This window comes from Paenarthrobacter sp. MSM-2-10-13 (genome assembly GCF_011605365.1).
GTDB lineage: Bacteria > Actinomycetota > Actinomycetes > Actinomycetales > Micrococcaceae > Arthrobacter.
On record NZ_JAAOXO010000017.1, the window covers coordinates 1 to 57671 of the forward strand.

Consider the following 57671-nt stretch of genomic DNA (forward strand, 5'->3'; position numbering starts at 1 on the left):
GAGCGGACGCCTAGAATCCGCAGGACAGCAACCAGAAAACGTCGTAGACAAGACAGGGCCAGGGGGTCCGGAGCTCTGCGACGGCACGCCCTGGACCCAACAGCCGGCCGCGCCAGCGGACGCCCATATGGGGGTGAGCCCTGGCGAACCTCTGGTGTGGCATGCTTGGAGCCGTAAGCAGCAGGATGTTTGCACAGTTGAGGGTCCGCATTCCGATGGAATGCGGGCCCTTGCCTGTTTTGTCGGACCCCTCCCCCAAGATGAAAGCTGGCGGCCAGCACCCTGGGCCGCCGTTCTTTGGCGTGTCTATTCGAATATGTGTTCTAAGGTTGTGGTATGTCCTCCGAAGAGTTCGCGGCCGCGCTGCAGGCGCAGTACGCGCGGCGGGCCGGCCCCATCGGACTGACTGTGGAGGAGCTTGATTTCGAGCATTTCCCGGTCAAGAACGGGTATCCGGGGATCCTGGTGAAGGCGTGGATCCGGTTCCCGAACTGTGCCGAGCTGGTGGACGGCGAAGTGTTCGCCTGGACAGCGAAGGCGGCCGAAGTGACGTGGAAGGACGGGCCGGTCACGTACCGGACCTGGGTGTGGAGTTCCGCGGTTACCCGCCGGAAAGAAATGATGAACAGGAATTTGGGAGAGCGGACCCGTGGCAAGAACAGCAACTGATGAACCACTCGACGTGCCGGTGCAGGTCAGGTTTACCGCCAAGGGCATTCCCTTGGCCGTCCGGTATGACGGGCGGATCTGGGCTGTGGCCGCGGAGCCAGTGCATTGGTTCACCCGTGCGGACTGGTGGAACACGGCCAAACGCGCCCCCGTTGGTTGTGGTGATCTGGTCAGTGTTGAGCATTGGCAATTGCAGGTACGGCTGACATCCACCTCAGCGTTACGAACGCTGGAGCTGCGCCGTGAGCCACTGTCGGAGCAATGGCTGTTGGTGGCCATCATGGACGAAGGAGCTGCCGCCGCCTAAGCCCGCTAGGGCTGGCGGTGGTAGCGTGGCACTGTGACAAGATGCGCCCCCTGCATCCGCCCGTGTCGCTGGCCCTGGCCAAGCCGGGATTTGCATCCCGGCTGAGACCGCACTGTCCGGCGGTACCACTACGAGCGTGGCGCGATACTCAGCTCAGCGGCTCGGTTCAGGTCATGAAGCGGCGACAAATGACTTCGCTACCGATTCCATATCCTCGTGTGGCAGAGCCCGAAGGGTCTGACCACTACCCAGCTCCCAGATCGAGAAGCCATCCTTGCCGTCCGGCGTGCCGTCGGGTTTCCAAGTCCCCTCCGTTACGAACTTGACCTGAACCGTCGTGGGAACGTCTTTGTGCGGCTGAATAGAGAGCAGCTTGCGGCGGCCGTCACCCTCGACGAGATGGTTGCCCTTGGTGTCGACGCAGATCACTGTATCCTCTGACCATACGAGGAAGTCGGGGAAGAACCAGACCGTCTGGCCGAGCGAGACCAGAGGGATTTTGTACCCCGTCTGCGATCGGTTGCGAGCCCACGGGAGTCCCGTCTCATCGATCGCCCGCGCAAAGCGTCGTTCGAGATCGGTAAGGCCGTCGTAGCCTTCGTGAAGGGCGTTCTTGAAGGTCTCCATGCTGCCACGGCGCACGAGTGTGCTGCCGATCGTGTACGGCTTTGGCTTGTGCTGCTTGACGACCGCGTACCTGAGGTACTCGTCCACAGCTTCAGCGGCGTTATCGGTCAGGCTTGCGTAGGCACTGCTGCCGACCCCGACCTTGGCGTCAAACTTTTGCGTGTCGGTGTTCATAACCATGAGTGCAGGCCGGTAGCGGCGGGAGACCTCGCGACGGAAGACCCAGCGGGCATTAACGCGGTTGGACTGCTCAAAGTCGACCCACTCCGAGTCCACCGCTTCCCCAGCTCCGATCGTCTGCTGGACGGTCCGGCGCCGACCCACCCCGCGGGTATTAACCGAATCCTGAGAATAGTCGTGGACTTTGGCTATGACCTTTTCGACCGGTTCAACGGTTGGGGCGTTGTTGATGAACGTTCGGGGCACGGTTAGCTGCTGCTTCACGGGCAAGCTCTCCGGTTCTTCAGTCCCGGGGGGAGACGTCAGAATCCGAACCTCGGGCGCATCGCCTCCAAGCCCCTTCTTGACTTCCTCTACTACCTGCGCAAAGGAGTCGTTTCGGTCCACGCGGACGTAGAAGTGCGCAGTGTTTAGGCGGTCGGCCTCATAGTGAGTCGCGCCTGGCTGGCGCAGTACGCGTCCGACAATCTGGGTTATATCGACAGTGGACTCCATGGTCTTGTCGATGTAGGCGAAATAAACGCTGGGATCGTCCCAGCCCTCCTGGAGGGTCTTGTTGAAGATGATGTGCCGGTAATCCCCAGCCATGAAGTCTTCGTAGTCGCTCTCACCGCCGTTGAACAGTGTGAAGTCGGCAGGTAGAGGGAAATCCTTGTCCGTCTTGAGGTTCGCGTATACGGCAATCTCATCTGCCGGCACACCGCACTGGTCTGTGAGGTAGCGCCAGATCGCGATCGGTGGGGCTTGCCGTTGGTCGAAAGGCTGCTTGGGGTCGTCCGTCTGGCTCGCATCATCGGCAAGGATGTTCGTGTTGCAGACGTAGATCGCCTTTGGCATGAAACCCAGGTTTTCCGCCTTGGCGGCGTCATCTGCTTCGCCCAGGTCGCCGAGCATCTCGGAGATGGTCTCCTCCATCGGGGCATTGAGCCCGTCGAGGGAGATCATGCCTTTGACGAGTCCGGAGGCGACCACTGTGGAAGACTTCACGGGCGTGATCAGATCCGTGTCCTTGTAACCACCCGACGTCCTTAGAGGCTGGATGACCTCAGAGTCGAACTGGGCCGGGAACCTCAGCGTCGCGCTTGCTAGCAGGAAGACAGAGGGCTGCTGCTCGATGAGCAGCGTCGTCTGTTGGTCGCTCAGGTTCTGTGCCTCGTCATAGACGACGACCAGTGGCCTTCGCCGTCCATCGGTCAGTTCGCGGAGCTTAAGCGCCTCCCAGCGTGTGGATTCAATATTGTCGGTATCGAGCGCGAAGATCCTCAGGTTGCTGTTCTCGCGGTCACGCTGGTTAAAGGTGCCGACGGTCGCGAAGTAGAGCAGTGCTTCCTTCGAATTTGCGACGTCCTCGGGGTCGTACTCGCTGAGCAGGCGAACCGTAATGTCAGAGAGGAGGTGACCGTACTTCCCGCCATCTGCCAGATTGGCGTAACTCTGCTGGACCACCACCTTGCCCTTGGACAGCCAGAGAATGACCGGCGGGATCTCCGACATGGCGACGATCTCGCTGACCGCCTGGGCCAGTATCGCGGTCTTGCCGGATCCCGTGATGGACGCCAGCGCTTGATAGAACGGAACGTCACGGCGCTTCGCACCCCGCCCGAAAGATATGGGGTCCGTACTGTACTCGATGTAACGGTCGGCCATCTGAGAGGCCGCGTCCTGCTGGAACTGGAACAGTTCGATCGCCATGCTCAGCCTTCCTCGGTGAACGACTCGGTGCGGACGTCCAGTCCGAAGTCGGACAGGATCCGGTCAGGGATCTGGTACCAGACCACGTCGTCCGTCACGAGCAGGTTGCGCCGGCTGTAAACGTGGTAGACCTCGGCCAGTTCGGCCTTGTCGGCTTCCTCCGTGATCGCTTCGTAAACCTCTTCGGTCAGATCAGTGTTAGACCCTGCACCCGACCAAACCAGGTAGATTCCCTCGTTGCTCGCGTTCTTAGCGACCAGATACTTATATGGCTCATCGTCCTCGCCGTCGGTCAACGGGATGAGCGAGGCCGATCGACGGCTGCCGGTGCTTGAGTGGGACGCGATGACGGTGTCGATCATTTCGTCCCGCTCCATCAGCAGGAGCGTCTTGGCGTCGACCTTCTTCTGAAGCGTCTTAAAGGTGAAGCCGCCACCGAGCGGTGCGTGCTTCTTCTTCGACCATCCACCGTCGATCACTCTTTTGAGTCGGTCGACGGTCAGGGTTTTCGCATACGAGTCACCGTTGTCCGGGCGGCCCTGCTCAATGAGAATGAAGCGCCGGTCGGCACCCTGATCGTGGTTGAGCTTCAGGACCGCGTGTCCCGTGGTGCCGGACCCTGCGAAGGGATCGAGGATCGTCCCTGCCGGGGGGCACCAGATCTGGATGAGCTTGGTCATGAGCTTCATCGGCTTCACGGTTTCGAATCCGTGCCCGGGCCCTACGATCGCCGTCAGCTCGTTGACGCCGGATTGGCTGTGGCCTGACTCTTCATGGTCCCAGGAGACGTCGCCGAGTGCGTCCGGCTCGTCTACATCGTCGTCGGCCCAGTAGGTCATCGGCACGCGGCCCTGCTTTACGTCCTCAAGGTACTTCTTCTGCTGGGGCCGGCCCTTTCCATCGAGCCCGAATATGAGACGTGGCCAGTCGCCAGCCTCACGACGCTTTTCCGCTGTTTCTTGGGTGTCGTCGAGGTCGGATTTCACCATGACCGCGCGAACCATGCGCGTCTCTGCCGGGGAGATCCCGATGATGCCAGCGCGAATCTCCGCGTCGTCTACATCGCGTAGCTCGTAGTCGATGCCCCATTCGGAGAGCCATCGAAGGGCGTCCGTCTGCGGCGCCCGCCAGCACTTGCCGGCAGGTGGGTAGTGGACTTCGCCCGTGAACGGCGACTGGATGCCGTAGACCATTCCCTGGTGGGTAAGTGCCTTAGGGCCCGAGAAGTTCTCGCCCTTCCACACGCGCGCGTCGTTGTCGGGGTTGCGGTAGCGGGCATCCATGCTGGCTGTGCGGGGCTGCAGCCCGGTTTTCGCGATCCGCTCGTCCTTCGCGTACACGAGGACGTACTCTGTAGCCGTAGAAACGTGACGGTTGTCCGAGCGGGGCGAGTAAGACTTCTGCCAATTGATGATCGCCAACCGGTTTTCTTCGCCGAACAATTCGTCGAGCATCTGGCCGAGATGGAACAGCTCACGGCTGTCGATGCAGATGGCGAGCACGCCTGAGGGCTTGAGCATCGCGCGCATCATCTGCAGCCGCGGGTACATGAACTTCATCCACTTTGTGTGTTTCGCGGGATCGTCGCTCCCAACGAACTCGCCCATGTCGGGGTCGTTGGGGTCCTTATCCCACTTGTCGTTGTACCGAAAGTCACCGCCGGTGTTGTACGGCGGGTCGGTGAGGATCATGTCGATTTGCCCGCGTTCACGGTAAAGCGAGGCAAGGGCTTGAAGGTTGTCCCCCTCGATTACCAAGTTCCGAGATTTGCCGTGCTCGTCCCCGGCGCTGAGGGATTTCACAGTGCGCTGGTTGCGCGGACGCACTCGGCGGCCAAGCTGCCGCGCCAGGACCTTGCCTGGAAACGAAAGATTAACGCCAGCGCCGGTCTTCTCGCGGATCATTTCGATCAGCTGCTCGACTGGCAGCGACTCAAGTTCTGCTACATCGTCCACGACGCGCCCCTTTGATGACATACGGAAAGGAAAAAGGGGCGGCACGCCCTCTGTAGCCTGTGGCTGCGGTATTGCGGCTCCTCATAGCCAGTAGACCAATGACCACCGACAGTGAAAGCCTCGCCTACCCTCATAGACTCGCCCATGCTGGAAGACAGGCTTTTCTAAGCTGAAGGAAGGCAAACACGCCTCCAAGTCTAGATGGGGGCTACGGGCTGCTTGACCACTTCTTTCGCCCACTGGTGAACCCCTGCAGAGCTTGTCAGTAACTGCTCTGGGTAGTCCGACTGAAGCCAGACGCAGACTGTGCAGCCGTGGCCATTCTGGTCCTCATTGATATCCAGTCAGTAGCGCGATACGTAGACGGGGTTCGCTGCAGCATCGCTAATCTCGACGGCCAAGTCCGTGCTCAGCCGATGGCCGTCGGCTTTCTTGGTCAGGAATTTCATGGCCGCAGCCTTTCGCTCCGCTTTGGAGTAGACCACTTGCCATGCAGGGAAGTTCCTAAGTTCCTCGGCTATCTCCGCCTTGCGAGCTCGGAAGTCCTGCTCAAACTCGTAAACCTTGGCACTTACTATCCTGTTAGCTTCGGGCATGACGCGATGGGACAAGGTGATGTCGTCGATCTCGTCCATTCCAGCTTCAGCGATGATAGTTGCCATGAGGTGCCGACGCTTGCCCACTTGTTCGCCGCGGTATTTACGGGATTCAGCCAGAACTGTCGCCGCCGTTTGGATGTTGGTGTAATACTCGGTCAGGCGTTCCCGCTGGGCTTCATTGGATTCTTCCTCTGACTCTTCAACCGCGTCGTGCAGCTCGTTGAGGAACGGAACGAGCCAATCAGTACCAGCGTGCCACTCATAAAGCAGCCCTTGGGCGGCCCAGACTACCGTCACACTTTGGTGTTGTCCGTTGTACTGCCGGGCAGCTTCAATCAGTTTCTTGGCCCGAGCGGACAAATTTTCCTGGTCATCGACAAGCTCATCTAGATAGTTCTGCACTTCGAAGGTGGAATCACTAGAGCTGATAAATGCCGCCCCAACCTTGGCTGCCATCCGGATGGCTTCGTCGACGTTGAGGTCGCTGCCATTGAGAGCTATATGGCTTTCACCCTCAATCTTTGCACCAGGCACGAACAAAATGCCGGCCTCGTAGGCGCGGGCCGGAATGCTCTCACCGATTTCTGCCAGCTCGGTGGAGGTGTACGTAAAGGTCATGATTCAGATATTAGGACGTACATCTGAAACACTCAGCCGCTTCACTCTATGGCTGGTCCTCATTCACTCCCGGCGCCTGGCCCTTCCTGAGTGTGTTCCGGTTTTCCCAAACCCAGTCTTTGACCTGGTCTCTGGAGACCAACCACGTCTTCTCGACTTGGTAAGCAGGAATCACTCCGGTTTGCAACCAGCGGTACACCGTGTTTCGAGAGAGCCCGAAGAGTTCTTCGAGGTGCTGAGTCGTCAGACGCTCCGGGTATTTGGCGAAGAGAGCTTCAAGGTACTTGGGGTCCACGCTGAGTCCGTCCCACCGCATGAAACCATCTCAGATCACGTTGGCAATCTGCCGTACTGAGAGTTTCAGGGTTACTAATGCTGTTGTTTGGGGTCATCAATGCCCTTTCGCGTCGGAGGGGACCCGATACAATCTTTGTGGACATCCCCAAGGAATGGGAAATGCCGGTCCGAGCTGACCGGGGTGATTGACCAAGAGTCGCTCGGGGACGCTGCAAGCTCGCCTTCCTTGGTTCAGGTAGTGCGTGGGTGCAGGATGAGGGGCTCCTGCACTGGCCGATGGCTGGATATGGAACAGCCGCCATGGCTTCCCTGGACCCCTCCAGGTCTGAATGAAGGAGATACCGGGGAGATACATGTCTGTTCGAACAAAGATAGACCTGCCATTCTCACTGATTAATCCATGGAGCGTGGTATCCGCTCAGGCAATCTCACCATTCCCCCCTCACGGGTCTGTTGTCCGCGTGTATGCAGCAGCAACCGACGTCATGGGTGTCGAGGTACGGAAGAAAGACCGGATTCAGCTCTGGAGCAGGATTGCGGACGAGCAGGCACTTAGCTTGATTGCTCAAATCCTCACCGACATAGACATAAGCACGACAGCCGACGCTGACACAGAGGTAGATCAACGTTGGATCGCCTCCATAGTGCACCCAGAAATCCGGACCCGCCTTAGCATCGCGTCAACGCTGGGCGACAAAATGTTTGCCCCACAGCTCCTGCTGCTCGCGGCAGGAGAAGCTCTCTCTTATTGCCCGCCAGGTCCGCCGACTGACACCACTGATGGCCTCGACGCCCTGATCTGCTGTCTGCTCGGAATTGGCGACGAAAGCGGCGCCGGAGATCCCGCCGGCGAAACTTGGGGAGGAGTGAATGCAGAACTTGCGGGTGAGATAATCGCAAACCTCCACTTCAACAAGTCCATGTGGGTTGGGCATCAGCTCTCCTGGATTGAACGCACTTGGTTTCAAGACTGGCCGAAACGGACGCCCACCACGGACGCTGTTGGCGGAGAACCGCGTGACCTCTTCAAAGAGGCAACAGGGGTCGAACTAGCCGATTTTGCCGCAGTCGCATTTAACGTCTACGCCCAAGCAGCCCTACACAAATTCGTCCGCTTCCCTAGCAAGTTTTTTGACACGCTCGGGCTGCCGCCAGCTGCAACGGAACACTTTCTCAGCGCCACGTCTCGGACAGTGCCTGAGCTCCGCGCCCAGATCCAGAAGGACATAACAACCTCCGGCGGTTCCCGTTACGCGTTCAACACGTTCCGACGCTTTCCGCTCGTCCAGCTGGCATCTGGGGAGTTCCTGGTACTTAGCCCCAACTTCGTCATCCAGAGGGCCCTCAGCGAGGTCACCTTCTTCGACGTCCGCCACCACCTCAAAGCATTCGACAAAAAACACGGCACCAAGCGGGATGAAGCATTCCATCAATGCACGACCGACATTCTCGAGCATGAAACAGGCGTTACCTTGCGGCGCATATTCTCAAGAGCCAAGGTCCAGGTTCTCGACGAGATCCACCTGCAACGAAGATTTGGCTCTAGGAGACATATGCCCAAGATCTGCGACTACGCAGTGCGGGTAGGAAAAACTTGGCTTCTCTTCGAGGTGACAGACACGCCCATTCCGGTGCCCGTGGTCTTTGCAAAAGCCAACGCTGATGACCTGGACTCCGAGCTAGATCGCGTACTGACGAAGCGGAAGGCCAAACAGCTAGCATCCACCATTAGCTTGCTTCAGCAGGCAGAGCCTGACCGCCAAGGACAATCTCGTCCGGGGCAGCTCACATTCATACCACTCGTCGTAACAGCCCAGACAGGCTTACCTTGGAACCCCACCGTCCATCATCGAGTAATTGAACGTCTCTCATCGATGCCCGAGTTGTCTCAAGAATCCTGCGCGCCTGTCGCCTTAATAACCAGTAAGGACCTCATGATCCTGGAGAACGCTGCCTCACTCGGATATGACGTCGTCGATCTCCTTCGCTCTTGGCGCCAAACCGACCCTGGCAATCCTCTTGATCAGCACCTACATCAGCGGGGAGTACCTCTCAGTTCCCCACGATGGGAAAAAGAACAAGCCGTCAAGACAATCAACAACTTTATGAAGCGGATGCAGGCCAATTCTGACCACTAGTTGAGAAGTTGCCGAACAACCACTCGGGGTTTGTCTTGTCTGCATTCATGCCACAAGCACCGTATCGGCTTCCTGGCACACCCCTTGGTGATCTAGCGTTCCACTTCCTTAGAACTGGGACAGGACAATGCGGGACATTCCCCGGCGGCTCAACCCGCGTAGCTGCACGTAACTTGATCGTCCCGGATGTTATGCCAAAACGTGCGCCATAATGTGCCGTCACGAGAACAACTTTCGGTACCGTGCGGGAATGGATATCGGATACGCGCGGGTCTCAACCGCCAAGCAGGATTTGAGTCGGCAGCTGGACGCCTTGGCGGCCGCCGGCGTCACGACGGTCTTTTCCGATAAGCGGTCGGGGGCCACAAGGGATCGGCCCGGCCTTCACGCTGCGCTGCAGCATGCCAGGGCCGGCGATGTAATCGTTGTGCATACGTTGGACCGCTTGGGGCGAACAGTGCGGGATACGCTCAACCTGATGCATGAGCTCAAAGAGCGTGAAGTGGGGATCCGGACACTAGCCGATCCTCTGCGCATCGATACATCGTCTCCCGACAGTCCCATGGCGCAACTGGCAGTGGTCCTGCTGGCCCTGTTCGCGGAAATGGAGCGAACCTATGCAGCCGAACGCGCGGCGCATGCCCGGGCCGTGGCTACAGCCAACGGCCGGCGCACGGGCAGGCCATCCGTCGTAGATCCTGACAAGCTCGAACATGCCGTGATGCTGCGGGACAAAGGGAAGACCATGCGCGAAATCGTCACCAAGACGGGTCTGTCGCGGACCAGCCTGTACCGGCACCTGCCGCCCCGCTCCCCCACCGCAAACTGAACTCGTCCAGAAACGAAATGGCGCCTTAGCCAGATCGGGCCGCGCTCCGCGCTCCCCCGACTTAACCGAGGGCTGGGTGATTGCTGACAAACGGCTTCACCGTATAGTTCAGCAATCCCCAAATCTTCCTCTGTTGCGGCTGCGTGATGTTGTCTTTGATGTGCTTGTTGAACATGTCTAGAAGAAACAGGTAGTCGTTTTCACCATTGTTGTTGTTGAACCGGTTCGCTGGGAAGGCGCCCGCTTCGTACAGCCACCGCAGAATGTCGCGGGAGAAATCCGCTTCGAGAAAGATCCGCTCTCCCGCGATAATCTTCTTTCTGAGATCGAACAGACCCCTGAACGTGGTGATCTGAAGGTTCAGTTCGCTGCTCTCAAAGTGCTCTACACACGTGCTGCCGATGTATTCCAGCGTCCGTCCATTGTGGCGATTTTGGATGGTGTACATGTATCGGAGATCCTGCTGCCCGCAGACGCATTCGCCTTCCTGGAGGGGATCTTCCTCCACCGCTACTACGCCCCACTCGTGCACCGCACGGAAGAAGTGGTCAGCCTCTGAGTTGTCCTCGATGACCTTCTTCAGCGTTTCAAAACTGTTCGCCACCATGGCGTCCCCCAATCTACGGGCCAAACTTTACAGCGCTCTCTAAGGGACTCTGGTTCTGTGGCTGTGAGCCAGGCACCACATTCCCTAGCAGCAGCTCTATTGTCGGCATTAGACCTAATAGCGACAAAAGACCTTTTGCCTACCTTCGGCCGCGTGCGATTTTTCCAGACGGTACGCGGGGAAACGGGTTGCCTCCGTTGTAAGTCTTCTCGCGTCCCTGCATCCTCACGAGGGCGGCTTCCCGAAGGAAGTCCGAGAAGGAGGCTTCCCGCTCGGCCGCGGTGGTCGGAGTATGAAACCATGCGGCTCGGATGCGTTCTAGTTCATCCTCGTCCGCGTAGAAGGCCCCTTTCGGCTGGGTTTTGCCGGCTTTATTGGCAACCTTCGGCGCAGCAGCCGGCGCGGCTGGATCCTGCGCGCGCGAAGGCGAAGGAGCCTGGTCTGTGATGAGCTGCGGCCCCGGATCCTCTTGATTTTTCATCACAGGCGCCTGGTTGTTTTGGTGCTCGATTGGGTGAGCAGCCCCGAGGGTGCTCTTTCGGCGTTCGGGTCGTTGTGCCATGTCAGCTCTCCAGGGTGCTGTAGTCGTGCTTTGGGAACATCTTTTCCAGGTGTGCACGAAGTTCGATTTCATCCAGATGCGCGAGGTGTCGTGCGTAGATTTCGTAGGCTTGCCGCGCTTTGTCGTCTCCGGGCCACTCGTCGAGGCCGACGCCGGCTTCCATGGCGTCTTGGATGACGCTCCAATACGGCACGTAGGGCGTGAAGACCCGCCACGGTGAGGCTTCGGCGAGGTCAGCTATCCATGCCTTGTGGGTCAGGGTGTTGCGGTTTCCGTTGACTATCACGCCCGCCACTGTCAGCAGGGGGTTGTAGTACCGGGAGACGCTGTCGAAGCTCAGCTGCAGCTGGCTCAACCCATCGAGGGAGAATTTGCCGGGTTGGCAGATCACCAGGGCGCGGTGCGCCGCTGCAAGCGCGTTGATGGTGTGCAGCTCTAGGCTGGGTGCGCAGTCAATGAGGATTATGTCGTAGCGGTCCAGGCTGTCCGCCAGGGCTTCTTTGAGCCGGTACTCGCGGCCGTGCTCGGTGTGTAGCTGCTGGATTGCTTTGGTCGTGTTGGAGTTGCCGGGGAGAACGGCGAGTCCTCCCCAGATGCCGTCGACTTCGACGTCTTGGACCCTCTCCCCCAGCAGCACGTCAGCAAAGGTGAGTTGGTCCGCTTCCACGTTGTCTGCTGCCAGGATGCCGCTGAGGTTTCCCTGCGGGTCGGCGTCTATGGCCAAGACTCGCTTTCCGGACGCAACCAAAGCTCTGGTGAGGCTGTACGTTTCCGTCGTCTTGCCGACGCCGCCCTTTTGGTTGATGAGCGCATAGATGGTCGCTGCCATGGAATCTCCAATCAGTGATGGAACGAATATAGCCAATATCCCTATTAGGACTTATAGCGACACGGTGTCCATAGGAGACAATATCGCCATTGGCCCTAACATCCCGGGACCGCTGTGGAGTCACCGGCTCGACGGGGACCACGATGAGCATCCGCTATATAGTCATTAGGTATAAAAACTATAGTAGCTCCTTTGTCGCTTTTATACCTAATACCCCTAACGGATATAAATCCCCGCCGTGATCCCCGCCGTGATCCCGGGTATGGCGGGTGAAGTCTCCAAGGCCTCGGTCATGACCCGACAATCGGGCGGTTGAAGCTTCGTGGACACGCAGTGAAGCTTATATACCTTTTATACCTAATGGATTTATTACACCCAGGCACGGTCAGGCCACCCGCCACAGCGTCACTTCGTCAGGGGGCAGCCAGTATTCGTCCCGCTCCTGGTCCCAGGCTTCATGTTCGCCAACCTGACTCGTGAGAAAACGATCCAGATACGCGTGCCAGGAGGCCCGCTGCAGCCGATTACGACGTATGTGCGCCTGGTAATCCTCCAAGACGCCCAGTCGCGCGGCCAGATTGGCGAGATCGATGGCAACGGTCTTCCATTGGCCGTTGTCCCGGCGGATCATGCCGAGAGCTTCCATCTCGGTAAGGGCTGCCGTCACGGCGTTGCGGCTAATGCTGGTGGAGCGCACGACGTCAGCGGTGGTGGGGGAGTGGCGGGCTCGTTCGATGGACTCGTATACGAGAGCTGCGACGTCTCCTAGGGCACGGAACACGGGCCGCACAGCGTGGATGCGGCCCTTGCGCCACATCAGTTCCCTGGCCAGTTGTTCATAGTGTTGAGGCAGCTGGATGAGATAGACGTCGGCTGCCTTGTGACGCGCGTCCGCCACTTTGGTGAGAATGCCATCTGAGGCCTGGGCCAGAATCGGCAGCAGCCGCGCAATGGTGACGTGGTGTTTGCCCAGGGCGACCGCGAGAGTGCGGCACCCAACGTCGAGAAGGTCGGTTTCTTTCGCGCGCATGTACCCCAGCAGTCCACGGATCAGCAGGCGGAGGCTGAGGCCTTCCCGGCCTCTAGCTGCCAGCCGGTGATCCAGTACAGCGAACAGGATGTTTTCCAGATCGTTGACCAGTTGGTGGATTGATGCAGAGCTAGCGTTGAGTGCCCCCCCTGTGGGTTTAGTGGGGCTTGTGTTGTTAATAAGGGCATTGTTTTTCCCTGTTTTACGGGGACTGCGTTTTTGGGCTTCGCGGGCATTGGTGAAGGCCTGGGCCTTGGCCCATTCAGTGGGCAGCAGCCGTGCCTGTTTGGCCGGCGTGCCGTACAGGGCAGCTAGGCCCGGGAACTGCCCGGTGAGTTCGTTCTGTACGTCTTCCAGGGCCCACCCACACGCGGAGAAGTGATTGAGTACGCCCATGCGTGCTTCTGAGGGGCTGGCGTACTTGGCTGTGTCGTAGAGACCGGTACGTGCGATTCGCCGCAGCGGAGATTCGCTGTGACCAGCGATGGGCAGCTGCGCAGCAGTAGACCTGGCTGTTGGCGCTGCTTTGGCCTGCCGTTCTTTGAGGACGCGGAGGCGGGCCAGCTCCGGCGCCAACGCAGTTCGAAGGGCTGCTAGTGCGCGCGGGGAGTTGCGGACGCGGAGGGTGGCGTAGGCCTGCGACAGGGGAGTGAGGAGAGTCTGGTGGCCGCCGGCCTTGTGCTTGGAGCCAGGGACACGGATGCACCCGTCGGTGATGTTCTGGTGCGGGCTTGGGTCCAGGCTCGTCGCCAGAAGGCCGAGGGCCTCGATGAGGTCTCGGGCTTTGGCCGCGGTAAGCCGTTCCTGCAGTGGGATGTAGATGTGCCTGCCGCCGCTGGGGGAGAAGTCCTCCACGAAGCTGACGTTTGCTTCCTGGAGAAGCTTTCCAAGCCGTGCCGCGTCTGATTCAACGACGCCCTTCACTGCCTTGGAGGTATCTAGGTCGATGCAGAGCGTGGCTACGGAGCCGTCCACGCCGTGGATCATCACTGCTGCCGGTCGTTCGGGCAGTGATGCCGTGATCGTGGGCGGGGTCGCGGGCCGGGGGTACTGGAACCGTGCGCCGATCCACCGACCCAGACGGTAGGACGGCTGACCGGCAATCAGTGGTGCCAGGACCCAGGCGTCTTGTGGCGTGACTTGACGTACGGCGGCGACACTCTCACGGGCATGCGTTGACGCGGAATTGACTTCCGGTACCATGGGGAACAAGACCTTTCCGTAAGGAGGGTGTGAAAACGGGAGCGTCCTCGAATGAGGAAGCTGCTGAATAGTTCAGATCGCTGTAACTGCCAGGAAACGTGGATCTGAACGGATACTTAGTGAAGGCCCGCCTTGTGCGGGCCTTCAGCTATTTAACTGGCCTTCGCAATAGGCAATGCCTCCTGCAGGCTGTCGCGGTCTGCCCATGCGGGCAGGCCGTCTGCTTCGAGTTCGAGGTGAATCAGGATCTGTTCCAAGCCCTGCGAGTCACTGAGGCCCATCCGCCTTGAGACTTCGCGTACGAGGTCTTTGCAGTGGGGCGGGATCGAGTAGTTGGCCTGCACATTGTTCATGCCAGTGCCGCGTTGGCGGCGAAGAACGGTTCCCATATGGCTCACCCTAGCCTTAGCCCTAGGGCTAAGGTTTCCAGACACGCCCGTGGGCTCGGGGATTCTTTCGGGCCCCGGTGCTTTGCTAAACGTGTGGCTGACGTCTCGGGCAGGGACTCGGCGTCCCGTTGTAACTATTGTGCGCGCGCAGCTTTCTTGACCGCCGTGTGACAGATTGCGTGAGCTCATTGCTCCAATATGTCATAAAAACTGGAAAATTTAGATATGGGACGACCCGCTGTTCGATTATCTGTTCCAGGCGCGCCGTACGATGGCATCAACCGCCTTGGGGCTCGCCTCGCTCTCTCCTGCTCCGCCGGAGAATGCGCTGCGAAACAGGTCCCCCGTAGCCTTTAGTGACCTGAAATAGCGCCCCTGGCCGTCAATACGCCATCGGGAAATTCCAAGGTAGCTGGCAGCTGCGCGCCGGTCCATGCCGGCCAGCAGGCAAACTTTCACAGCCTCATAGATGACGCGATAAGCAGCCTCATGCTCCCGCGGGACTTCCGCCAGGACGCTCTGAACGGCTTTCTGCGCTTTTTCTGGAGTGGTCATTCTGCTGCTGCCTTCCTAATCGAGGGAGAGGGCGGAGCCCAGGTCGGCCTCAACCTTGCGCTTTCTGCGGGCGTAAGCGAAGAGTGCAAGGCCTACGACGACCAGGGCGGTGGATGCGTAGGAAACGAGCATGTAGAGGTAAACCACATCTCCGGCCCCAAACCACTCGATGGGGTAGGCACCCGCGCGCAGCAGCGAGAGTGTGAAGCCCGCGGCAATCATTCCGGACGCCGTGCGGCCTGTGCGCAGTGGGTTGTTTCTGGAATCGAGGTAGGCCGGCCGCACAAGAGGAAAGACGACGTAAGCCACATAGAAGAGCACCAGCCAGATGTTGATGCGGACGCTGGGCTGGGTGGCAAAGTCGAGCATCTGGGGCGATGAATAGGGGGCGTCTGTGGCCAGGACGGTCCAGAGAAGGCCGGCCGACACGAGCCCCAGCACTGCAGCCCCAGGCGCTCCGACGGTCCAGCGCCGTGCAAAGGACGAGCCGTAGGCGAGGCTTAGGTGGCCGCCGAGGAACGCAACAGCTACCAGGGCGCAATACTTCGAGATGAGGTCGGTTGCGTTGTGGATCGGCATCATCGAATCCAGCGGGTAATACACCGGCGGCAGCAGGAGCAGGTAACCGATCGTGAGGAAGATTCCCGACAGGGCAATGCTGCTGGCCTTGCCCCGTAGGGCGTGCTGATAGCCGGTGGCCGGTGTGTTGATGCGCTTGAAAGTCAGGCTTCCCAAGAGGATGAGCATCAGCGTCACAGGGACAACGGACAGTGGATTCACCCGAGCAGCTCCGTCATTTTCTCCGCGTATTCCCGGGCCTCTTTGCGCTGTTTGACCCGTCGCTGCAGCAGGTTGATCCTGCCTGAGATCAGCTCCACTAGGGCATCATCGGAAATCTCAAGTAGCTCATCCTCGCGCGCACGGGGTTGCCAACCACCCTCGGCCGGTAACACGAGGCCGATAACGACCAGACCCGATGCGAAAGAGGTCCCCGCTGCTCTGGAGGCTGCTACTGCCAGCGGCGGTGTCAGCTTGTTTTCGGTCAGCTGAGTAAAGATGTAGGTCAGGGCCATGCCCGTTTCTTCGGCCATGCGGTGCCGCAGTTCGCCAGGGTCGATGGCATCGATCCAGGCCCGGTTGGAGCCTTCGTGCGGAAAGTCTATGAGCGGGATATGTTTCCGAAGATCCCGTGGATAGTGCTTCTTGGAGGTGCGGAACTGCAGCTCCGCCATCAGATCGGCGTGATGGACCTGGCTTAGCACTTCTGCTGGTGTGGGCTCGATCGGCCGGGTGTACATGTCCCTGTATGGGTCAAAGGCAGCCAGCGCTTCCAGCACGTTCATTTCGGACGCCCGCGCCACGGCAACGACTGTCGATTCCGCAACGTTTCCGCGCCGCAACTGGTTGCCCAGAGTGCCGCGATGTAGGCCTGTCAGGGCGCTCAGAGCGGCAGGGGAAGTGCTGATGGACTGGGCGTCCAGCCAGCTCTTGAACTCTGAGGCTGAGACGGGCACAAACACTCCTTGGACGGACCGAACATGACAAGACGGGCGCAACAGATTCTGCTAAGATGCTCCCAATAGTTAAGTTTTCAACCACACTTAACTAATGGTCTTATTTTCCATCCTAGCCTTAGGGCTGAGTTTAGCCGGGATGGGTTTTCCGCTCGGGGGAATAGGCCCCGGATTAGCCCAGGGGAGGGGCGGCATGTCTTTGACAGTCGGTCGAGCTGCTAGCACTGTTGCTGTCGCTACCGCCCTTACATTGGGGTTCGTTGTCGTGGTCCTTGACGATGGCGGCTCTCCGGCCCAGGCGGCTTCTGCTTGTGTCGCTCCTGGGACCGCAGCTGAACCGGCATCCTCAACGATTTCCGGCAGCACAGTGGCCGGGTTCGACGGTGAGCAAATGAAAAACGCGGCCGCCATTATGAAGGCTGCGGCTGATTTGAAGCTGCCGGTGGCTGCCCAGTTGATCGGTGTCCAGGCTGCCATTGGTGAGTCATCGTTACGGGTCATTGATTTCGGGGACGGCGCAGGCCCTGACTCCCGCGGGCTGTTCCAGCAGCGGGCGAACGGTGCGTGGGGTTCCTATGAGGACCGTATGGACCCTCACACCAGCGCGACCAACTTCTTCAAGGCCCTGCAGAAGGTCGAGGGCTGGGAAACCCTCGAACCGACCATCGCTATTCACCGCACGCAGCGGAACGCGGACCCGAACCATTACACCCGCTTCCGGGAGCAGGCCACGCAGATCGTGAAAGCCCTCGGCGGGGAATCCGCAGCGTTGGTGGATCCCTCCGGGGTGTGCCCGGCCGAGGGGAACCAGGTTGTCGGGGACATTGCCGGCAAGTGGGTCAAGCCTCTGCCAGGGGCTGACATGACCAGCGGCTACGGCCCGCGGCCGGCCCCGCCCGGCACTGCCGGGGGAGTGCTGGCGAACTTCCACTACGGCATCGATTTCTCCACCCCGGGACATGCCGGGACGGTCCTGGCGATCACGGATCTGAAGATCGTGAAGATCCGCAACCTCGACGGCCAGTTCGGGACCGGTGTCACCGGGCAAACGCTCGACGGGAAGCTGACCATCGGCATGTACCACATGGAGGCCGGGTCCCTGAAGGTCAAGGAAGGCGACATCGTTGCTGCCGGGACTCCACTTGGGATCGAAGGGGCCACAGGAAACGTCTCAGGCCGGCACACGCACATGGAGTTCTATGCCGGGGCTCTGCCGAACCCGATGATCCCGATCAACGCCACCATCGACCCCACCCCGATCCTTCAAGAGAAAGGCATCCTGTGATGCGTAGAACCGCACTCGCCCCGGCGCTGCTCGCGGCCGCAGCGCTACTGACGGCCTGCGCCGGGACCCCCACCGCAGACAGCACGGCCACCGCGACGGCCGCGCCGACCATCACAGCCGACGCTGACGGGAATTCCACCGGTGACGGTCATGACCACGACGAAGCCACGGAGCACTATGACGGCCCTAACGTCACCTGGGATGCCGGCGCAGAGCAGACAGTCAAGGACACCGCCGGAAAGGCCATGGCCCTGTTCGGCCGTCCCACTGTGGAAGAGAAGACCTGGTTCAGGGATCTCGAACCCATGCTCGCCGCCGAGTACAAGGAGGATGCCCGCTACATCGACCCGGCCCAAGTCCCGTTCTCCACCGTCACCGACGGTCCGGCGATCAGCCGGGAAGCACAGAACCCCATGACCGTGACCGCCACCTTCGACACGGACGCCGGGCCCTGGACGATGATGCTCCACCGCATCGGCCAGGACGATCCCTGGCTTGTGACCTCGATCAGCCCGGTGAGTGCCCCATGAATGCCCCGGCCACCGGCGCGGATGAGTTCGGCACGGCACCGCTGTTCACAGATCCGCTCACCAACCCGGACAGTCCGGGACCGGCACAAGCAATCGCGACGGCTGCCCCGTTGCTGTTCCAGGAACCTGTCCCACAGATTTCCAGAAGTCAGAACCCCGCGAATGAAAGGAAGACCCGATGAGTACCAACTGGTCAGGCGCAGAGCGGAAGTCACGCGCCCCCATCAGCCTGCTCGATCCGGAAACCAGCGCAGAGGACAACACCCCGGAAACGGCAGAGGCCGCCGTCTCCGAGTCAGCACCGGATAAGGCACTTGCAGCAACAGCTGCGCCGGCCCCGCTGGTCAGCGGCCGGCGCAGCGCCTCGGTGCTGCAAAAGGACAACTTGAACGATGAACTGCCCCCGGCCACTGGCTGGCAGGCGTTCCTGCGGGCAGTGACGTTCGGTCTGGTCAAGCCCAAGGTCGGCGCGGCCGAGCTGGCCCGCCGAACGGACCTCTCCGCGATCCAGCGGGTCTATTCCCGGCCCATGCGCATCATGGTCGCCCAGCCTCTGGGCGGGGTCGGTAAGACCATGTGCAGCGTCGGGATCGGCTCCACCTTCGGGATTCACTCGGGCCAGCACGCCATCGTGTGGGACAACAACGAAATGATGGGCACCCTTGGTGTGCGGACCAACGCAAACGGCTCCACCCGTACCGTGTGGGACCTGCTCAACGTCCTGGAAAAGTTCGAAACCATCGAAGCCCGCAAAGGCGACTTCTCCTACTACACCCGCCACCAGGGAAAGAATCAGTTCTCCGTCCTGGCCTCCGACGAGGACCCTGACCGGATGAAGTCCATTGGGGCCGAAGAATTCAACCGGATCCACACAGTGGTTAGCCGGTTTTACGACACCATCGTCCTGGACACCGGCAACAACACCCGCTCCGAGAACTGGTTGGCTTCAATCGAGGTCACAGACCAGCTCGTGATCCCGGTCCGGCTACAGCGCAACGCTGTCGTCTCAGCCCTCCGGATGATCGAACAGCTCGAATCCATGACCGAACGCACCGGGAACCGGCACTACAAAGACCTGGTGAACAACGCCGTGGTCGTCGTGACCCAGGGCGGCGGGGCGAAAGTTTCAGCCGCCGATCGGGCGGACCTCCGTGCCCAGCTCGAAGGTACGGTGCGGGCCATCATCGATATCCCATACGACGCGGCACTCGATAACGGCTCCATCATCGACTGGCAGCTCGTGGGCGATCCTGCCCGCCGCGCTTTCGAACGCGTGACCGCCGAAATCGCTGCTGGCCTGCTCGAGGTAGATAACCGCACTGCCCACGCCCCTAACCACTTCACCAACCGATAGGAAACCCCATCATGTTCATGAGCATCGTCAACGAAGTCATCGTTCCCGCGGCCGCCAACAACCCCCTGGACGGGGTGACACCGAACATCAACGTCTTCGGCGTCAAGTTCCAAGGCGCGATCCAACTCATCCTCGGCGGCATCTGGGCGTTGGTCCTGATCCTGGTTACCGCCGCATTCCTGATGAACTTGGGCAAGTGGGGCGTCGCCCGCCAGCGCGGCCACTCCGACGACATTGCAGACGGCGCAGACGGCGCCAAGCGCAGCGGCATCGCCTTCGCCGCCGTCGCCGGCGCCAGCGTCATCATCGGCGGCATCCTTGCCCTCACAGCAGCAGCGGGAGCCTAGTCCATGCAGAAGCACTGGAAGGCGCTTACGGCGGTAGGAGTTGTGATCGTCGCCGTTGCCGTGGCCGTAATCCTCATCAGCCGTCCGACACCTTCCGCTGAACAAGAACCCAGCTCACTTCAGGCGTCCGGGAAGTTCGGGTTTCCCGTCTCCACGATCAAGATCGGTGAAGGAGGAACAAAAACGGCCGGTGATGGCAAGACCATCACCGGCTATAGCGGCACGTGTGATTCCGCCGCCCAGGCAGCGGCCAACTTTGCTCCGCTGCTATCGGAAGTCAATCTGAAGACCTGGGCGGACCAAAAGAAAACCCTGACTGAGGTTTCCGTTCCGGGCCCCTGGTTCGAAAAGGTGACTTCCGGGGGAGACCTCATGACCACCACCAAGAATCTGCCGTCCGGCGCTTTCGATGGCGGGTGGGTTTCCCGTTCCGACGTGGCTGCCGGCGGCCTGTACCGGGTTGCCAGCTGCGAAGAGAAGAAGCGCGCTGTGGTTCAAGTCTTCATCGGATCTTTGAATGCCCAGGTCAAAACCGTTCCGGCCGGGGGCTTCGGAACGGTTCCGATGGAACTGACCTGGGATGGCGACTGGAAGATCACGGACGCCCGACAGTCTGCCGATGACCCGAATTTCGGCGGCCGCGTCCAAGACAGAGGACCTGCTGGAGCGACGCCTGGAGAACCCACTGGAGATTTTCCGGTGTTGACCCAGGACCTTGTGAACTCGGTGTTCGCGGACGTGCGCAGAGATGGGTGGATTGAGTATGCGAACGCTAAGCGCTAATAAGACGATTCGCCTGGTCGCGGCCCTATTGTCGTTGTTCCTCAGCCTCGGGGTTATCACCGCCGGACCTGCTCAGGCAGCGGACGACATAACGAAGTCCGAGAAGTTGAACGCTGATCAGATGAAACGCCTTGCGGGATTGCCCGATGATCAGAGGAATGCGATCCGGGACAGGCTGAACCTGGAGCTTGGCAAGACAGCTTGTGGTGACATGGCCTTCTACGCGGCCATGGGCGGAAGCAATTGTGAGAATGTCGCGGCAAAGGCCTTTGAGACGTTCCTGACGACGCCGGAGAAGTCTCTGGACTACGGCGGGGACACTGCGTCGTTCTGCGCCGCGCTGCCCTCTGCGGGAGCGCCTCTGACGGGTACAACCTGGTGCACGGGCGGGTCGATTATTCAGAAGTTCGCTCCCGTAGCTGGCGCCGTTCTGCGGACCGCCATCGCGGTCCAGCCTGGTGGGCAGTTCGTGCTGGGTGCGGTGGACACGGTGGCCTTTATCGCCAATGCCAAGGATGGGTTTGAGAAGTTTGCGAACTCGACCAAGGAGGCCGGCGTCTCGGCCACGAACGAGGTCCTGGTGAACCTGTTGAAGGTCTCGAAGTTTGACGTCGATGAGGGTTTCCGGACCACGTGGGCGATCTTTTCCGGGCTTGGGATCATCCTGCTGACCCTCATGTTTTTCAAACTCTTCCGGGACTACTCGGACGAGAAAATCGATCCGGACTCCATGCGTGAGTCCGTGCTCTGGTATGCGCCGTTGGCGATTCTCCTGGCCTTGTTCGGTCCGGTCCTGGGCTACGTGGCAAATAACGCGCTGATCAGTCTCACGGAGTCGATCAGCCCGTGGACGGCAAACCAGATCGGGACCTTCTCCACGACCATTTCCCGGTTCGCCTCGTATGAGTCGAACGGGGTTTTCGGCCCGCTGGCAGCTGTACTGCTGTTCGGCCTGCTGTTTATCGGGGCGTGGGCACTCCTGGGGCTTTTCGCTCTGGCGCCGATCGCCCTGTACCTCCTGGGCGTAGGTATCGCGTTAATGCTCGGATTCATGATTCACCCGGAGCACCGGGCCCGGGTCGGCAAGGTCGGGTCGCTGTGGCTGGGAATCGCTTTGTCCAAGCCGCTGCTGCTGTTGATCATGGGTGCGTTGTTCAGTTTCATTTCCTCCCGCCCCGCGTTCCAAGGCGGGGGAACCAGCGATGCGCTGGTGAACGCTTCATCTGTCTTTATTGCGGCCGCCGCGATGGTGGTCCTGGCGTTCTCGCCGGCATTGCTGTTCAAGTTCGTCCCCATCCTTCCCTCTTCCGCTACCGGGCTGGGTGCCAACCGTCCCTCGATTGCAGGGGCGGCGATGGTCGCCGGAGCCGGAGCCGGAATCGGCGCGATGATCCGTCAACGCCGCACAATGCAAGCCCAGTCCGGCCCGGCTAGCGGCGGCCCAGTCGGCCCGAACGGCGCAGGGCAGCGGCAAGGTAGTCCCGGCCTTCCTGTCGGGCCTGACAACGGTATGACCGGCTCGCCGGCAGGCGCTGGGACTGGCCGTCGCAGTGCTGGCCATGCCGGCCGGGAGGCGTCCGGCGCCCAGGATCCAACGCCAACTCCTGATACCCGCACCATCGCCCAGGCTCAGCGGGACGATCGGGCCGGGACACCGACGGGGAAGGCTGCTGCAGCGGCGCGCAATGGCGCTGCCGCCTTCGGTAAGGGCACGGCAACAGCCACACGGGGATCGGCCAAGATCGCCGCGGGCGGTGCGACAGCGTTCCTCCTGGCAGGACGTGAAGCATCGCGGCAGGCTGCGATGCGCGGCCGTCAGGGCGTGCATTCGATGGCCCCGGATACCGATCACATCAGCGGCCGGTAATGAAGCAGTTTGTAGCGGGCAGTAAGGAAGCGGGGGAGTAGGTCTGATGGGACGCATGGTTGTTGTCGGTGGTGAGGTTTCCCGGCGTGGTTTGTGGGGCGGGAACCGCACCGGTCCTGAATGGATCGGCCTGAGCACCGCCTTGGCATTGGGACTGGTGACGGTCATTTCCCTCAAGGACGTGATCGTGCTGGGCCTGATCCTGGCCGCGGCCATCGTCGGGCTCGGGGTGGTCTTGACCACGCCGAGCAAGATTACCGGGTACCGCTCTCTGGGGGCGTTGATCGTTGAACGGCAGCACCAGCGGTCCCGCCGCAAGAACAAGTCCGCGACGTTTGTCCCGGTGAAGTTCCGGGACCAGACCCGCATGGTGAAAGCCTCTAAGGCTGATCGGGCCCGTGCCGATGAGAAGGGCATGATCGAGGTTCCGGTGAAGCACCGGAACAATGCCCCGCTGATGGTCGGGACGGTCCGCCCGTTCACTGTGCAGACCCCGACGGGGCCGATGACGGTTTTCCGTCACGGCGGGAAGATCAAAACCCCGTACTACACGGTGACCGTGGAAGTGATGGGTTCTTCCTCCGGGATCCGGGAGGAAAACCGGGAAGACTCCGCGTACGTGGCCCGCGGTCAGTTCCTGGCCCGGATGGCCCGCCGGCAATCCCTCATCACCCACGTCCAGACGCTCTCCCGCGCGGTCCCGATGGATTCGACCGACCACCTGCTGTGGATCAAGGACAAGCAGGCTCAGGGCATCAACCGGCTGCTGATCACTTCCTACGGGGACCTGGTCCAAACGTTGCAGTCCCGTTCCGAGCAGCACCGCACCTACGAGACGTTCCGCATTCCCCGCTCCGCTGCGTTGTCGCTGAAGGCCTCCAAGCTCGGCGGCGGTGACACCGGCCTTGGGCTGGCTATCCATCAGGAAATCCGCACCGCCCTGGCGCAGGCGCAGATGATGGGCGGGATCCAGGATTACCGCACCCTGGGACCTGAACAGATGGCAGCCCTCCTGCGGCACCTGCAGGACCCGGATTTCGACATTGACGATGATGAGAACGCGGACCTGGCCGACTGCTGGCAGCACATGGACGGGGATTCCTCGGATTCTTCGGTGGTCATCAACGGCCACTGGCACACCCGCACCGGGTACGTCCCGGCTTCAGCGTTCAGCCCCGAAGCAATCCCCGTCTCCGCCCTGCAATCGTTGGTCTCCGGGATCCAACCGGCCGTGGTCCACACCGTCTCCATGGTCCTGGAACTGGCCGATGCCCGCACCGCCCGGGGGAAAGCCCGCACGGACGCGGCCATGGACCGGGCCAAGGGCAAGGAAGTCGCGAAGTCCGGTGTCGTGACCGACGGATCCGAAGAAGTCCTCATGGGCGCCTCCACCCAGCGGCTCCTGGACCTCAAACCCGGTTCCGGGCACCACGGCGCTTCCTACGCGCTCTACATCTCCTACTCCGTGGAATCAGAGGACGAGCTGCTGGCCACCGCCGATCTGATCGAGGCTGCGGCCGCGGACGCCGGGATCGAATTCATTGACTGGATGGATCACCGCAATGACCTGGCCTTGATCACCACCATGCCGTTCACGAGAGGAATCCGATGAACACCCCCAAACTCATCAAAGGCCTGCGGATGCCTTGGGCCCTGACCACAAAATCCCGCCGCACCAAGCGTTCCCAGACCCGGAAACAGCGCCTAGCCGCAGAGAACAGCGTGGCCGCCGCTACCGGAGATGCCCTGGCAGCCAAGCGCCGTGCAGGAAAAGACAGCCGCGAAGCCACAGCGAGCGTGCAGTGGCATTGCGAGCGGAAGAGCTCGCGGGCCTCCCGGCTGGGGTATTACGATCCGGCCGCCCCTGGTGTGTTGTCCTCGACCCGGCAGATGGAATTTTCGCACATGGCCATTGCCTCGCCCCCGACCTCGCACCGGGGCCTGGCGTTCGGGATCGATGCAGGTTCCGGGTGGATGGTCGTCCATGACCCGTTCACGTCCTACGGCAACGAGCTCGAATCCCCGAACGTCTGCTTCATCGGGGACCTTGGCCAGGGCAAGTCCTCCGGGATCAAGACTTGGGCGGTGCTGCGGCAGCTGCTCTTGGGCCGCCGCGTCGTGGTGATCGACAAGAAGTACCAGCTGGACCAGAACGGCGGGGAATACACCTCCCTCGCCCAGCGCCTGGGCATCACGCCGGTGAAGTTCATGGTCGGCGGTGGAGGGGCCAAGATCAACATCCTGGACCCGCGTATCGCTGCCCGGCTGAACGAGGACAGCCACGACGACACGGCACTGTCCACCCCGGCGGGTCAGTCCATGCTGGTCCGTGCCGTGGTTGAAGAAGCCCTGGGCCGGCCGCTGCTGCCCAAGGAGGGCAAAGCCGTCCGGATAGCCCACAAACAGGCGCTCCGCACGGCGGCCGCGAACAACGAAACCGCCCATATCCGCCACGTCCTCTCAGCGCTCTACGCACCCGACGCGGACGCCGCGGCGGCCTCGAACCTGTCCGTGAAGGAAATCCGGCAGTGGGGCCAGGACCCCGCGTTTGAACTTGAACGCATGATCGAAGATGACCTCGCCGGCCTGATCGACGGCGAAACCAGCACCGAAATTTCCCTGAACGCAGGGCTGACCGTCTTTGACGTGTCCCTGCTCCCGGAGGACGGGCCGGCGCTGGCGATCGTCATGACGATCATCAACACCTGGCTGGCGAACACGCTCTACCGGCAGGAAGAACCTGTCCCCACTGTCCTGGTTATCGAAGAAGCCTGGCACACCGTCCAAGGCTCCGTTGCGAAGGTCACCCGCCGCAACACCAAGCTTTCGCGGGCCCTGTCGCTCTCGTGCATGTTCGCGTTCCACCACATCTCCGACATTCCCGGAGACTCCCCGGCCATCGCCATGCTCAAAGAGTGCGGAACGGTCCTGCTCTACAAGCAGCAAAAATCCGATGACGCCTGGGCGTGCGAGAGGATGTTCAACCTTCCCGCCGGGTCCGCGGCCGATATCGCGTCCCTGACCAAAGGCACCTGCATGATGCGGATCGGCGGGAAGGATCCTTTCATTGCCATCCACGTCCGCAGCGCCCTGGAAATCGAACTCACCGACACCGACAAGGCCATGAAATCCACGGCCACCATCAACCAGCACGAAACCGACACCCAGGAGGAAGCAGCATGAGCGCGACCAAACGTATGTCCACGGATTCAGTGATGAAAATCGGCCTGGCCGTCATCGTGATCGTCCTGGTTGTTCTCGGCTGGGTATCGGCATTCCTGGGAGAGTTGCTGACACCCACAGGGATGCCCTGGACCGACTTCTCCGCGCTGTCGGCAAAGATCAAGGCCGGCGAATTCGCTTGGCCCGGTGCAGCCACGTGGATCCTGATCGTCCTCGCTGTCCTGGCCCTCGTCGGCGCGGGAATGCTCACGGCCCTCTTTGGCGGGAACAAGCACCGCGACGACGGGCTGCCCCGCTACAAGGACCTCGAAAAGCGGATGGGCAAAAAAGCCGCCTTGGCCAAGGCCAAGCAGTCACTGGAACTCCCGGACGACGCCACCGAAGAAGAGATGATTGTCGCTCTGTGCAAGCTCGACGGACAGACGCTCTACGTCCAGCACGAAGACTCCATGTGGGTGTTCGCCCCGCAGCGCTCCGGTAAGACCCTGTTCCTGGCCGTCGGGATCGTCCTGGACGCACCAGGTGCCGTGATCGCCACTTCCACCAAGAATGACCTGCCGATGTTGACCGGTGTTGCCCGGCAGCGCAAGGGCGATGTGTCCGTGTTCGACCTTCAGGACATTTCCGGGTGGCCGAACAAGGTCCGGTGGAACGTCATCACCGGGTGCGAGGATCCCGACGAGGCACTGGCGCGAGCCAAGGCCTGGGCAGGCGCCCAGCCCATGGGCAACGTCAAGAACGGGGACTTCTTCAACTCCAAGGCCTCAGCCGTCCTTGGCCGGTTCCTGCACGCCGCTGCTTTGGGTGGTAAGAACATCGAAGACGTGGTGCGCTGGTCGAACAACTTCGCGGATAAGGAGCCCTTGGAAATTCTGCTTGACCACGGCGCTCCCGCAGCGTTCTCGGACCGCCTGCGGGCCCTCACCACCTCACGGGCCGGCGAAACGGTGGACTCAATCCAGGAAACCCTTGCCGGGCTGCTCGAACCGTTGTCCTCACCGAAGGCCATGCAGATGCTCAGCCCTGCGGAGGGTGAAGGATTCGATATGGAAAGGTTCCTGGAAAAGCCGAACACGGTGTACCTGCTCACGGACGGGGAGCGCTCACCGGTCGCACCGTTGGTGGCGATGTTCGCCGACTTCATGTTCCGCAAAGCCCAGCGCATTTCCCAGTCCATGCCCGGAGGCCGGCTGTGGCCGGTGCTGACGATGGTCCTGGACGAGGCGCCGAACGTCGCCGCCATCCCGGACATGGCCAGTGCGCTGTCGGATTCCGGCGGTCGTGGGATCCGCATCATCGGGTTCAGCCAGTCCTTTGCGCAGAACCGGCAACGCTGGGGCAATGAAGCCGCCACAGCAATCCGTGGAACCTCCTCGATCAGGTTGTTCCTGCCGGGCCTGGAAGAGCTCGACGAGCTGGACAGGATCGCCCGGGCCGCGGGGACTACCCGCAAGGAACGAGTCTCCACCTCCCAGGGCCGCGGTGGATCCTCCCGGACCATCAGTGAGGAAGAGCGGCCTGTGATCCGTGGGAACGAGATCCAGCAGCTTCCAGTGGGGGAGGCCTTCATGCACTACAGCAACGTCGCCCCTGCGGTAGTGAAGCTCATGCCGTGGTGGGAACGTGCTGATGCGGATCAGATCAAGTCAGATAAGGCAGCTGCAGGAGAGATTGTCAGGAAGGTGCAGGTATGACCCAGCACGGCCATGAGCAAGACGATGGAGTGGATGAGGCCGAACTGATCCAGCAGTTTGTCATGTGGGTTGAAATGTTCGTCCACGATGTTGAAGCGGTTCCCGACGAACCCACCGGCCGGCACTGGTGCCCTGAGTGGTGGCAACACCCAGAAGCTGTAGCCCGCTTAAAGTCCCTATTCGAGGCTTACAAGCAGGCTGACGAGGACAACACCATGTCGGCCTGGTGGGTCCAGCACTGGGACCCACAGTCCCGCACGCTGTTCTCCGCCGCCGGCCCCTTCAAAAACTGCCAACGGCAGCACGCATTCCTTGACCGGGCACAGGACTACACGCCGCGGCTGGTTACGGTGCCGCCGCCGGTTGACTGGAGTCCATAGAACTGGAGCCCACTCGCTTGTTGACGGAATCGCTGTTATCGGCGTTTATAAAGATCTGTGGGAGACGCCGCATAGCCAGTAGGCGCTGGCGTTTGACAACGCCAGCGCCTACCAAAGGCTGTTACGTAGAGAAAGTGGCTCTCAGACTGTTAGTTCGTCAGTGCTTGTGTCGGAGTTTTCGGCTTCGGGTGTTGGGTGTCCATTGAGCGTTGTTAGGGCCAGTACTCCAGCGATGACGAGAATAGCGGCGGCGACTAGCAACGCTGTACTGTAACCCGCTGTGAGAGCTGCCCCGAGGCTGACGCCGGCGCGTTCGTGCGGCGCTGAGATGGTGGCCGCGACAGCGGCCAGCACGGCTAGACCGAGAGCGACGCCGATCTGCTGGGCTGAGTTGAGCAGCGCCGAGGCGATCCCTGCCTTGTCCTGGTCGACGTGGTAAACGGCGGCCTGTGTGAGCGCTATGACGCCCAGGCCGAATCCGCCGGCGAGTACGAACATGGCCGGTGCCAGGTGGAGCCAGTAGTTGGCGTCCTCGGCGATGGTGGAAAACCAGAGCGCAGCGACGGCGCTGAGGAGTGCCCCCGTTGCAGCGACGACACGCGGTGCTATCTTCAGCAGAAGCTTCGGGGCACTACCGGCGCCCAGTATGAGTCCGGCAGCGAACGGCAGCCAGGCAGCACCGGTCTGGAGCGGGCTGAATTGCTGGACCTGCTGGAGGTAGAGGGTGATGACATAGAAAGTGCCCATCGGGCCAATGGCGAGCAGGAGCATGGTGGCGTAGGCGCCGGCACGGTTGCGGTCCCTGAAGAGGCTTAGGGGCACCAGTGGGTTTTTGCTGCGCGCTTGAGTGACCGCGGGATGACCCTCGGCTGGGCCATCTACGGCGAGCGAGTTGTCCTAGGCCACCTAGAGCCCGAAGGCGGTTCCATGACCGTGTTCGAACACGAGGTTGGTCTGGGTGCCTGCGACGGCAGGATTCGAGGACAAGTGGTCCAGTACGAATTGACGGATGTGCTCGGTGTTTTTGGCCGTGATGTGGATCAAAAAATCGTCGGCACCGCCGAGCACGAAGAACTGCTTGATTTCGGGAAGGTCCCGTAACTCGTTTCCGAAGGCGTTCATGAGGTGACGGGCACCAGGCCTAAGCCGCACGCTAACCAGGGCTTGGAGAGGCAGGCCCATCGCTTCGGGTGCGACTTCGACGGTGAACCGCTTGATCACCCCGGACTCTTTAAGCGCCTTAAGGCGGGCAAGACAGGTTGAGGGCGCAAGCCCCAGGGCTTCCGACAACGACTGATTGGTTCGCCTTGAATTCTTGGATAACAGACCCAGAAGCCTCTGGTCGACTTCGTCCAGAGTCACCTGCTGCAGTTTCTGCGGGTCGGACACCATGTAATACTCCTCACAGTGCAGGAATTTGCCGGTTACTGGCATTCTGCCGTAGATCCTGTGCTGAGACACGCCTAATCCGCAGTTTCTGTCATTCTTTTTCCCACAAGCATCAATCTCCCCAGAAAGCGTGAGCATGATCATCTCCGTCCCCAAGGAAATCAAGAACAACGAGTTCCGCGTCGCCATCACAGCTGCCGGCGTACATGAATTCAAAGCAAACGGCCACGACGTGCTCGTGGAAACCGGTGCCGGCGTTGGTTCCGGCATTAGCGATCAGGAGTACGCACTCGCCGGAGCTGAGATCGTTGAGACTGCGGAAGAGGTCTGGGCCCGAGCCGACATGGTGATGAAGGTCAAGGAACCCGTGGCGTCCGAATACCGCCATTTCCGCGAGGGATTGCTCCTTTTCACCTACCTTCACCTTGCCGCGGAGCCCGCACTGACTCAGGCGCTTGTCGACTCCGACGTCACGGCCATCGCTTATGAGACGGTGCAGGAAGGCCGGGCGCTGCCGCTGCTCGCACCCATGTCCGAAGTAGCCGGCCGGCTCTCCGTTCAGGTCGGCGCGACCTCCCTCATGGCGCCCGCCGGCGGCAAAGGCGTGCTGCTCGGCGGCGTACCCGGCGTCCGCCCCGCGAAAGTGGTGGTCCTCGGTGCAGGTGTCGCAGGCACCAACGCCGCCGCCATGGCCCTCGGCCTCGGTGCCGACGTCACCATCCTGGACATCAACATCAACCGGCTGCGCGAACTCGACGCCCAGTACCAGGGCCGGCTCAAAACCGTGGCGTCGAACTCGTACGAGATCGAAAAGTCAGTTATCGATGCAGATCTCGTCATCGGCTCCGTCCTGATTCCGGGAGCGAAGGCCCCCAAGCTCGTCACCAACGACCTCGTTGCCCGGATGAAGCCCGGCTCGGTCCTGGTGGACATCGCCGTGGACCAGGGCGGCTGCTTCGAAGACACCCACCCCACCACGCACCAGGAACCCACCTACGAGGTCCACAACACCATCTTCTACTGCGTGGCCAACATGCCCGGAGCTGTCCCGAACACCTCCACCTACGCGCTGACCAACGTCACACTCCGCTACGCGGTTGCTTTGGCCAACTACGGCGTCAAGGGTGCTTTCGACCGGCTCCCCGCTCTGGCGGGCGGTCTGAACGTGGCGGCGGGAAAGGTCACCCACAAGTCTGTCAGCGATGCCCATGGACATGACCTCGCCGACTGGCAGGACCTCGTAACGGTTTAGGACATCGGCTGTGCCTGCCCGAGAGAAGGCAGGCACAGCCCGCTCCATAGGAAGGGGCACGGTATTAAATGGCATTTCACCTGCAACCCAAATGGCAGCCGCTGGTTGGCCAACTGGTCATCGTGAAACTTCTGGATAAGGAGATCCGCCGCGGAGTTGTCGATGCAGTAACCGATGATGATCAAATCCTGTGGCTCGACAGTGACGGCGCCGAGCCCCGCCGTCTCTTTCACCGGGCAGACGGTTTCAAGGTGTGGGTCGACTATAGATGGGAAACCGACAGGTTCAGCCTCTGCCCTGATTTCCAGCATGCTGCTGCACCATGAGGTGCGAACACTCCGCTGCGCCTGGACGCGTACAGGTTCTGGAACAGCTGCATGACGAAAATGAGTTAGCAAGAGCCATTACTCGGCTGCGCTCTGAAACAGTCCAAGAGGAAGCTTCAGGCGTGCTTGTCACCTGGCACGGCCCCTGGTCCTACACCCTTGAGCTCAGCCAGCAGATTCCTCCTGGACTCGTCTACGAGTGCGTCGCCCCTGAACAACTCAACTGCTGAGACTGATTCAGGAACGGTCTGACTGATCGAGCCCATCGCCGCCCCTCCCCCAACGGTGGCGGCGGGGCCCCTCCAGCAGGCTGTCGACCTCAATAACGAGCCGACCGGGGTCCACCGTCCCTAACGGATGGGCACCAGGCACACAGCCGGTGCGAACGCTATGCCCGCAGTACATATCGATCATCTGTGCCGGCGCGACAATGGTCGAATATGAAGAGTCGGTAAGCCACTCCCATTTCTGCTGTGTCGGGAGCGGGAGCACCACCGGCCGTGTGCAACCTGGCAACGAGAAGGAACCCCTGATGTCCGAACCTACTGTGGAAAGAGCAGATCTCGGCATGGCCTGGGCGGTGAAAGAGAGCTTTGTACAGTACGTGCAGTCTATGCGCGATGGACGCATACTCCTGCGCGAGGGTGCTGCCGTGACAAATACCCGGCAGTTCTATTTCCCGTTCAGGAGCCTGGATCATTCTGACGGGGACAACTTTGTGCTCCAGTTCGGTGGAGAGGCCCGCTTCCTCGCCCATCACGGGCTTATGTCGGTCTCGATTTGCAACCCAAAAATAATAGTCGGGCCCGACGGGGCATGCCTGTCCATCGAACAAGGAAACGAGATCGTGCACCTCGCCCATCTCGACTTGCCGGCGGTGTCTGTGGAAGACGGCATCAACATGTGGGCAAATGTCCCAGTAGCTCTGACCAGCGCAGGAGCGGCTGTTTTCGCAGATAGCTATTCAGCCGGAGAAACGCTGGCTCCGCTGACCATGAGGGCACCATCCTTTGTGGAAGTATCCTGACCCCGTTCTGGGGTGAACTGGCGGTACCAGCTGGGACAAGGTCCTGGGCCAGACATGAAGACGCCGTGCTTTGCCCCGCTCCATACTGGTGGATCCGGGCACGAGGTACTGGCAAGGGCCTGTTCCTGCCCGCAGACTCAATGAGTCCACGGGCAGGAATTGCTGCATCGACTAGTGTCTAACATCCACCCGCGGCCGCAGCGCCACCACGCACTGTTGGTTATTGAGTAGCCACCGTTGCCGTGGTTCGGACCAGGTGGGCGAAGCGTCGCGCCATCGCCTCGGTATGCTCCCTCACGATCTGGTCTTGATTCTCGAATGCTTTCATTCCGCGGCCGGCACGCTCCACGGCAACCGTGTCATTCTCATTGACTAGGGACAACCACTGGCGGTAGACCACCGGCGAGATCTCCGGGTGAAACTGAACTCCCCATGACATCTCGCCTACCCGAAAAGCCTGATGCGGATACTGGGCCGTCATCCCGAGCCATACTGCTGACGGCGGGAGTTGGTCGATCATGTCCCCATGCATGGCGCCTCCGAAGAAGGGATTTGGCAATCCGGCCATCAAGGGATCCTCGGCAGCATCGGGCCGTAATGCCACCTCGACGACCCCCGCCTCGAGGCCTTGGTCTCCTCTGGCCACGGTCCCGCCGAACGTCTGTGCCATCAACTGAGCTCCAAGGCAGATCCCTAGTGCCGGTTTCCTCTGGCTGGCGGCGACCGCCATAAGGCGCCGGATGTCGGTAAGCCAGTGATAGTCACGGTCGTCCAATGAGCTCATGTCACCGCCAAGAACCACCAGAGCGTCCTCCTGAATCACGTCCGGGATCACGTCACCACTGAAAGGCTGGATAATTCTGGTGGTTATCCCCTCATCCTGCAGCCAACCACCGAGACGGTCCAGCGGGCAGTGAAAATCTGGCTGTATGACGAGTGCCTGCAGGGTACCGGTACCTCGGGGCAGGTTTGGCTCATTGGTCATTCTCAAAATTCCTTATCGGGCGGTCGGGGTTTCAGCCTGCGAAACCCCGGGTTGTGAGGGACGTTGGCATTCCTGGGCGGTTAACCCGGACACCGAGGCCCCTGGCCTTTAGTCCCGGACCCAGGCGGACAACTTCAACGTAGCGAACAGCACGGCCGGGGTTGCAGTGCCGGTTGCACATTAGGATCCGAATGTGTGTGCCTTAGAGAGCATGGTGCTCCTGGGCTCACCCGAATATTCCTCAGCGGACCCCGGCCGCTGCTGCCGCCATTGAAGAGTCATTGAGGAACAGCACGGTGGCCTTCACGCATCGCCAGTCGCGCAGCAATGCCCGTGGGCAGCCAGTCGCCGGCTTCTTCGAATGAATGACCGATGAGCTGCTCTACGCGCTGGAGCCGTTGCCGGAGTGTGTTGCGGTGGATGTGCAGTTTGGAGACCGTGTCGGCACTGGACCCTTTATTGGACAGGAGCATGGCGACTGTTTCGGCCAGCTGGGTTCCATTTTCCGCGTCGTAGCGCATGAGGGATCTGAGTTCCGCGAGCACGTCCCTGATCTCCGCAGACATCCCCTCCCCAAGAAGGGGCAGCTCCTGCAGGTGTTCTATGTCGCTGAAAGAGGTGACCCGTCTCCCGGATGTCCTGCCGACCAGTTCTGTCCAGGCCAGTGCGGTTTCAGCGTCTGAGAGCGCTGGCTGCAGAGAGGCGACGTCCCGCGCCAGGGGACCTACGCCGGCGAAAGCTGAGACGCCACGGTGTTCGTCGAGGTCAGAAAGAGTCGTCTCCAGCTTCGCCTTGATCTCTTCTCCGGAGCCGGAAGGGGTATCGATAAAGAGCAAACTGAGGGGGCCTTCCGTGAAGACCAGGGATCGGGGGCCGGCCAGCTCCTGAAGGTAGGGGGCGATGCGTCTGGACACCGCGTCAGAGTCGAATTTCAGCCGTTTCACCCGCACCAGGACCGGCAGAGTGCGGCCCTTGGACCATCCTGACTCCTCGAGAATGCGGGCGAATGTGCTCGTGCCGACGCTTCGGAGCAGGCGTGAAGCATGGGATGAGCCGACGGACTCCAGTTCTACTGCTTCAAAGAGGGCGGCCAGCTGAGAGCAAATGGCGCTGAGCCGATCGAGCTCTCTGGTGGAATAACGGCGTGGACGATAGCACGTGACGATGCCCCGGGTGCTCGTCAGGCCAAAGGAGACAGATATCCGCTCGTGTCCGGCGAAGTTGGATTCAATGAATTCGGACGTTGCTGTTCGTGAGTGAGTGGTTCGAACTACGATTCCGCTTCGCTCGCCCTTGTCCATTGCGATGGCGGTGGGCGGCGATGTGGCTGCACCCCGGCCGAAATATTCAATGACGCAGCCGTCGGAGCTCATGTGCTTAAGAATCGCCTGCGTGGCCACTTGGGCGCATTGTAGGACGGAAGTGGCGGAGTTGATCGGGAAATCGACAAGGAAGTGCGCAGCTGCGGATTGGCGCCGCAAGTCATCAACCGTCTCAGCCTGCAGCAGGCCGCTGGCAAGCAGCACTCCCACCTCGTCAGCAATCAGCTTTGACTCCCAGGTGAAGGTTTCCTCCTCATATGACCAGAGGCTGAACACGCCAAGGAGGGTCCCGGTCGGTGCCACGATCGGGACAACCAGCATCGAATTGAAATCTTCTTCCTGCAGTTCACTGATGCTGGCGAACCTCGGGTCCTGCTGAATGTTCTTGTTTAGGACAACCGACTGTCTGGTGAGCCCTGCCCAGCCAGTTACACCTTCGCCGAGGCGAAGGGTGATTCGTCCCACTTGCTGGCTTTGCACTCCAGGGGTGCCTGCGCGCATGACAAGGACTTGTTCCTGTTCATCCCACAGGTAGACGAAAACCCCTGCTGAGTTTGTTGCCCTGGCTACCAAGTCCACTGCTCTTTGGGCAAGCGCGAGTGGATCGGGTCCTTCCATCATGAGCTGCGTGAGCTCGGACAGGGTGTCTGCGCGAAGCTCTGCTATTTGGAGTTTGCGGCGATAACCTGCGGGCAGAACCTCATTCGGTTGCGGGGCCGCAGGCTCAGCAGGGGGTTTCATCGTTTCAGCTTAGAAGGCTCATGCCCAGGGAGGCCCGGCTGAACTGCCTTGGCGCGTTGACGCCGATCCAAGCCACGTCCTCCTCCGCAGATCCAACCCGGTACAGGGCGGCGTTGCGTTCCTCCGCAGCGTATACCTGTACAAGTTCGCCTGCCGTCGGAAGCATTCCGTGCACCTGTACCTTTCGGCCGAACTGCTCCGTCCACCCGTACGGAGCCTGTTCCAGTTCGCTGGAGTCGAAGCCTGCGAAGTATTCTGCCAGGGCTGCGCCATGACGTTGGGCCTGGGTCCAACTCTCGAACCGCCGAAAGGTTCCGTCCTCGGCCCGCCGGGCCGAAACGTCTCCGATAGCGAAGATCCCGTCGGCGATTTCACCACTGGTCAGGAGGGCCTTCCCGTCCGCAGTGCAACGGACTCCGTTGGAAATGTCGAGCTCGCTGTAGGTCAGCCATTCGGTGTGGGGGCGTGCGCCGACAGCGCTGATCACCAGGTCGGCGTGCAGGTCCAGGCCGCTGACCCGGACCTTCCACTGCGCATCCGTTTTCTGAATGGATTCCACAGCAACCCCAAAATGAGTTACGACACCGGCCTGATGCATCCATGCCTTCGCTTCCTCTCCCAGATGTCCTGAAAAGAAGCGCTGCATTGGTTGCGGAGCCAAATCCACTACCGTGACGGCAAGCCCACGCTGGGCGAGTGTAGATGCCAGTTCCGCACCAATGGTTCCCGCGCCGATGATGATTGCACTGGCAGCTCCTGCATCCACGGCGCTGCGCAGGGCAAGGGCGTCCTGCGCGGTTCTGAGGCTGAGAACGCCCGCTGGCTCGTTCGGCAGCCGGATTGAGCCGGCTCCTGTGGAGATGACGACGGCGTCAGCGGCTACTTCTCCGAGCTTGTCCGTCAGGACAGTCCGCTTGTCGGTGAGCAGCCCGATGGCCTTTGCATTGAGGATCGGCGTAGCCTCCGGCCACCACTCGGCCGGTTCGACGGGGCCGGTGCCAAGAAGGAATTGCTTGGACAGCGGGGGCCGGTCGTAGGGCGCGTTCGGGTCTGAATCAACGACTATAAATTCGCCTGCAAAGCCCAGCTCGCGGCTGCGTTCAATCAGCATCGCCGACGCAACCGAAGCACCAATGACCGCAACCCGGTCTGGCAGATGTGTCACGATGCCGAAACCTCTGATGCTTTCTCGCTGGCCTCGTTCGTTTCACGTTCCAGGATTGCCCGTTCGGGGCAGTTCCGGATGGCCTTGCGGACGTTGGGTTCATCGCCGCTGTTTTCGCGGCCAGGAATGACGTGCGCGTAGCCTTCCTCGTCGATCTCAAAGGTTTCGGGTGCCAGAGCCCAGCACCGGGCGTGGCCTTGACAACGCCCTCCGTCGACCCAAAGTTCTCCCATGGTGATCAAGCTCCAATCTTGAGGGTAAGCGGGCCGACGCCGTGCCACGGTTCGTCGTCATTCGCCCGTTCAAAGTGAGGGACAGCCTTCAGGAATTCCTCCATGGCGATAACCATTTCGGCGCGGCCAAGGTTCGAGCCGAGGCACCGGTGGATCCCTCCGCCGAAGGCCAGGTGGCGGTTGTCTTCACGGTCAATCTTGATGTCGTTGGGTTCTTCGTAGACCTCCGGGTCACGGTTGCCCGCGCCGAAGACGAGCACAACGCGTTCGCCAGCCTTGATTTCCTGGCCCCGGACAACTGTGTCCTTCTTCGCGGTGCGGGCCATGGCCTGGACCGGGGAGAGCGTCCGCAGGAATTCTTCGGCTGCGGTGGGGATCAGGTCCGGGTCTTCCCGCAACTGCTGCTGGGCCTGCGGGTTGCCGGCCAGGTACCAGAGGGCGGAACGGATCGCCCAGGCGGTCGTGTCGAGCCCGGCGAGGAAGAGCAGGTAGCAGTACGACAGCAGCTCTTCCCGCGTGAGCTTCCGGCCTTTCACTTCCGCTTTCAGGAGCTGGGTGATCAGGTCATTGCTGGCGTCCGCTTCCGGTCCGGCCTTTTCCCGTTCGTCCAGAAGGCGGTCGAAGTAGTCGTTGAGTTCGCGTCCGGCCGCATATGCGGTTTCCGGATGCGCGGTCCGCTCATAGATGATTTCGTCGATCCACCGGTCGAAGATTGGCCAGTCCTGTTCCGGATATCCGGCCAGGCGGCTGAAGATAATGGTCGGCATCGGGCGGGCAAGCTTTGCCGAGACATCAACGACGTCTCCGGCTGTGAGGACTTCCTGGCACAGCTGCTGAGCGGTCTCCCGCATTCCGGGTGTCAGCTTTGAGATGTTCATGGGGGTGAACATCGGCAGCAGGATTTTGCGGAAGTCAGCGTGGGTCGGCGGATCGATGTCGATCGGAATCAGGGGGACGTCAGTGCCGAACGCCGGGAGGAGCATTGAGGGTCCGACCGCGAACGTGTCGGGGTCCTGCTCGGCGTTGAAGATATCTTCGCTCTTGGTGATGTACCAAAAGCCTCCATACTTGTTACTGTGCCCGACAGGTCCGTTGGCTAGGATGTCCTGGTATTCGTCGAAAATGTTGTCGAGCGACCGTCCGTGGAAGTCAAAGTCTGACTTGTTGTGGCTGAGTCCCCGCTCAGTTTCTGTGCTCATGAGAATTGCTCCTGAAGTGGTTTCTGTGACTGTGCGTACGCTGCGGCCTTCTCCACGAGATCGACGAAGAGGGCCTTCTGGGCTTCGTGGTAGTCGACCATGTGCTCGGGATGCCATTGGACTCCGATGAGGCGGGCATCGTCGGCTTCAATTGCTTCGATAACATCGCCTTCCCGTCCCACGACACGAAGGCCTGTTCCGAGCTTTCCCAAGCCCTGGTGGTGGTAGCTGTTCACGGGAATGGTCAGGTCTTTGGCGATCCGGGCAAGTTCGGAACCGGGCTCCAGTTGTACCTGGTGCCATGGTTCATGAGAGGGATGGTCCTGCCAGTGCCCCCTGTCCGGGCTCACTTCCTGGACGAGGTTTCCGCCTCGAATAACGTTGACTAGCTGCATCCCCCGGCAAGTGGCCAGGATGGGCAGGCCGCGGAGCATGGCCTCGTTGTAAAGCTCGATTTCGAAGTCGTCCCTGATGTCGCACACGTCATAGACCGTGTCGGCCGGGTCCTCCCCATACAGCCGGGGGCTGATGTCACCGCCGCCGGTGAGGATCAGCCCGTCGAATCCTTCAAGCGCCGCATCGGGGATCATTGCCGTGGACGGAAGAATGGCGGGACGGCCGCCTGCGGCAAGCACGCCGTTGGCGTAGGCCATGTTCTGGACCGTTGAAGGCATCGGGCCAAAGGCGGTATCGACGGTCTGCCGGGCCGCGGAAATGGCAATAAGGGGCGCCCGCATGTCAGTAAACCAGCCAACCGCCGTCGACGTGGATGGTGGTACCGGTCACCCAGCTGGCCTCGTCGCTGGCCAGGAACGCGACTGCGTTGGCAACGTCGGAGGGCCGTCCGATTCGTCCGAGCGGCGTGCGGTCGAGCAGGAACTTCACGGCGTCCTGGTTCTCCAGCACGGACTTGGTGAATGGGGTCTCGATGAAGCCGGGGGCGACAGCGTTGACGCGGATTTTGGAAGCTGCGGTTTCGATGGCCAAAGCCTTCGTGAACATAAGAAGTGCACCCTTGGATGCGTTGTAGTGGACCTGGGGGTGTCCGCTGCTGGCGATGACGATGTGGGCCTCGACAGAGGTGATGTTGACGATGGCACTGGTTGAATCGTCGCCCCGGGCGGCAGCGCCCTTCTCCAGCAGCGGCCGTGCGGACTGGCTGACCAGGAACGGTCCGGTGGAGTTCACGGCGAAGACCTGGTCCCATTCCGCTACGCTCACGTCGTCGAAGTTGCTGCCCTTGACGATTCCTGCGTTGTTGACGAGGGTGTCGAGCCGGCCGAATTTTGCGTCGATCTCGGCCATGCCGCTGCGGACCGAGGCTTCGTCGGCGACGTCCATAACAACAGGCACCATTTCCGGGTGCTGGCCGATCAGACGTTCGAGCGCGGCCTCGTCACGGTCCAGGGCTACGACGGTGGCGCCCTCCTTGAGGAGCTTTTCTGCGATGGCAAGGCCGTTTCCGGACGCGGCTCCGGTGACTGCAGCGATCTTTCCGGGGTGAGTGGTCATTGGGTGCTTCTTTCTGAGTATTTAAAAAATGGAAATGGAGCTCTTAGCGCTGCACTCTGCGCTAGATGCGTTCCAGGTAACGTGCGATCTCGAAGTCGGTGACGCTGGTCTGAAGCTTGCGGAGCTCCCAGCGCCTCGTCTGGACGTAGTGGGTCACGAAGGTTTCGCCGAAGTACGCCTTGGCGACCTCGCTTTTTTCGAACTGTTCGATGGCCTGGTCGAGTGTTCCGGGCAGCTGCTTTACCTGGTGTCCTTCCTCCAGGGCGTAGGCGTTTCCTTCCACCCGCTTCGGGGCGGTCAGTTCCTGCTCCACGCCGTGCAGGCCGGCAGCGATGTTAGCGGCGATGACCAGGTAAGGATTGGCGTCAGCGCCCGGTACCCGGTTTTCAATGCGTGCGGCGCTGCTCTTTGACGGGATGGACCTGATGGCGACCGTTCGGTTGTCCAGGCCCCAGGTGGCGCTGGATCCGGCCCACTGCCCGCCTTCGGTCCGCTTGTAAGAGTTGATGGTGGGCAGGTAGAGGGCCGTGAGCTCCGGTGCCGTCTCGACGACGCCGGCCAGGTAGTTGTATCCGATGGCGCTCAGTTCGCCGGGCTCCTCGGCATTGGCGAAGGCGGACTTGCCCGACTGCGGATCCCAAAGGCTCTGGTGCATGTGCCCGGAGGAGCCGGCCCACTCCGGGTTGATCTTGGCCATGAATGATGCCGTGTAGCCGGCCTCAGCTGCAACCTCCTTGACGGTTGCCTTTAGCCGGAGGGCGTTGTCCGCGGCTGCGAGAGCATCCGAATAGTGGATGTTCATCTCGAACTGGCCCGGACCGTTTTCACTGTTGCTGGCCTCGATGAAAATGCCCTGCTCAGACAGGCGGCGTCGGATCTCACCGATGAGGAACTCGGTGCCTGTGTCCCTGACGAGGCTGTAGGTGTGACTGCCCGCCGTGATGGGGGTCAGGTCGCGCCAGTCCTTGGCGGCAAGGTCCGTCGGGGTGCCTTTGAGCAGGTAGAACTCGAACTCGTAGGCGCAGACTGGCGAGTATCCAAGGTCTTCGGCTTTCTGCACGACTCGCTTGAGAATGCTCCGGGGACAGATTGCCGCAGGCTCGCCCGACATCTCGTAGGCGTCGCAAATGACGGAAGCCACGCCGGGTTCCCCCGGAACGACCTTCAGGGTACTGAGATCGGGGAGGAGCGTCACGTCAGGGTAACCCGTGTCCCACCCCGTGTAGCTGAGATCAGAAATGATTTCGTCCTGAATGTCCCAGCCGAAGATGATGTTGCAGATATTCGTTCCGCGCTCAGCGACGCTTTCCAGGAAGTACCTGGCAGGGATGCGCTTGCCGCGCCATACGCCGTCCAGGTCCACGACGCCCACTTTGAACGTTTTGATGTCGTTGTCGGAGACGAACTTTTGCAGTTCGTCATGCGCTGACGCGGCTGAGGATTGATCCTGCATGTCGATGGCCTCGAGTTCGTGGAGGTCCTCCGGGACCTGTGTGATGGGATTCACTATGTACCTCTTATCCTCATTGATATTGGTTACTAAAAACACTAAGAGCGGGGTCCTTTTGGCGTATGTGCAAGGTGCACATCATGATTGCCGGCTACATGCATTCGGTAAGCCAGGTCACATTCCTGTGCGGTAGGCAGGCCAAGGCTTTTCCCTGTTCTGCCCAGTACCCAGGACACGAAAGCCATGGTGCTGGGCAGGTCGAGCGGGGCCTAGTAGACGTCCTTGACGTAACGTCCTTCGCTCTTCAGGGACTGCAGGTAATCGTGCGCCTTTTCGGGGGTCATTGCGCCGTGGCTTCTGAGCACCGCCAGCAGGGCTTCGTCAATGTCAGGTGCTATTTGTTTGCCGCCGCACACATAGACCGAGGCTCCACCCGATAGCCAGGCAAAGATGTCTTCTCCTTCTTCGCGGATTCGGTCCTGGACATAGACCTTGCCCTGTTGATCCCGGGAGAAAGCCACGCTGAGGCGGTTCAGCACGCCGTTGCTTTGCAGTTCTTCCATTTCCTCCTGATAAAGCCAGGAAGGCTTTTCATGGCGGTCCCCGAAGAACAGCCAGTTTCGTCCCCGGGCTTGTGAGACTTCGCGGTCACGGAGGAAGCCACGGAACGGGGCAACTCCGACGCCCGGACCGACCATGATCACGTCAGCTGAGTTGTCGTGGGGCAGGTGGAACTCGTGCGCCGGCAGCGGGAAGACTTTTATGGTTGTCTTGGTCTGCGCGGCGGACTGGAGGAATCCGCTGCATGCACCCGAGTGCCGGCGGCCGGCGGTCTCGTATTGCACAGTGGAGACCGTCAAGTGGACGCGGTCGCCGTCAGCGAGGGGACTGGAGGCAATGGAGTACGACCGGTGCTGCAGGGGCCTCAGCATTGAGAGGAACTCGCCGGGATCGACATCCGTTGTCCGGGTTTCCTGCAGCACGTCCAGCATGTCCCGTCCCCACAGCCAGTCCTCCAGCGCATTGCGGTCACCCGACTCGACCAGGTTCCGCACGGGATGATCCGGGGCGAGATTTTCGACGAGCCAGGCCACGATGCCCAGATGGGGCAGCCGAAGCTCATAGTCGTTTTGAAGCGTCTCGCGTACGGTCTTGCCGTCTTCACCGAATACCTCGCTGCCCGCGAGGCCAAGGAATCCGAGGAGGTCTTCCACGAGTTCGATGGAGTTGGTGGGGATTACGGCAAGTGAGTCACCTGGCCGGTAGTTGCGGCTGTCGCCGCTTACCTCAAGCTCATAGTGCCAGACCTCTTTTTCGGACTCTGGAGCGCTGAGGAGGCGGGCCTCGACGACGGTGGCAGTGTCAGGTTCCCGGCGTGTGCCTTTGGGCTGCTCGGCGGGGTTTGCTCCTGGAACAGTGGAGTCTTCCGGGTTGTTGTCGCGCTTCTTGGGAACAACTGTCTTGAAGGTCTCAAGCATGCCCCTGATCCACTTGCCTGACGTCAGGTCATAGTCGACATCGCAGTCGAGGCGGTCAAGGATTCTCTTGCCGCCGAGTTCGCCAAGGCGCTCGTCAAGATCGCTGCCGGCTTTGCAGAAGTCTTCGTACATGGAGTCGCCAATGGCAAGGACTGCGAAGGGAACGTCCTTGAAGAGGTCTGAACCGGCGCTTTGAAGCTGGTCCCAAAACGGTTGCGCATTGTCCGGCATGTGGCCGTTGTCGTGTGTGGCGGTAACGATCAACAGGCGGTCCTTGCGTGCCGCATCTTGCGGGGTCAGCATGTCCAGGCTCATAAGCTCGGCTGCGTAACCCTGGCCGTTTGCCTTGTCCACGATCTTGGACGCAAGGAACTCAGCGTTCCCGGTCTGGCTGCCGTAGAGGACGCTGAGGGTCTGCACGGCGGTACCTGTCTCACTGGATACTTCGGATGAGGTGCCTTGGTTGGTCCGAACCAGCTCCCCTGTATCAGTTGTCACGGTTCTGTCCTTACAAATACGGTCTTGAGTTCGGTGTATGCCTCGATGGCAGCCTGGCCCAGTCCGCGGCCGATGCCTGACTGTTTGAAGCCGCCATAAGGTGTCTGGATTCGAATGGATGAGTTTGAGTTGACCGACAGAGTCCCGGACTCAAGTGCCCGCGCCGTCCGCAGGGCCTGTCCGACATCGTTGGTCCAGATGGAGCCGCTCAGGCCGTAAATTGAGCTGTTGGCCAGCGCGATGGCTTCCTCTTCGGTGTCGAAGGGAATCACCGAGGCGATGGGGCCGAAAATTTCATCGGTTGCCACCCGGCTCTTGGGGTCCGGGGCGATGACGATTCTGGGCGCCATCCAGAAGCCGGGGCCATCCGGTGCTTCACCGGCGGTGACGACGTTGAGACCGTTTTCGAGGAAGCTGGAAACGGTGTCGCGGTGGGCAGCCGATACCAGAGGTCCCAGATCGGTCTTGCCGTCCAGCGGGTTACCGATTTTCAGTGCGCGCGTAGTCTCGATGAATCCCTCAACGAACTCGTCGAAGATTCCCCGCTGCACGAGAAAGCGGCTGCGTGCACAGCAGTCCTGGCCCGTGTTGTCGAAGACCGACATCGGGGCTGCCTGCAGACACTTGGCGAGGTCAACGTCGTTGTAGACGATACTGGCGGACTTCCCGCCGAGCTCAAGAGAAACCCTTTTCATCGTCGTTGAAGCCGCCTGGACGATGGACCGCCCGACCTCGGTGGAACCAGTAAAACTTATCTTGCTAACATCCGGGTGTTCAGCGAGGGCATTGCCGATCCGGGCGCCCGAACCAGTGAGAACCTGAAGCGCGTCCCCGACGACGCCCAGTTCCTTCACGATCTCACCAAATCGGACAGTTGACAGGGGGGTAAGGGCCGCGGGTTTCACAATTACCGAATTACCGCTGGCCAGAGCCGGGGCGATACTCCAGGATGCGATAGGCAGAGGGAAGTTCCACGGGGCAATTACGGCCACAACACCCAGCGGCTCGCGGAAAGTCATGCTGACGCCGCCATCGACCGGAATGGTGTCCCCGAGGATCTTGTCCACCGTTCCGGCGTAGTACTTGAAGCACTCGGCGACACCAAGAACTTCCTGTCGGGCCGCCGCCAATGGCTTACCAACGTCGGTGGATTCGAGAAGGGCCAGTTCGTCGCTGTGGGCGATGACAGCATCGGCAATAGCCCAGAGGGCATCACGGCGTTCAGCCAGTGGCTTGCGGACCCAGGCGCGCTGGGCGGCCCCTGCGCGTTCGACCGCTGCATTTACGTCCGGCAGGTCGTAGGCGGGCACCTCGCCTATCTGTTCTTCTGTAGCGGGGTTGTAGACCGAAATAACGCTGTTCATAATCGGGTGCTCCTTCAGGAGAAGTGGGATTTGTCGAAAATTTCCTAGTCCCGTATGGACTCTGGGAAGCTCCGTTAGTTCCGACAATGCCTGAGGAAACTGCGGCCAGCGAGTGCTGGGAGCACCACGATAAGTAGCTGTATGTGCGCGGTGCACATTCCATAAACTCCTCGTTCATAGGACTGCGTCCATTTTTTTGCCAGCGAATAGCTGTGCATCAAGACCATGCGCAGGACGGATGTATGTGCAGGCTCAACATCGCAAACTCTGGGGCAACTCCTACGCTGTAATCCAACTCACAGTGACGTTCGGCAAGGGGGCCGGCCCGATTGTGGGTTCCGCGATGCCGCTCAATTCCGCCTTGTCGAAGGCATCGCGATGACACTCAGCTTCTACGTCCAGGAGGGACGAATGGCAACTAAAGATGTTAAATTTGAGCCGGTGGATGCGGGACCCAACGGAATCTTGAGCCCAGACCGCTTGCTCAGCAGGGGCCTGGGAGTCCGGTCGATTGTGTTCATGGTTGTGGCGGGAGCTGCGCCCATGACAGCTGTCGTGGCTGGCTGGCCTGTTGTCGTTTCTGCATCGGGAAGCACGGGCGGTCCGCTGTTCTTCCTTATCGCGACCGCTATTCTGTTTCTGTTTGCCGTTGGTTTTACGAGGATGACGCCCTTTGTAAAAAATGCTGGAGCGTTCTATTCCTACATCCAAACGGGGCTGGGCCGAGGTGTTGGCATGGGGGCTGCCACTTTTGCGCTCGGAACATACTTGCTGCTGTTTCTTGCGCTGTGTTCATACCTGGGGTCAGCGGCCCAGACCACGGTTCACGATCTGGGCGGTCCGGAACTTCCCTGGTGGCTGTGCAGTCTGGTGCTGATGGCAACCTGCGGTGCTCTTGCATACCGGGACGTCGAGCTCTCCGCCAAGGTGCTGGGCGTGGTCCTGGTCATCGAAACAGTCGTTCTGCTGGCAGTAAACATCGGGGTGATTGTCCACGGCGGCGCGGAAGGGTTGAGTGCTGACTCGCTGTCCCCCGCGCGTTTGGGTGAAGGTGTCCCGCCTCTGGGCGTCATGTTTGCCTTCTTCTCATTCATCGGCTTTGAGGCCACCGCCGTCTTCCGGAACGAAGCACGTGACCCGGACCGCACTATCCCGCGGGCAACCTATATCGCCGTTATCGGCGTCGGCATCTTCTACACTTTCACTGCCTGGGCACTCCAGGCGGGAGTCGGAAGCAGCCAGATAGTCGAAGTCGCGACGAACGACCCCACCAGCATTGTTGTAGGGCTCGCGGGACAGTACGTGTCCCCGCTCCTTGCCACCCTGCTCCAGGTTTTCCTCATCACCAGCCTTTTCGCCTGCATCCTCACCTTCCAGAACGTACTGACCCGGTACCTCTTTACCCTTGGTACGCAAGGTGTTCTTCCGTCTGGACTTGGTGCAATCCACCCACGTCACCACGCTCCATCCAGGGCAGCCTTGATCGTCTCGGTAGTTGCGATAGCACTGCTTGGTGTCGAGGCGATCATCGGGCTCGACCCGGTAACGCAGGCTTACACCTGGTTCTCAGGCTCGGCCACATTGGGCATCGTTGTTCTGATGGCTCTCACGTCACTCGCGGTGATCGTGTTCTTCCGGAGGAATGCACACAACAAGAAGGTCTGGGGCACGTTGCTGGCCCCCGCGCTTGCCCTTCTCGGACTCGGGGGAATTGTCTTTCTGGTCCTTCAGAACTTCGGGCTTCTCGTCGGCGGCGACTTGGCGGCGGGAATACTGTTGACGCTCATGGCTGCACTCTTCCTGGGCGGCGTGACTACCGCGCTGGTTATGCGATCCAAGCGGCCGGTGACGTATGCCGCACTGATCCCGGCAGGTTCCAGCAGCGAAGAAAGTTCCGCAGGGATTTAGGAACAAAGACTCATCTCCGTAGCCGCCGTCGCACGAGCCTTCTTGGGAACGACGGTAATGGTGGCCGGCTGCGCAAGGCGCGGCCGGCCACTCGCGCCCATGGACAAAAGATCTTCCAGAGATTTCCCCACCCGTCACTGCAGATAGTGAGCTGCGAGAGCAGCTGCCGATATTTAGGAGCTTCCCATTTCCGACAGCGCACTGTTGAAGCAAATCATCGACAAGAAGTACCCGACAGTTGCCTACGGCGAAGGCATCTTCCTGTATGACACGGAAGGGCGCCAGTACCTGGATGGTTCAAGCGGCGCCATGACCGCCAGCATTGGTCACGGCGTGGACGAAATTGCGGAGGCGGTGAAAGAACAGTGCCGCCGCGTAGCTTTCACGTATAGAACCCAGTTCACCAACCTGCCCGCTGAAGAACTCGCCCGCCGGCTCACCGACATCGCTCCCGGGGACCTCGATATGGCGTTTTTCGTCAATAGCGGGTCCGAAGCATCCGAATACGCCATCCGCACCGCAGTGAGCTACTGGCGCGAAAGGGGGCTCCCAGGCAAAGTCAAAATCCTTGGCAGGACCATCAGCTATCACGGCATGACAATGGGCGCCCTGTCGATGTCCGGGCATGCAGCACGCCGCCCCGACTACGGATCCTTGCTCCATGCGTTCTCCTTCGCCCCGCCGGCCTACGCCTACCGCTTCGCCCTGCTAGGCGAGAGCGAGGAAGTGTACGCTGCGCGGGCTGCGAAAGCCTTCGAAGACGCCATTCAGAACGAGGACCCCGGCACAGTCGCGGCAGTCATCGTCGAACCAATCGTAGGAGCCGCCGGCGGCGTCCTGACGCCGCCGGCCGGCTACTTCGCCCGCCTTCGCGACATTTGTGATCGGCTGGACGTGCTGCTGATCATCGATGAGGTCATCACGGGAATGGGGCGCACGGGCGACTGGTTCGCGAGTTCCTACGAGGACGTCGTGCCGGACCTTCTTCTTATCGGCAAAGGAATGAGTGCCGGATACTCCCCTGTTGCTGGCGTCCTGCTGCGGAGCCACATCGTCGAGGCGCTCAGAGAGGGCAGCGGCGTCGCTCCGTTCGGGCACACCTTCTCGGGGAACCCACTGGGGGCAGCGACCTGCCTGGCGGTCCTGGACTTCATGGAACGCGAGGATATCCTCGCGAACGTCCGGCAACGGGGGAAGCAGCTTGAAGAGGGTCTGCTCTCCCTGGCAACAAAGTACCGCTGCATCGCCGACGTCCGTGGGCGGGGCCTGCTCTGGGGCTTCGAGTTCGTTATGGACCAGGAAAGCAAGCAGGCACCCGATCCTGCGCTGGGAGCGGCTGGCCTATTCGTCGATGAATGCCTGGACCAAGGGCTTCTTGTCTACCCGGCCGGGATCGCCCCGCTGAACAATGCCGTGATTCTGTCCCCGCCCTTGGTGATCACTGAAGAGGAGACACGGGAACTGCTGGCGAAGCTGGAAAACGCCCTCCGCGCCATGGAACGTCACCTTAAGCGCTGGGCCGCTGTAGGTGAGAACCGGCATGGATCCCGAGTTGGAACCGGAAGCTGACACTGATCCCGGCTGTTCTAACGTCCGCGCTGGTCAGGTTGCACATAGTGCTCGTAAAGGCTGTTCCGTCCACACACTTTTGAAACTCGACCAGGGCTGAAGATGGTCGAAGCGACCCATCTGCCAGCTCCTCAACCACTAAGGAAGCCAAGTGACTACACCGATTCTTGCCGCCGTGCTGGAAAAGCCCGGAGCCCCTCTTCAGATCCGCGAACTGCTGCTTGATGATCCGGAGGACACTGAGGTTCTCATCCGGACCGAGCGAGTGGGCCTTTGCCATAGTGATCTGCACTATCTGAAGGGGTCGCTGGATATCTCCCTGCCGGTGGTCCTCGGGCATGAAGTCGCAGGCATTGTCGAGCGCGTCGGTTCTGCAGTCACAAGAATTAAGACTGGTGAAAGGGTCGTGGCAACGGTCACCCCCTCCTGCGGGGCATGCCGCAACTGCATAAGCGGGCGCCCGACCCAGTGCGAACGAGTCGACTCGATGCGTGAGCGGCAGCGACCCAGGCTGCTCTCACCTGATGGATCAAGCGTTGAGTCGCTCGGCGGTATCGGCGCATTTGCAGAGGCCTTCCTCGTGAAGGAGGCATCCGTTGCAGTGGTCGGCTCGGATCTGCCTCCCCAGGTGGCGTGTCTTCTCGGTTGCTGCATTAGTACAGGAGTCGGCGCGGTTATTCACGGCGCAAAGGTAGGACCAGAGGATACTGTTGCCGTGATCGGTTGCGGCGGTGTCGGAATAGCGGCCATTCAAGGTGCCAGGTTGGCTGGGGCACGACGAATCATTGCCATTGACGCTGTGCCGGCGAAGCTGGAGCTCGCCCGTAACTTCGGTGCCACGGACACTGTTGTCTCATCATCCGACCCGACAGAAACACTCATCCAGGTCCGATCACTTCTTCCCCAAGGTGTCAGCCATGCAATCGAGGCGGTGGGCCGCAGCCAGACAGCGGAACTCGCCTTTTCGCTCCTGCGCCCGAACGGAACCGCCACCATCCTCGGTCTCATGCCCACAGGGTCCGAACTGCGTATCCCCGCAGATGCACTCGTATACGGCGACCGACACCTGCAAGGCGCCTACATGGGCGCGAACAGGTTCCTCAGCGACGTCCACATGTTCACGGACCACTACCTGAACAACCGACTGGATCTCGATGCAATGGTCACCAAGGAACTGCCCTTCGAACGTATCAACGAGGGATTCGAAGCGATGGCGGAAGCCTCGACGATCCGAGTTGTGCTGAACATGACCGACAGGCAACTGTGATCCGGACAACTTTGAAGACCGTTTGGCAGCTGACTGTCAGGCCGATCACGATCTGATTTTGCGCCACGGCCAGCGCCGGAACGAAAGCTGCGAACTGTGGCGCTGCAAATCCTCCCGAACATAAACGGTCAAACGTCAATGCCCAGCCCCTGCCGTCGCTGGTCCTGGACGACAAAGACAACAACGAAAATCAGAGGAGCACCTTGAATGACTGCTGAAGGACTAGCACAACTGACCGCTAACACCCCCGACCTTGTCGAGCAACGCTCCTTTGTCGATGGCGCATGGCTGCAGCTCGACGAAAACGGCCGCTACCTTACCAACCCAAACACGGGCGAACCGCGGCAGCCGATGCGAAAGACCGGAAAGGCTGACGTCGAGTGCGCACTCGCCGCAGCGGCGACACTGCACGAGTCCGGGAAACTTGAAGACATCAAACTCCGGGACCGTCTTGAGCTCCTGACGAAGGTAGCCGCATCTCTCGATGCCCAGAGCGAAGAAATCGCGCTGCAGGACAGCATCAACACGGGAGTCCCTATCCGGACCACTCGCCTGATTGCCGGTGCACTCGGGGACAGAGTCCGGGGAACTATCGCTGAAGCGGAGCAGCTTGGCGAGTCGGAGACCCTTGACGGCGGTGATCGGCCTGTGGTCATCCTGCGCAAGCCCCTCGGCCCGGCCCTCATCGTTGGCCCCTGGAATGCTCCAACCTTCACCGTGGTAGGCAAGGTGGCGGCAGCAATGGCGGCTGGTTGCCCGGTCATCCTCAAACCCTCCGAGAACGCCCCCGGCGGTTGCCAGCTCTTCGCCGAATCGATCGTCGCCGCCATGACCGAACTCGATTACCCGAGCGCTGCGTTTCAACTGGTTCATGGGAATTCGGAGACAGGATCACTGCTGACCTCGGATCCCCGCATCGAGGCTCTTTCGTTTACAGGGGGCGATTCGGCAGGCCGAACGGTCGCGAAGGCTGCGGCGTCCAATCTGGCTGTCATGCAGATGGAGCTCGGATCCAACAATCCCGTGATCATTCTGGATGATGCCGATGTCAGCTCAGCGGCACAGTCCATTGTGCAGGGCATGACCCGTCTCAATGGCCAGTGGTGCGAGGCGCCCGGCAAGATACTGGTTGACGGGTCGGTTCACGACCGTTTCGTTGAAGCTATGAAGTTCGAACTCAGTAAGCTTCGGGTCGGAAATGCCTTGGATGAGACAACGGAAGTGGGTCCCCTTGCGTTTGAGCGGCAGCGTGATGGTTTGGTAGCCGCAGTGAATCGACTCGTCGAACTGGGGGGAACGCTGGTCACTGCCGGCGATCTACCAGATCTTAACGGCTGGTTCCTGGCACCGGGGATGATCGTCGGATGTCCGGCCGGAGCCGCCGCGGAAGAACTCTTCGGGCCACTGGTCACGGTACATCCCGTGCATTCCGTTGAAGAGGCGCTTAGCCATGCAAACGGACCGGCAACCGGTCTTGATGCCTACGTATTCGGCGGTGACGAAACACGGGCCATCGACGTGGCATCCCGTATTCGTGCCGGGGAGGTCCGCATCAACGGCACGTTCATGAGCGACCTGGCCGGCAATTCGCGGCAGAGTTTCTGGGGTACCAGCGGTATTGGAGGCCACGGTCCCCAGTACGGCGTTCGCTTCTTTACCGGCGACCGCGTGGTTGGCGTGGACAGGACGGATTTGCCGCTCTAGGCGGCGTATCCGACCCCACCAAAGCGTAAGCGAGGCCCTGCGAGGCCTGCGACAGACATTCCAGAAACGTGACGCCTGGCTAAGGCGGAGGCTCCGCGTCCTCTCGGGCAAGCAGCAGGCCAGGGCCTGGCAACATGAGACGAGAAAGCCCTTCAATGACAGATACTTCAACGACAGATACGGTGCGGTTTTCACCGCTGAGTTTCCTTGAGGGCGCCACGGCGGCGATCCCGGCCTTTGGAAGCGACCTGGTCGATTTCCGTAGGGAAATGCACGCCGATCCTGAAGTCGGCCTGTATCTGCCCCGCAGCCAGGCCCGGGTCCTTGAGGCACTCAAGGGACTCGACCTCGAAATAAGCCTGGGAAAAGCGGCCTCGTCCGTGGTTGCGGTACTCCGGGGCGGGGCCACCCAGTCCCCCGTTGGGAGCCGTCCTACTGTACTGCTTAGAGGGGACATGGACGCCCTTCCTGTGGCAGAAAAAACGGGTATACCCTTTGCCTCGACCAATGGCGCAATGCATGCCTGCGGTCATGACCTGCATACAGCGGGCCTGATTGGTGCCGCCCGTTTGCTCTCGTCCGTACGTCACAGCCTGACCGGCGACGTCATCTTCATGTTCCAACCGGGGGAGGAAGGACATGACGGGGCCCGCATCATGCTGGAGGAAGGCGTTCTTAATGCAGCCGGCAGGCGACCGGATGCTGCCTACGCCCTGCATGTCGTTTCAGACATGCCGTCAGGCGTGTTCACGACCCGGGCCGGCTCCTACATGGCAGCCTTCGGAGATCTGTCCGTCAAGGTTATCGGGCGTGGTGGGCACGGTTCCCGCCCCTTCCAGGCTCTGGATCCCATACAGGTAGCTGCTGAAATGCTTGGAGCGCTACAGACGTACATCACCCGGCGATTCAACGTTTTTGATCCCGTGGTTCTTTCCGTGGGCCAGTTCCATGGTGGTTCCGCCTCTAATGTCATACCTGATTCGGCGGAATTCAGGGCCAGCGTCAGATCTTTCAGCCCCGGTGTCGAAGCACGGCTCGCACAGGAGTTGCCGGATCTTATCCGGCAACTGGCGTCCGCTCATCAACTGACAGCCGACGCAACGTTCACTCCAGTTATGCCGGCCACCGTCAATCACGACAGTGACGCCGAACTCTGGGGCAGGACAGCACGGACATTCTTCGGAGAGCACCGGTTCGTGCCCAGCCCGTCCCCCAGGACCGGCTCTGACGATTTCTCCCGGGTCCTCGTGGAGGTCCCCGGAGCGTACGGGCACCTCGGAGCTGGGTCTCCAGATATCGACCCCATGGAGTGGGCTCCCATGCATTCGCCCAGGGCAGTGTTTGACGACAGTATCCTCGTTGATCAGGCACAATTCATGGCGGGTGTGGCGCTTGGAAAGCTTCAGGAGTTGGAGGTGCTGGGGTAGCTCGGAGGGCTTCCGGAGCGGCCACACCTCACTTGAAGCAGTGGACCTAGCAGTACCCGTCTCGAAGCTCGAATGGATAGCACTTCAACCACTATCAGGTTGCCGTACACCCCAATCTGACGTCAGGCGGTGCGCCTGAAACCGTCAGGATAAGATTTCGCAACGGACTTACGGACACCAGATGGTGACGGTCTGAGGCTTCAACCTGACACGTCGTAACTCACAGCGTTAGTCCGAACGCATCGTGAGCGGATGCTAAGTGCTTTGCTAACCGCAATTTACTGCTAGCCACCTTCCCGCCGTCGGGCAGGTGGAGGACCCAAGAGCCTTCAGCGACACGGAGGATTTGGTAACGCCCTTTGTCTCCGTCGGCAAACCACGCGGTGCGGACGCCCGTGCGCAGATCCTTGCGCCACTTCAGAGGGTAGTTCACCGCATCGTCTCCTACTTCAATTACGATTGCGCCCTCACGCCGGCGGCTCCAACTGTCCAATGATTTTTTGGATCATTGGTTCCGCTGCCTACAGCCGGGGACAATCCTGATGGGTTATAGGCCAATCCCAGGTCCGCGGATCTCGTCCGCTGACCGCTGCTGTTCCCTCACGGCGCGTTCACTGGCTAGGCGGGCTTGCCGCTGCGCTTCGGTTTCCGTTGCCTGTTCTGTCGGTTTCCGGGCCGGTGTGTTCTTTGCCTGCTGCTCTGCGATCATGCGTTCGAGCTTGGTCCGCAGGCGTGGTTTGTCCTTTTGGGCCGGCGTGACGGCAGTGGGTTCCTGTGCGTTCAGGGCGCGGTCCTTGTCCGTAGCGTCCTGGGCCGGTGCGGCGGGGGCGTGAGTTCCCTTGGCGCGGTCCAGGGCCTCGGCTGCTGCTGTGAGCTTTTCCGCTTCGGTGGCGTGGTCCTTGAGTGCCCGGGCACGTTTGGAGACGGTCACGGCGCGGTCGTGGAGGTCTTGGCCAATGTCATTGGTGCGGAGGTTTTCGGGCACGGGGACCTGCTCTGTGTCGGGGACGTTGTAGCGGGCGCGGAAGAGTTCAAGTTCGGCGGCGGTATCCCGCCACTGCTGTGCAGCGGCGGGGTCCGCGGGGACGGGGCCGAGCTGCTGCGCCCACACGGGCGGCTCGGCAGCAAGCATGTGGCCGCGTTCGTCCAGGCGTGCGGTGAGAACTTCCCGTCGGGCCATGAGTTCTTCCCGCCACTCCTGGGGCAGGTATTCGCTGGCGACCGTATGGGCCGGGGCGAGCCAGTCAGGCAGCCGGTCAATCTTCTCTGCCCGGACGGGCGTGCCGGGGGTGATGGCTCGGAGGCGTTCTTCTGCCCTGACGCGGGCTGCGATGACCTGGTGGTTCATGGACCGGTTATGCTCCGTCGCCACATTAGGCGCGGCGGCGTACTGGCTCCGGGAGCCGCGTTCGGCAGCTTCGGTGCTGTTCTTTCCGGTGCGGGCCTGTTCGGCGCGGATCTTCTGCTCTTCAACCAGGGCGCGGAGGCGGTACTGGTTCCTGCGCGCCAGGGCAGGATTGTTGATTGATTCGGTTTCCCGGGCCGTGAAACGTGAAGTGAAGATCCGGCGTTCGAGCTCGGCGTCGCTCAGGCCACCGTGGCGGCGGTTGGTCCAGTGGTCCGCCGGGTGCGGGCCGTGGACGGCTGACGCCGCAGTGTAGGAGGCTGCGCGGTCTTCCCCGATGGCTGCAACGTCCTTTTTCAGGGCGGCAAGCTGTTCATCGGTGAGGTTCGCCAGGGGCCGGGCGCCGGCGGCGGCGAGGACTTCGGGGGCCTTCTCCACGATCGATTCGATCCGCCAGGACAGCACAGCGGACTTATCCTCAGCGCCGTCGAAGTCACGTTCAGTTGCGGCACGGGTCAGCAGCTGGGCGGGATCCCAGCCGTCGTGTTCGGCCTTAGCCAGGTTGGTAGCCACGGCACCCCAGGACTCGGTGGCCACGAACGTTTCCGCACCTTCTCCCAGGACTTCCCGGGCGAGGGCGGCCATCCGGATCCTGTTCGCTTCTTCGGTGACGTAGCGGTACTGGTCCGCGAGGGTCAGGGGGTTGTTGATGCGTTCGTATTCGGTGCTGAGCCCTTCGTGCGCGGAGGTTTCGTGGCTGTGGTTTGCCGCGATGGTGGACAGGACGCTGTCCCGGTCCTGGCCTTCGTCCAGGACAACGAACAGGACGTTTTCATCCCGGCCACGGGTCGCGGCGACGTAGGCGTTTTCGCGGGAAGTGGCAGCGTCAAGGATAGGGATACCGGCGTCTTTGGTCATGCCCTGGGCGCGGTGCGTGGTCAGGGCATAGCCAAGGTGAACATGCTCGGTGACGTACGCGGCGGGCAGCTGCACAGTTCCGCCGTGGCCAAGGTGGGTCACGGACAGGGAGCCGTCCTGGTGGGCTTCATCGACGGTCCACAGGTCCCCGTTCTTCACCACGTCGCGGCCGCGTTTGGTTTTCAGGGCTGAGTCGTTCTGACGGGTCACAATGGTGTCACCCATCCACGCGGTGGACCCGTCCCGCAGCGGCACGGACACCCCGGCGCGGGCGACTTCACCGGTTTCAACCCGGTAGGCCTGGGCGCGTTCGGAGAGCCGTTGTGCGCTCTCGTTGGTCGGGGCCATCATCACCGCCTGGTCCCCGGCGTTCAGGCGTTCCTGCCACAGCCCAAAGGCCAGTCCTTCAACAACGTCAGCGGCACCGGCCTGGACGCGACCGTTGTCTTTGTACCAAGCGAACGGGTCTGCTTCGTTCTCCGTTGGCGTGCGCAGAGCCAGGGACGCTTCGGCTTCTTCAGGTGTAGTGAAGCGGTGGATCGTTTCGAGTTCGGTCGCGCCGATCTCATTGATCAGCAGCCGCAGCGCCCCGCCGGCCTGCACGGCCGAGAGCTGCCGGTCATCGCCCAGCAACCGGACGAGGCCGCCGTGGGCTTCGACTTCCCGGACAATATCTGCCAGCTTCCCAGTGCCCTGCATCCCCGCTTCATCAACGATCACGAGGGTGCCGGGGGTGACCGTGAACGGTCCTGGATTCGCCGGCGGGTTCGCCGGGTCGGAGCCGTGGTTGATGTGCAGGAATTTGTCCGTGGTGGCCGCCAGGATGCCGAGCTGTTCGCCCAGGTTCGCTGCTGCAACCGCTGAGGGCGCGAGCCCGATAACCCCGCCACCAGCATGCGTCACGGCAGAACGGACCAAGGCCATGGCCGTCGACTTGCCGGTGCCGGCTGCACCGATTCCCACGGCCAGGAGCTTGGAGCTGGTGGCGAATGCGCGGGCGAGTTCGATCTGTCCGGCATCGAGGGGGTGCGCCTTTTCCCCGGCGGCCACAGCGGCGTTGTAGGCCTCCACGGCGGCGGTGAAGTCTTGGTTGGATGCAGCCGGAATCACGTCGCGGGTCCCGGCGCGCAGCAGCCGGTTTTCGTCTTCGAGGATTTTGGTGGAGGTGTAAAGGGTGTCGGTGCGGTGGTTGAAGTCCGCGGTGCCGGCGTTACGGGTGAGCGCTTCAAACCGGCCGTGGACCTGGTCAGGGGTGATGCGCACGGACGCGGTGCCCAGGGACGCGGACACCACGTCTTCGATGGTCCCGGCCGGTACCGGGCCGTGGACGCTCGCGTATTCCTTGGCCCACCGGTGGGCTTCTGCCATGACGTTTTGCGCGGTCCAGGTGGAGCGCTTATCGGAGACGGCAGCGACGATGGATCGGGCTGCGGCGTGGACGTCTATACCGGTAGCTGCTTCCCGTGGTGCGAGGGTCCGGGCACTGGTGAGGGCGTCGAGTTCGGCGTCGCTGTAGAGGGTACGCGCTTCCTCACGCCATGCTTTGCCCTGTTCCTGAAGTGTCTTCGGGGCTTCCTTGTCGGGTCGGGTTTGCAGGGTCGCGGCCTGCGCGAGCTTGATCAGGGCGGCAGAGTCAGGGGCGTGTCCGTGCTGTTCTTCGTACGCTTTGCGCAGTTCAGCAAGGGAGGTGCGGATGCCTTCGCTGCGCTTGGAGAACAGGGCGGTCAGTTCCCTGGGCACCGAGGAAACTTCCATGACGGGCTGCTTGGATCCGTTGACGGTACGGGTTTCGAACTCCACGCCGGCAGCTTCAAGGTGGGCCTGCAAGCGGGTGTTGTAGTGCTCGGAGACGGCGACCGCGGAGCGGTGCAGGAGCTTACCGTCGATGGTCTTCCATTTCCCGGCGTCGTCCTGGACCTTGTTCGAAACCACCACGTGGTGGTGCAGGTTCGGGTCTCCCAAACGCGAGTCATGGTGGCGGAAACTCGTGGCGATCAGGCCGCCGCTGACGGAGGTTTGGGCTATTCCGTTGGTCCCTGAACGGGTCGCCAGGGCGTGCTGTTCGAGGTAGTTCAGGGAGTCGGTGAGGGCGGCCTGCTGGGCGGATTCGACAAGGGTCCTGGTGTCGGCGTCGCCCAGGGCCCAGAGGACGGAGACGCTTTTGACGGGCGTGAACGTCAGGTCATATCCGGCCACGGCTTCCTGCTGCGGGCGGAGCTGGGCGGTGATGTACCGGCCGAGTTCTTCCTTGGAGACCGGGTTGCGCCCGTGGGATTCGCGGAACATGAGAGCGCCTGCGGTGGCCCGTATGCGGTGCCGTTCGTCGGGCGTGGGCTTGCGCTGCTTGAGGCGTTCAAAGTCGCTCTCGCGGACGCTGATGGCCTGTGAGAGGGCATTGTCTTTGGGGCTGTACTCGTAGAACTTCCGGCCGAGTTTTGCTTCCTTATCGGCGGCCTTCGTGGCCTCCTTTTCGCTGAGTCCGGAGGCGCGCTTCTCGGCAAGGATGCGTTCGTAGTCAGGGTGCCGGCCCTGCCCGAAAAGGTTGGCCATTTGCTCTTCGGTGACGTTCCCGGCCATGCCCAGGGCGGCCGCGCCGTTGCCGATCCACTGCCCGGGCGGCAGGCCTTCTACGGTGTAGTAGTCGCCCAGCTGGCGGTCATTGGAGCGCAGCTGATCCCCGCTGGCGGTCTCCTGTGTGTAGTACAGGTAACCGGTGCCAGCACTGAGAACGTGCAGCGACATCATCACCCGATTCTAACGGAATCGGCCTCGTTTATTCGAAATGCAAGAGGTGTGACCGATTTCTGAGTTTTTCTGCTGGGTGAGGTACGAGCGCAGCGGCTTTCGAAAAGCTCAGAGGGCTGTCCATTCTTTGAATGCGGCTGTCCATCATGAAAAGCAGAGCTTTGATTGTGGGCAGGCGCTGTCGCGGTTCTCCACAGGCTGGATTAGAACGCAACCTAACTGGGCACATACGGGGTGCCGTTCCTGCCTTGAAGCGGAATTGGAGTTAGGCTGCCCGCCCGGTCATGGTCGCACCCGCAAGCACGGCCCGGGTGGGGCCTCTAACCGTTAGGTTCGAGGCAGGTAGGCTCTGGCACAATGGTGATGAGGCACGTTCGATTCGACAGCACACCCAAGGGGGGCCGTGATGGCTGGTAAGACACGCAATTCGATGATGGTTCAGGCACGCAGGAAGACCGAAGAGCTGGCAGCAAAGCGGCGCGAGCGTGAAGCGGAGCTCCAGTCTCTGGCCACCGACTTTCACGCTTCAAATCTTCTGGCGGATGCCATCGTTGAGGAAGCAGAGCGTCAAGCCGCTGAGCTGATCGCTAAAGCGAAGCAGGAAGCGGCCGCGGCCGCTGAGGAAGCGAAGGCCACGATTGAGAAGATGCTTGCCACCGGGGAAACCCGCCAGGGCGTCGCGGAGCTGCTGGATGTGAGTGTGTCCTACGTGCGGAGCGTCGATGTTGCGGCAGCGAAGAAGAAGAAGACGGCCGCTGCCGGGTCAGAAGAGAGTGGGGGCGTCCGGGTCGATGCCGGACATGAGGGGTCTGATCACTGACTCG

The 57671-nt window shown here is 61.1% G+C and carries 48 protein-coding genes and 1 pseudogene (1 of these 49 running past the window's edge); 23 read left to right on the top strand and 26 right to left on the bottom strand.

What is annotated here, in order from left to right:
- Positions 1-336 precede the first annotated feature (336 nt).
- Together HAV21_RS21445 and HAV21_RS21450 are read left to right on the top strand one after the other, a co-directional pair.
- A complete protein-coding gene (locus HAV21_RS21445; protein ID WP_166843091.1) occupies positions 337-669 on the top strand; it encodes a hypothetical protein in 333 nt (110 codons plus the stop codon).
- Entirely contained in the window at positions 650-976 is a 327-nt protein-coding gene (locus tag HAV21_RS21450; RefSeq protein ID WP_324645359.1) for a hypothetical protein, read from the top strand. Before HAV21_RS21445 ends, HAV21_RS21450 begins: the two co-directional genes overlap by 20 nt.
- A gap of 171 nt (positions 977-1147) precedes the next feature.
- Here the strand turns inward: HAV21_RS21450 and HAV21_RS21455 are convergent, their stop codons facing one another.
- From HAV21_RS21455 to HAV21_RS21470, 4 genes are all read right to left on the bottom strand, one after another.
- A complete protein-coding gene (locus tag HAV21_RS21455) occupies positions 1148-3475 on the bottom strand; it encodes a DEAD/DEAH box helicase family protein (protein WP_166843092.1) in 2328 nt (775 codons plus the stop codon).
- A gap of 2 nt (positions 3476-3477) precedes the next feature.
- A complete protein-coding gene (locus HAV21_RS21460; protein ID WP_166843093.1) occupies positions 3478-5430 on the bottom strand; it encodes a site-specific DNA-methyltransferase in 1953 nt (650 codons plus the stop codon).
- A 344-nt stretch (positions 5431-5774) separates the two neighbouring features.
- Positions 5775-6647, bottom strand: coding sequence for a hypothetical protein (locus tag HAV21_RS21465; RefSeq protein WP_166843094.1), 873 nt, complete (start codon positions 6645-6647; stop codon positions 5775-5777).
- 46 nt (positions 6648-6693) lie between these two features.
- The gene (locus HAV21_RS21470; RefSeq protein ID WP_166843095.1) at positions 6694-6963 is read right to left on the bottom strand and encodes a helix-turn-helix domain-containing protein; all 270 of its coding nucleotides are present in this window, start codon (positions 6961-6963) and stop codon (positions 6694-6696) included.
- Between the two features lie 310 nt (positions 6964-7273).
- Here HAV21_RS21470 and HAV21_RS21475 point away from each other — a divergent pair, with 310 nt between their 5' ends.
- Both HAV21_RS21475 and HAV21_RS21480 read left to right on the top strand, forming a co-directional pair.
- A complete protein-coding gene (locus HAV21_RS21475; RefSeq protein ID WP_166843096.1) occupies positions 7274-9082 on the top strand; it encodes a hypothetical protein in 1809 nt (602 codons plus the stop codon).
- A gap of 250 nt (positions 9083-9332) precedes the next feature.
- Complete coding sequence (locus HAV21_RS21480) at positions 9333-9911, top strand: recombinase family protein (RefSeq protein WP_166843097.1); 579 nt, start codon at positions 9333-9335, stop codon at positions 9909-9911.
- A gap of 61 nt (positions 9912-9972) precedes the next feature.
- Here the strand turns inward: HAV21_RS21480 and HAV21_RS21485 are convergent, their stop codons facing one another.
- The 8 genes from HAV21_RS21485 to HAV21_RS21520 form a co-directional block, all read right to left on the bottom strand.
- Complete coding sequence (locus HAV21_RS21485) at positions 9973-10518, bottom strand: hypothetical protein (RefSeq protein WP_166843098.1); 546 nt, start codon at positions 10516-10518, stop codon at positions 9973-9975.
- Between the two features lie 139 nt (positions 10519-10657).
- Positions 10658-10999 (bottom strand): hypothetical protein, encoded by a 342-nt coding sequence (locus HAV21_RS21490; protein ID WP_166843099.1) that lies wholly within the window; start codon positions 10997-10999, stop codon positions 10658-10660.
- Positions 11000-11081: 82 nt separating this feature from the next.
- Entirely contained in the window at positions 11082-11909 is an 828-nt protein-coding gene (locus HAV21_RS21495; protein WP_166843100.1) for a ParA family protein, read from the bottom strand.
- Between the two features lie 385 nt (positions 11910-12294).
- Entirely contained in the window at positions 12295-14142 is a 1848-nt protein-coding gene (locus HAV21_RS21500) for a hypothetical protein (protein WP_166843129.1), read from the bottom strand.
- A 152-nt stretch (positions 14143-14294) separates the two neighbouring features.
- Complete coding sequence (locus tag HAV21_RS21505; RefSeq protein ID WP_166843101.1) at positions 14295-14531, bottom strand: hypothetical protein; 237 nt, start codon at positions 14529-14531, stop codon at positions 14295-14297.
- A gap of 246 nt (positions 14532-14777) precedes the next feature.
- Positions 14778-15086: a hypothetical protein gene (locus HAV21_RS21510; protein WP_098937225.1), complete on the bottom strand. Its 309-nt coding sequence runs from the start codon at positions 15084-15086 to the stop codon at positions 14778-14780.
- 15 nt (positions 15087-15101) lie between these two features.
- Positions 15102-15866 carry a hypothetical protein gene (locus HAV21_RS21515; protein ID WP_166843102.1) on the bottom strand — a complete coding sequence of 255 codons (765 nt, stop codon included), beginning with the start codon at positions 15864-15866 and terminating at the stop codon, positions 15102-15104.
- Positions 15863-16600 (bottom strand): hypothetical protein, encoded by a 738-nt coding sequence (locus HAV21_RS21520; RefSeq protein WP_166843103.1) that lies wholly within the window; start codon positions 16598-16600, stop codon positions 15863-15865. Before HAV21_RS21520 ends, HAV21_RS21515 begins: the two co-directional genes overlap by 4 nt.
- Before the next feature lie 193 nt (positions 16601-16793).
- Here HAV21_RS21520 and HAV21_RS21525 point away from each other — a divergent pair, with 193 nt between their 5' ends.
- The 10 genes from HAV21_RS21525 (at position 16794) to HAV21_RS21570 (ending at position 28023) form a co-directional block, all read left to right on the top strand.
- Positions 16794-17885, top strand: a complete 1092-nt coding sequence (locus HAV21_RS21525) for a M23 family metallopeptidase (RefSeq protein WP_166843104.1) — start codon at positions 16794-16796, stop codon at positions 17883-17885.
- On the top strand, positions 17885-18415 hold the full coding sequence (locus tag HAV21_RS21530) for a hypothetical protein (protein ID WP_166843105.1): 531 nt from the start codon (positions 17885-17887) through the stop codon (positions 18413-18415). Before HAV21_RS21525 ends, HAV21_RS21530 begins: the two co-directional genes overlap by 1 nt.
- A gap of 178 nt (positions 18416-18593) precedes the next feature.
- On the top strand, positions 18594-19769 hold the full coding sequence (locus HAV21_RS21535) for a ParA family protein (RefSeq protein WP_166843106.1): 1176 nt from the start codon (positions 18594-18596) through the stop codon (positions 19767-19769).
- 17 nt (positions 19770-19786) lie between these two features.
- The gene (locus HAV21_RS21540) at positions 19787-20116 is read left to right on the top strand and encodes a hypothetical protein (protein ID WP_243753418.1); all 330 of its coding nucleotides are present in this window, start codon (positions 19787-19789) and stop codon (positions 20114-20116) included.
- Positions 20117-20119: 3 nt separating this feature from the next.
- Positions 20120-20899, top strand: coding sequence for a hypothetical protein (locus HAV21_RS21545; RefSeq protein ID WP_166843108.1), 780 nt, complete (start codon positions 20120-20122; stop codon positions 20897-20899).
- Between the two features lie 121 nt (positions 20900-21020).
- A complete protein-coding gene (locus tag HAV21_RS21550; RefSeq protein WP_243753419.1) occupies positions 21021-22766 on the top strand; it encodes a hypothetical protein in 1746 nt (581 codons plus the stop codon).
- Between the two features lie 46 nt (positions 22767-22812).
- Complete coding sequence (locus tag HAV21_RS21555; RefSeq protein WP_166843109.1) at positions 22813-24378, top strand: hypothetical protein; 1566 nt, start codon at positions 22813-22815, stop codon at positions 24376-24378.
- Positions 24375-25949: an ATP-binding protein gene (locus HAV21_RS21560; protein WP_166843110.1), complete on the top strand. Its 1575-nt coding sequence runs from the start codon at positions 24375-24377 to the stop codon at positions 25947-25949. Before HAV21_RS21555 ends, HAV21_RS21560 begins: the two co-directional genes overlap by 4 nt.
- Positions 25946-27643, top strand: a complete 1698-nt coding sequence (locus tag HAV21_RS21565; protein ID WP_166843111.1) for a type IV secretory system conjugative DNA transfer family protein — start codon at positions 25946-25948, stop codon at positions 27641-27643. Before HAV21_RS21560 ends, HAV21_RS21565 begins: the two co-directional genes overlap by 4 nt.
- On the top strand, positions 27640-28023 hold the full coding sequence (locus tag HAV21_RS21570; RefSeq protein WP_166843112.1) for a DUF4913 domain-containing protein: 384 nt from the start codon (positions 27640-27642) through the stop codon (positions 28021-28023). The genes HAV21_RS21565 and HAV21_RS21570 overlap by 4 nt, the downstream gene beginning before the upstream one ends.
- A gap of 141 nt (positions 28024-28164) precedes the next feature.
- Here HAV21_RS21570 and HAV21_RS21575 read toward each other — a convergent pair.
- Positions 28165-28857 (bottom strand): annotated as a pseudogene (locus tag HAV21_RS21575) (MFS transporter); the annotation flags it as partial.
- A gap of 72 nt (positions 28858-28929) precedes the next feature.
- Entirely contained in the window at positions 28930-29550 is a 621-nt protein-coding gene (locus tag HAV21_RS21580) for an Lrp/AsnC family transcriptional regulator (RefSeq protein WP_324645365.1), read from the bottom strand.
- Between HAV21_RS21580 and ald the strand changes: the two genes are divergently transcribed.
- The 3 genes from ald to HAV21_RS21595 all read left to right on the top strand — a co-directional run bounded on the left by ald (position 29549) and on the right by HAV21_RS21595 (position 32017).
- A complete protein-coding gene (ald, locus tag HAV21_RS21585) occupies positions 29549-30664 on the top strand; it encodes an alanine dehydrogenase (protein WP_142122576.1) in 1116 nt (371 codons plus the stop codon). The two genes, HAV21_RS21580 and ald, sit on opposite strands and share 2 nt — an antisense overlap.
- Positions 30665-30732: 68 nt before the next feature.
- Positions 30733-30990: a hypothetical protein gene (locus HAV21_RS21590; RefSeq protein WP_142118872.1), complete on the top strand. Its 258-nt coding sequence runs from the start codon at positions 30733-30735 to the stop codon at positions 30988-30990.
- Between the two features lie 532 nt (positions 30991-31522).
- Positions 31523-32017 carry an HtaA domain-containing protein gene (locus HAV21_RS21595; protein WP_235008784.1) on the top strand — a complete coding sequence of 165 codons (495 nt, stop codon included), beginning with the start codon at positions 31523-31525 and terminating at the stop codon, positions 32015-32017.
- Between the two features lie 220 nt (positions 32018-32237).
- On the opposite strand, the gene HAV21_RS21600 is transcribed toward HAV21_RS21595, so the two are convergent.
- The 10 genes from HAV21_RS21600 to HAV21_RS21645 form a co-directional block, all read right to left on the bottom strand.
- On the bottom strand, positions 32238-33002 hold the full coding sequence (locus tag HAV21_RS21600; protein WP_166843113.1) for a type 1 glutamine amidotransferase: 765 nt from the start codon (positions 33000-33002) through the stop codon (positions 32238-32240).
- A 278-nt stretch (positions 33003-33280) separates the two neighbouring features.
- Positions 33281-35065, bottom strand: coding sequence for a GAF domain-containing protein (locus tag HAV21_RS21605; RefSeq protein WP_166843114.1), 1785 nt, complete (start codon positions 35063-35065; stop codon positions 33281-33283).
- A gap of 4 nt (positions 35066-35069) precedes the next feature.
- Positions 35070-36230 (bottom strand): FAD-dependent oxidoreductase, encoded by a 1161-nt coding sequence (locus HAV21_RS21610; protein WP_347877684.1) that lies wholly within the window; start codon positions 36228-36230, stop codon positions 35070-35072.
- Positions 36227-36463: a ferredoxin gene (locus HAV21_RS21615; protein WP_056332056.1), complete on the bottom strand. Its 237-nt coding sequence runs from the start codon at positions 36461-36463 to the stop codon at positions 36227-36229. Before HAV21_RS21615 ends, HAV21_RS21610 begins: the two co-directional genes overlap by 4 nt.
- 5 nt (positions 36464-36468) lie before the next feature.
- Entirely contained in the window at positions 36469-37662 is a 1194-nt protein-coding gene (locus tag HAV21_RS21620) for a cytochrome P450 (protein WP_056331965.1), read from the bottom strand.
- A complete protein-coding gene (locus HAV21_RS21625) occupies positions 37659-38399 on the bottom strand; it encodes a gamma-glutamyl-gamma-aminobutyrate hydrolase family protein (RefSeq protein WP_142118866.1) in 741 nt (246 codons plus the stop codon). Before HAV21_RS21625 ends, HAV21_RS21620 begins: the two co-directional genes overlap by 4 nt.
- A gap of 1 nt (position 38400) precedes the next feature.
- Positions 38401-39174: an SDR family oxidoreductase gene (locus tag HAV21_RS21630; protein ID WP_166843115.1), complete on the bottom strand. Its 774-nt coding sequence runs from the start codon at positions 39172-39174 to the stop codon at positions 38401-38403.
- Between the two features lie 61 nt (positions 39175-39235).
- Positions 39236-40681 (bottom strand): glutamine synthetase family protein, encoded by a 1446-nt coding sequence (locus HAV21_RS21635; protein WP_235008782.1) that lies wholly within the window; start codon positions 40679-40681, stop codon positions 39236-39238.
- Positions 40682-40893: 212 nt separating this feature from the next.
- Positions 40894-42600, bottom strand: a complete 1707-nt coding sequence (locus tag HAV21_RS21640; protein WP_056331969.1) for a sulfite reductase flavoprotein subunit alpha — start codon at positions 42598-42600, stop codon at positions 40894-40896.
- Positions 42597-43964 carry an aldehyde dehydrogenase family protein gene (locus HAV21_RS21645; protein ID WP_142118862.1) on the bottom strand — a complete coding sequence of 456 codons (1368 nt, stop codon included), beginning with the start codon at positions 43962-43964 and terminating at the stop codon, positions 42597-42599. Before HAV21_RS21645 ends, HAV21_RS21640 begins: the two co-directional genes overlap by 4 nt.
- Positions 43965-44375: 411 nt before the next feature.
- Between HAV21_RS21645 and HAV21_RS21650 the strand changes: the two genes are divergently transcribed.
- From HAV21_RS21650 to HAV21_RS21670, 5 genes are all read left to right on the top strand, one after another.
- Positions 44376-45872 (top strand): APC family permease, encoded by a 1497-nt coding sequence (locus tag HAV21_RS21650; RefSeq protein WP_142118860.1) that lies wholly within the window; start codon positions 44376-44378, stop codon positions 45870-45872.
- Between the two features lie 204 nt (positions 45873-46076).
- Positions 46077-47441: an aminotransferase class III-fold pyridoxal phosphate-dependent enzyme gene (locus HAV21_RS21655; protein WP_208097354.1), complete on the top strand. Its 1365-nt coding sequence runs from the start codon at positions 46077-46079 to the stop codon at positions 47439-47441.
- Between the two features lie 151 nt (positions 47442-47592).
- Positions 47593-48708 (top strand): Zn-dependent alcohol dehydrogenase, encoded by a 1116-nt coding sequence (locus tag HAV21_RS21660; RefSeq protein ID WP_166843116.1) that lies wholly within the window; start codon positions 47593-47595, stop codon positions 48706-48708.
- 207 nt (positions 48709-48915) lie between these two features.
- The gene (locus HAV21_RS21665) at positions 48916-50412 is read left to right on the top strand and encodes an aldehyde dehydrogenase family protein (RefSeq protein WP_166843117.1); all 1497 of its coding nucleotides are present in this window, start codon (positions 48916-48918) and stop codon (positions 50410-50412) included.
- A 155-nt stretch (positions 50413-50567) separates the two neighbouring features.
- The gene (locus HAV21_RS21670; RefSeq protein WP_159636078.1) at positions 50568-51839 is read left to right on the top strand and encodes a M20 family metallopeptidase; all 1272 of its coding nucleotides are present in this window, start codon (positions 50568-50570) and stop codon (positions 51837-51839) included.
- Positions 51840-52386: 547 nt separating this feature from the next.
- Here HAV21_RS21670 and mobF read toward each other — a convergent pair.
- Positions 52387-56847 carry a MobF family relaxase gene (gene mobF / locus HAV21_RS21675; RefSeq protein WP_243753420.1) on the bottom strand — a complete coding sequence of 1487 codons (4461 nt, stop codon included), beginning with the start codon at positions 56845-56847 and terminating at the stop codon, positions 52387-52389.
- A gap of 406 nt (positions 56848-57253) precedes the next feature.
- On the opposite strand from mobF, the gene HAV21_RS21680 reads away from it, so the two are divergent.
- Positions 57254-57667 (top strand): hypothetical protein, encoded by a 414-nt coding sequence (locus tag HAV21_RS21680; protein ID WP_166843118.1) that lies wholly within the window; start codon positions 57254-57256, stop codon positions 57665-57667.
- On the opposite strand, the gene HAV21_RS21685 is transcribed toward HAV21_RS21680, so the two are convergent.
- Positions 57611-57671 carry the end of a hypothetical protein gene (locus tag HAV21_RS21685; protein ID WP_166843119.1) on the bottom strand. The gene runs 422 nt beyond the window's last position, so the window shows 61 of its 483 coding nt (coding positions 423-483); its start codon lies off the right edge, out of view — the gene reads right to left on this strand; the stop codon is at positions 57611-57613. The genes HAV21_RS21680 and HAV21_RS21685 overlap by 57 nt on opposite strands.

What these genes read in the sequence shown, in the direction of transcription:
- HAV21_RS21445 (WP_166843091.1), top strand. Translation starts at nt 337, where the DNA reads ATGTCCTCCGAAGAGTTCGCGGCCGCGCTGCAGGCGCAGTACGCGCGG.
- HAV21_RS21455 (WP_166843092.1), bottom strand. Translation starts at nt 3,475, where the DNA reads ATGGCGATCGAACTGTTCCAGTTCCAGCAGGACGCGGCCTCTCAGATG.
- HAV21_RS21465 (WP_166843094.1), bottom strand. Translation starts at nt 6,647, where the DNA reads ATGACCTTTACGTACACCTCCACCGAGCTGGCAGAAATCGGTGAGAGC.
- HAV21_RS21470 (WP_166843095.1), bottom strand. Translation starts at nt 6,963, where the DNA reads ATGCGGTGGGACGGACTCAGCGTGGACCCCAAGTACCTTGAAGCTCTC.
- HAV21_RS21475 (WP_166843096.1), top strand. Translation starts at nt 7,274, where the DNA reads ATGAAGGAGATACCGGGGAGATACATGTCTGTTCGAACAAAGATAGAC.
- HAV21_RS21480 (WP_166843097.1), top strand. Translation starts at nt 9,333, where the DNA reads ATGGATATCGGATACGCGCGGGTCTCAACCGCCAAGCAGGATTTGAGT.
- HAV21_RS21485 (WP_166843098.1), bottom strand. Translation starts at nt 10,518, where the DNA reads ATGGTGGCGAACAGTTTTGAAACGCTGAAGAAGGTCATCGAGGACAAC.
- HAV21_RS21490 (WP_166843099.1), bottom strand. Translation starts at nt 10,999, where the DNA reads ATGAAAAATCAAGAGGATCCGGGGCCGCAGCTCATCACAGACCAGGCT.
- HAV21_RS21495 (WP_166843100.1), bottom strand. Translation starts at nt 11,909, where the DNA reads ATGGCAGCGACCATCTATGCGCTCATCAACCAAAAGGGCGGCGTCGGC.
- HAV21_RS21500 (WP_166843129.1), bottom strand. Translation starts at nt 14,142, where the DNA reads ATGGTACCGGAAGTCAATTCCGCGTCAACGCATGCCCGTGAGAGTGTC.
- HAV21_RS21505 (WP_166843101.1), bottom strand. Translation starts at nt 14,531, where the DNA reads ATGGGAACCGTTCTTCGCCGCCAACGCGGCACTGGCATGAACAATGTG.
- HAV21_RS21510 (WP_098937225.1), bottom strand. Translation starts at nt 15,086, where the DNA reads ATGACCACTCCAGAAAAAGCGCAGAAAGCCGTTCAGAGCGTCCTGGCG.
- HAV21_RS21525 (WP_166843104.1), top strand. Translation starts at nt 16,794, where the DNA reads ATGTCTTTGACAGTCGGTCGAGCTGCTAGCACTGTTGCTGTCGCTACC.
- HAV21_RS21530 (WP_166843105.1), top strand. Translation starts at nt 17,885, where the DNA reads ATGCGTAGAACCGCACTCGCCCCGGCGCTGCTCGCGGCCGCAGCGCTA.
- HAV21_RS21535 (WP_166843106.1), top strand. Translation starts at nt 18,594, where the DNA reads ATGAGTACCAACTGGTCAGGCGCAGAGCGGAAGTCACGCGCCCCCATC.
- HAV21_RS21540 (WP_243753418.1), top strand. Translation starts at nt 19,787, where the DNA reads ATGAGCATCGTCAACGAAGTCATCGTTCCCGCGGCCGCCAACAACCCC.
- HAV21_RS21545 (WP_166843108.1), top strand. Translation starts at nt 20,120, where the DNA reads ATGCAGAAGCACTGGAAGGCGCTTACGGCGGTAGGAGTTGTGATCGTC.
- HAV21_RS21550 (WP_243753419.1), top strand. Translation starts at nt 21,021, where the DNA reads ATGAAACGCCTTGCGGGATTGCCCGATGATCAGAGGAATGCGATCCGG.
- HAV21_RS21555 (WP_166843109.1), top strand. Translation starts at nt 22,813, where the DNA reads ATGGGACGCATGGTTGTTGTCGGTGGTGAGGTTTCCCGGCGTGGTTTG.
- HAV21_RS21560 (WP_166843110.1), top strand. Translation starts at nt 24,375, where the DNA reads ATGAACACCCCCAAACTCATCAAAGGCCTGCGGATGCCTTGGGCCCTG.
- HAV21_RS21565 (WP_166843111.1), top strand. Translation starts at nt 25,946, where the DNA reads ATGAGCGCGACCAAACGTATGTCCACGGATTCAGTGATGAAAATCGGC.
- HAV21_RS21570 (WP_166843112.1), top strand. Translation starts at nt 27,640, where the DNA reads ATGACCCAGCACGGCCATGAGCAAGACGATGGAGTGGATGAGGCCGAA.
- ald (WP_142122576.1), top strand. Translation starts at nt 29,549, where the DNA reads ATGATCATCTCCGTCCCCAAGGAAATCAAGAACAACGAGTTCCGCGTC.
- HAV21_RS21580 (WP_324645365.1), bottom strand. Translation starts at nt 29,550, where the DNA reads ATGCTCACGCTTTCTGGGGAGATTGATGCTTGTGGGAAAAAGAATGAC.
- HAV21_RS21590 (WP_142118872.1), top strand. Translation starts at nt 30,733, where the DNA reads ATGGCATTTCACCTGCAACCCAAATGGCAGCCGCTGGTTGGCCAACTG.
- HAV21_RS21595 (WP_235008784.1), top strand. Translation starts at nt 31,523, where the DNA reads ATGTCCGAACCTACTGTGGAAAGAGCAGATCTCGGCATGGCCTGGGCG.
- HAV21_RS21600 (WP_166843113.1), bottom strand. Translation starts at nt 33,002, where the DNA reads ATGACCAATGAGCCAAACCTGCCCCGAGGTACCGGTACCCTGCAGGCA.
- HAV21_RS21605 (WP_166843114.1), bottom strand. Translation starts at nt 35,065, where the DNA reads ATGAAACCCCCTGCTGAGCCTGCGGCCCCGCAACCGAATGAGGTTCTG.
- HAV21_RS21615 (WP_056332056.1), bottom strand. Translation starts at nt 36,463, where the DNA reads ATGGGAGAACTTTGGGTCGACGGAGGGCGTTGTCAAGGCCACGCCCGG.
- HAV21_RS21620 (WP_056331965.1), bottom strand. Translation starts at nt 37,662, where the DNA reads ATGAGCACAGAAACTGAGCGGGGACTCAGCCACAACAAGTCAGACTTT.
- HAV21_RS21625 (WP_142118866.1), bottom strand. Translation starts at nt 38,399, where the DNA reads ATGCGGGCGCCCCTTATTGCCATTTCCGCGGCCCGGCAGACCGTCGAT.
- HAV21_RS21630 (WP_166843115.1), bottom strand. Translation starts at nt 39,174, where the DNA reads ATGACCACTCACCCCGGAAAGATCGCTGCAGTCACCGGAGCCGCGTCC.
- HAV21_RS21645 (WP_142118862.1), bottom strand. Translation starts at nt 43,964, where the DNA reads ATGAACAGCGTTATTTCGGTCTACAACCCCGCTACAGAAGAACAGATA.
- HAV21_RS21650 (WP_142118860.1), top strand. Translation starts at nt 44,376, where the DNA reads ATGGCAACTAAAGATGTTAAATTTGAGCCGGTGGATGCGGGACCCAAC.
- HAV21_RS21665 (WP_166843117.1), top strand. Translation starts at nt 48,916, where the DNA reads ATGACTGCTGAAGGACTAGCACAACTGACCGCTAACACCCCCGACCTT.
- HAV21_RS21670 (WP_159636078.1), top strand. Translation starts at nt 50,568, where the DNA reads ATGACAGATACTTCAACGACAGATACGGTGCGGTTTTCACCGCTGAGT.
- mobF (WP_243753420.1), bottom strand. Translation starts at nt 56,847, where the DNA reads ATGATGTCGCTGCACGTTCTCAGTGCTGGCACCGGTTACCTGTACTAC.
- HAV21_RS21680 (WP_166843118.1), top strand. Translation starts at nt 57,254, where the DNA reads ATGGCTGGTAAGACACGCAATTCGATGATGGTTCAGGCACGCAGGAAG.